54 protein-coding genes and 1 tRNA gene (2 of these 55 cut by a window edge) are annotated in these 57671 nt (G+C 64.1%); 46 read left to right on the top strand and 9 right to left on the bottom strand.

The window, feature by feature from the left end; all coding sequences use genetic code 11:
• From mltG to L2Y97_RS14470, 24 genes are all read left to right on the top strand, one after another.
• Nucleotides 1-875 carry the 3' portion of an endolytic transglycosylase MltG gene (gene mltG / locus L2Y97_RS14585; protein ID WP_247427891.1) on the top strand. The gene continues 154 nt to the left of window position 1, outside the view, so only the last 875 of its 1029 coding nucleotides appear in the window; its start codon lies beyond the left edge, outside the window; its stop codon occupies nt 873-875.
• Nucleotides 872-1516: a dTMP kinase gene (gene tmk / locus L2Y97_RS14580; RefSeq protein WP_425492766.1), complete on the top strand. Its 645-nt coding sequence runs from the start codon at nt 872-874 to the stop codon at nt 1514-1516. Before mltG ends, tmk begins: the two co-directional genes overlap by 4 nt.
• Nucleotides 1513-2448 carry a DNA polymerase III subunit delta' gene (gene holB, locus L2Y97_RS14575; RefSeq protein WP_247427888.1) on the top strand — a complete coding sequence of 312 codons (936 nt, stop codon included), beginning with the start codon at nt 1513-1515 and terminating at the stop codon, nt 2446-2448. The genes tmk and holB overlap by 4 nt, the downstream gene beginning before the upstream one ends.
• Nucleotides 2449-2460: 12 nt before the next feature.
• Complete coding sequence (locus L2Y97_RS14570; RefSeq protein WP_247427886.1) at nt 2461-3426, top strand: PIG-L deacetylase family protein; 966 nt, start codon at nt 2461-2463, stop codon at nt 3424-3426.
• A gap of 38 nt (nt 3427-3464) precedes the next feature.
• Nucleotides 3465-3824, top strand: coding sequence for a PilZ domain-containing protein (locus L2Y97_RS14565; protein ID WP_247427884.1), 360 nt, complete (start codon nt 3465-3467; stop codon nt 3822-3824).
• Between the two features lie 270 nt (nt 3825-4094).
• Nucleotides 4095-4451, top strand: a complete 357-nt coding sequence (locus L2Y97_RS14560; protein WP_247427883.1) for an NADH-quinone oxidoreductase subunit A — start codon at nt 4095-4097, stop codon at nt 4449-4451.
• On the top strand, nt 4442-4996 hold the full coding sequence (locus tag L2Y97_RS14555; RefSeq protein ID WP_139983592.1) for a NuoB/complex I 20 kDa subunit family protein: 555 nt from the start codon (nt 4442-4444) through the stop codon (nt 4994-4996). Before L2Y97_RS14560 ends, L2Y97_RS14555 begins: the two co-directional genes overlap by 10 nt.
• Before the next feature lie 14 nt (nt 4997-5010).
• A complete protein-coding gene (locus L2Y97_RS14550; RefSeq protein WP_247427881.1) occupies nt 5011-5739 on the top strand; it encodes an NADH-quinone oxidoreductase subunit C in 729 nt (242 codons plus the stop codon).
• A gap of 27 nt (nt 5740-5766) precedes the next feature.
• Nucleotides 5767-6996, top strand: coding sequence for an NADH-quinone oxidoreductase subunit D (locus L2Y97_RS14545; RefSeq protein WP_247436799.1), 1230 nt, complete (start codon nt 5767-5769; stop codon nt 6994-6996).
• Between the two features lie 21 nt (nt 6997-7017).
• Nucleotides 7018-7545 (top strand): NADH-quinone oxidoreductase subunit NuoE, encoded by a 528-nt coding sequence (gene nuoE / locus L2Y97_RS14540; RefSeq protein ID WP_247427879.1) that lies wholly within the window; start codon nt 7018-7020, stop codon nt 7543-7545.
• 10 nt (nt 7546-7555) lie between these two features.
• Entirely contained in the window at nt 7556-8899 is a 1344-nt protein-coding gene (gene nuoF, locus L2Y97_RS14535; protein WP_247427877.1) for an NADH-quinone oxidoreductase subunit NuoF, read from the top strand.
• Nucleotides 8896-11211: an NADH-quinone oxidoreductase subunit NuoG gene (gene nuoG, locus L2Y97_RS14530; protein WP_247427875.1), complete on the top strand. Its 2316-nt coding sequence runs from the start codon at nt 8896-8898 to the stop codon at nt 11209-11211. The genes nuoF and nuoG overlap by 4 nt, the downstream gene beginning before the upstream one ends.
• 3 nt (nt 11212-11214) lie before the next feature.
• Nucleotides 11215-12237: an NADH-quinone oxidoreductase subunit NuoH gene (nuoH, locus tag L2Y97_RS14525; RefSeq protein WP_247427872.1), complete on the top strand. Its 1023-nt coding sequence runs from the start codon at nt 11215-11217 to the stop codon at nt 12235-12237.
• Between the two features lie 6 nt (nt 12238-12243).
• Nucleotides 12244-12735 carry an NADH-quinone oxidoreductase subunit NuoI gene (gene nuoI, locus L2Y97_RS14520; protein WP_139983578.1) on the top strand — a complete coding sequence of 164 codons (492 nt, stop codon included), beginning with the start codon at nt 12244-12246 and terminating at the stop codon, nt 12733-12735.
• Between the two features lie 17 nt (nt 12736-12752).
• Nucleotides 12753-13415 (top strand): NADH-quinone oxidoreductase subunit J, encoded by a 663-nt coding sequence (locus tag L2Y97_RS14515; protein WP_247427869.1) that lies wholly within the window; start codon nt 12753-12755, stop codon nt 13413-13415.
• Entirely contained in the window at nt 13412-13717 is a 306-nt protein-coding gene (gene nuoK / locus L2Y97_RS14510) for an NADH-quinone oxidoreductase subunit NuoK (protein ID WP_247327437.1), read from the top strand. Before L2Y97_RS14515 ends, nuoK begins: the two co-directional genes overlap by 4 nt.
• A gap of 4 nt (nt 13718-13721) precedes the next feature.
• The gene (gene nuoL, locus L2Y97_RS14505) at nt 13722-15785 is read left to right on the top strand and encodes an NADH-quinone oxidoreductase subunit L (protein ID WP_247427866.1); all 2064 of its coding nucleotides are present in this window, start codon (nt 13722-13724) and stop codon (nt 15783-15785) included.
• A gap of 14 nt (nt 15786-15799) precedes the next feature.
• Nucleotides 15800-17311 (top strand): NADH-quinone oxidoreductase subunit M, encoded by a 1512-nt coding sequence (locus L2Y97_RS14500; protein WP_247427863.1) that lies wholly within the window; start codon nt 15800-15802, stop codon nt 17309-17311.
• A gap of 14 nt (nt 17312-17325) precedes the next feature.
• A complete protein-coding gene (nuoN, locus tag L2Y97_RS14495; protein WP_247427860.1) occupies nt 17326-18786 on the top strand; it encodes an NADH-quinone oxidoreductase subunit NuoN in 1461 nt (486 codons plus the stop codon).
• An 89-nt stretch (nt 18787-18875) separates the two neighbouring features.
• A tRNA-Met gene (locus L2Y97_RS14490) sits at nt 18876-18952 on the top strand.
• Nucleotides 18953-19084: 132 nt separating this feature from the next.
• Complete coding sequence (locus L2Y97_RS14485) at nt 19085-19489, top strand: hypothetical protein (protein ID WP_247427857.1); 405 nt, start codon at nt 19085-19087, stop codon at nt 19487-19489.
• A gap of 376 nt (nt 19490-19865) precedes the next feature.
• Nucleotides 19866-20276 (top strand): transglutaminase-like domain-containing protein, encoded by a 411-nt coding sequence (locus tag L2Y97_RS14480; protein ID WP_247427854.1) that lies wholly within the window; start codon nt 19866-19868, stop codon nt 20274-20276.
• 100 nt (nt 20277-20376) lie between these two features.
• Nucleotides 20377-21900, top strand: coding sequence for a transglutaminase-like domain-containing protein (locus L2Y97_RS14475; RefSeq protein ID WP_247427851.1), 1524 nt, complete (start codon nt 20377-20379; stop codon nt 21898-21900).
• Between the two features lie 190 nt (nt 21901-22090).
• Entirely contained in the window at nt 22091-23044 is a 954-nt protein-coding gene (locus tag L2Y97_RS14470) for an AraC family transcriptional regulator (protein WP_247427848.1), read from the top strand.
• Here L2Y97_RS14470 and L2Y97_RS14465 read toward each other — a convergent pair.
• On the bottom strand, nt 22966-23796 hold the full coding sequence (locus L2Y97_RS14465) for an AraC family transcriptional regulator (RefSeq protein ID WP_247427846.1): 831 nt from the start codon (nt 23794-23796) through the stop codon (nt 22966-22968). The two genes, L2Y97_RS14470 and L2Y97_RS14465, sit on opposite strands and share 79 nt — an antisense overlap.
• 398 nt (nt 23797-24194) lie before the next feature.
• Between L2Y97_RS14465 and L2Y97_RS14460 the strand changes: the two genes are divergently transcribed.
• From L2Y97_RS14460 to L2Y97_RS14425, 7 genes are all read left to right on the top strand, one after another.
• A complete protein-coding gene (locus L2Y97_RS14460; RefSeq protein ID WP_247427843.1) occupies nt 24195-26699 on the top strand; it encodes a protease pro-enzyme activation domain-containing protein in 2505 nt (834 codons plus the stop codon).
• A gap of 156 nt (nt 26700-26855) precedes the next feature.
• The gene (locus tag L2Y97_RS14455) at nt 26856-27416 is read left to right on the top strand and encodes an isochorismatase family protein (RefSeq protein ID WP_247427840.1); all 561 of its coding nucleotides are present in this window, start codon (nt 26856-26858) and stop codon (nt 27414-27416) included.
• Nucleotides 27416-28408 carry a GlxA family transcriptional regulator gene (locus tag L2Y97_RS14450; RefSeq protein ID WP_247427837.1) on the top strand — a complete coding sequence of 331 codons (993 nt, stop codon included), beginning with the start codon at nt 27416-27418 and terminating at the stop codon, nt 28406-28408. The genes L2Y97_RS14455 and L2Y97_RS14450 overlap by 1 nt, the downstream gene beginning before the upstream one ends.
• An 86-nt stretch (nt 28409-28494) precedes the next feature.
• Complete coding sequence (locus L2Y97_RS14445; protein ID WP_247427835.1) at nt 28495-29658, top strand: AAA family ATPase; 1164 nt, start codon at nt 28495-28497, stop codon at nt 29656-29658.
• A 52-nt stretch (nt 29659-29710) separates the two neighbouring features.
• Entirely contained in the window at nt 29711-30130 is a 420-nt protein-coding gene (locus L2Y97_RS14440; protein WP_247427834.1) for a GFA family protein, read from the top strand.
• A complete protein-coding gene (locus L2Y97_RS14435) occupies nt 30127-30648 on the top strand; it encodes a 2'-5' RNA ligase family protein (protein ID WP_247427832.1) in 522 nt (173 codons plus the stop codon). Before L2Y97_RS14440 ends, L2Y97_RS14435 begins: the two co-directional genes overlap by 4 nt.
• Before the next feature lie 356 nt (nt 30649-31004).
• Nucleotides 31005-31298, top strand: a complete 294-nt coding sequence (locus tag L2Y97_RS14425; protein WP_247427830.1) for a HigA family addiction module antitoxin — start codon at nt 31005-31007, stop codon at nt 31296-31298.
• A 3-nt stretch (nt 31299-31301) separates the two neighbouring features.
• Here the strand turns inward: L2Y97_RS14425 and L2Y97_RS14420 are convergent, their stop codons facing one another.
• Nucleotides 31302-32501: a GGDEF domain-containing protein gene (locus L2Y97_RS14420; protein WP_247427829.1), complete on the bottom strand. Its 1200-nt coding sequence runs from the start codon at nt 32499-32501 to the stop codon at nt 31302-31304.
• A gap of 391 nt (nt 32502-32892) precedes the next feature.
• On the opposite strand from L2Y97_RS14420, the gene L2Y97_RS14415 reads away from it, so the two are divergent.
• The 12 genes from L2Y97_RS14415 to gyrA all read left to right on the top strand — a co-directional run bounded on the left by L2Y97_RS14415 (nt 32893) and on the right by gyrA (nt 50692).
• Nucleotides 32893-33432 carry a ribosome maturation factor RimP gene (locus L2Y97_RS14415; protein ID WP_247427827.1) on the top strand — a complete coding sequence of 180 codons (540 nt, stop codon included), beginning with the start codon at nt 32893-32895 and terminating at the stop codon, nt 33430-33432.
• 43 nt (nt 33433-33475) lie between these two features.
• Nucleotides 33476-34984 (top strand): transcription termination factor NusA, encoded by a 1509-nt coding sequence (gene nusA / locus L2Y97_RS14410; protein WP_247427825.1) that lies wholly within the window; start codon nt 33476-33478, stop codon nt 34982-34984.
• Nucleotides 34985-35114: 130 nt separating this feature from the next.
• Nucleotides 35115-38024, top strand: coding sequence for a translation initiation factor IF-2 (gene infB, locus L2Y97_RS14405; protein ID WP_247427823.1), 2910 nt, complete (start codon nt 35115-35117; stop codon nt 38022-38024).
• Between the two features lie 60 nt (nt 38025-38084).
• Nucleotides 38085-38459 carry a 30S ribosome-binding factor RbfA gene (gene rbfA, locus L2Y97_RS14400; protein ID WP_247427822.1) on the top strand — a complete coding sequence of 125 codons (375 nt, stop codon included), beginning with the start codon at nt 38085-38087 and terminating at the stop codon, nt 38457-38459.
• 115 nt (nt 38460-38574) lie between these two features.
• Nucleotides 38575-39492 (top strand): tRNA pseudouridine(55) synthase TruB, encoded by a 918-nt coding sequence (truB, locus tag L2Y97_RS14395; protein WP_247427819.1) that lies wholly within the window; start codon nt 38575-38577, stop codon nt 39490-39492.
• A 143-nt stretch (nt 39493-39635) separates the two neighbouring features.
• A complete protein-coding gene (rpsO, locus tag L2Y97_RS14390; RefSeq protein WP_139983545.1) occupies nt 39636-39905 on the top strand; it encodes a 30S ribosomal protein S15 in 270 nt (89 codons plus the stop codon).
• 30 nt (nt 39906-39935) lie between these two features.
• Nucleotides 39936-42041, top strand: coding sequence for a polyribonucleotide nucleotidyltransferase (gene pnp, locus L2Y97_RS14385; protein WP_247427816.1), 2106 nt, complete (start codon nt 39936-39938; stop codon nt 42039-42041).
• 149 nt (nt 42042-42190) lie between these two features.
• Complete coding sequence (locus L2Y97_RS14380) at nt 42191-44560, top strand: glycoside hydrolase family 3 N-terminal domain-containing protein (RefSeq protein ID WP_247427813.1); 2370 nt, start codon at nt 42191-42193, stop codon at nt 44558-44560.
• 41 nt (nt 44561-44601) lie between these two features.
• Entirely contained in the window at nt 44602-45645 is a 1044-nt protein-coding gene (locus L2Y97_RS14375; protein WP_247427810.1) for a poly(R)-hydroxyalkanoic acid synthase subunit PhaE, read from the top strand.
• Nucleotides 45642-46709, top strand: coding sequence for a class III poly(R)-hydroxyalkanoic acid synthase subunit PhaC (locus L2Y97_RS14370; RefSeq protein WP_247427807.1), 1068 nt, complete (start codon nt 45642-45644; stop codon nt 46707-46709). The genes L2Y97_RS14375 and L2Y97_RS14370 overlap by 4 nt, the downstream gene beginning before the upstream one ends.
• A gap of 154 nt (nt 46710-46863) precedes the next feature.
• Complete coding sequence (gene mtnA / locus L2Y97_RS14365) at nt 46864-47877, top strand: S-methyl-5-thioribose-1-phosphate isomerase (RefSeq protein ID WP_247427805.1); 1014 nt, start codon at nt 46864-46866, stop codon at nt 47875-47877.
• A gap of 160 nt (nt 47878-48037) precedes the next feature.
• Nucleotides 48038-50692, top strand: a complete 2655-nt coding sequence (gene gyrA / locus L2Y97_RS14360; protein WP_247427803.1) for a DNA gyrase subunit A — start codon at nt 48038-48040, stop codon at nt 50690-50692.
• Nucleotides 50693-50843: 151 nt separating this feature from the next.
• Here the strand turns inward: gyrA and L2Y97_RS14355 are convergent, their stop codons facing one another.
• Both L2Y97_RS14355 and L2Y97_RS14350 read right to left on the bottom strand, forming a co-directional pair.
• The gene (locus L2Y97_RS14355) at nt 50844-51263 is read right to left on the bottom strand and encodes a Cif family virulence factor (protein WP_247427801.1); all 420 of its coding nucleotides are present in this window, start codon (nt 51261-51263) and stop codon (nt 50844-50846) included.
• Between the two features lie 17 nt (nt 51264-51280).
• Nucleotides 51281-51790 (bottom strand): DUF4865 family protein, encoded by a 510-nt coding sequence (locus L2Y97_RS14350; RefSeq protein WP_247427799.1) that lies wholly within the window; start codon nt 51788-51790, stop codon nt 51281-51283.
• A 99-nt stretch (nt 51791-51889) separates the two neighbouring features.
• On the opposite strand from L2Y97_RS14350, the gene L2Y97_RS14345 reads away from it, so the two are divergent.
• On the top strand, nt 51890-52762 hold the full coding sequence (locus L2Y97_RS14345; protein ID WP_247427798.1) for a LysR substrate-binding domain-containing protein: 873 nt from the start codon (nt 51890-51892) through the stop codon (nt 52760-52762).
• On the opposite strand, the gene L2Y97_RS14340 is transcribed toward L2Y97_RS14345, so the two are convergent.
• On the bottom strand, nt 52759-53238 hold the full coding sequence (locus L2Y97_RS14340; RefSeq protein ID WP_247427796.1) for a peroxiredoxin: 480 nt from the start codon (nt 53236-53238) through the stop codon (nt 52759-52761). The genes L2Y97_RS14345 and L2Y97_RS14340 overlap by 4 nt on opposite strands.
• A 201-nt stretch (nt 53239-53439) precedes the next feature.
• Between L2Y97_RS14340 and L2Y97_RS14335 the strand changes: the two genes are divergently transcribed.
• Nucleotides 53440-53892: an Hsp20/alpha crystallin family protein gene (locus tag L2Y97_RS14335; protein WP_247427794.1), complete on the top strand. Its 453-nt coding sequence runs from the start codon at nt 53440-53442 to the stop codon at nt 53890-53892.
• 93 nt (nt 53893-53985) lie between these two features.
• Complete coding sequence (locus L2Y97_RS14330) at nt 53986-54903, top strand: DnaJ C-terminal domain-containing protein (protein WP_247427792.1); 918 nt, start codon at nt 53986-53988, stop codon at nt 54901-54903.
• 116 nt (nt 54904-55019) lie between these two features.
• Here the strand turns inward: L2Y97_RS14330 and pilH are convergent, their stop codons facing one another.
• From pilH to lpdA, 4 genes are all read right to left on the bottom strand, one after another.
• Nucleotides 55020-55385 (bottom strand): twitching motility response regulator PilH, encoded by a 366-nt coding sequence (gene pilH / locus L2Y97_RS14325; protein WP_247427790.1) that lies wholly within the window; start codon nt 55383-55385, stop codon nt 55020-55022.
• 179 nt (nt 55386-55564) lie between these two features.
• On the bottom strand, nt 55565-56557 hold the full coding sequence (locus L2Y97_RS14320) for a YhdH/YhfP family quinone oxidoreductase (RefSeq protein WP_247427788.1): 993 nt from the start codon (nt 56555-56557) through the stop codon (nt 55565-55567).
• Between the two features lie 148 nt (nt 56558-56705).
• On the bottom strand, nt 56706-57296 hold the full coding sequence (locus L2Y97_RS14315; RefSeq protein WP_247427786.1) for an LOG family protein: 591 nt from the start codon (nt 57294-57296) through the stop codon (nt 56706-56708).
• A gap of 199 nt (nt 57297-57495) precedes the next feature.
• Nucleotides 57496-57671: the 3' portion of a dihydrolipoyl dehydrogenase gene (lpdA, locus tag L2Y97_RS14310; protein WP_247427783.1), read on the bottom strand. Its footprint extends 1252 nt past the window's final position; the window shows 176 of its 1428 coding nt (coding positions 1253-1428); its start codon lies off the right edge, out of view; it ends in the stop codon at nt 57496-57498.

Genomic DNA, 57671 nt, shown 5'->3' with positions numbered 1-57671 from the left:
GCGGGTCGTCGTTCAAGGATATCGTTCGTGACCTGCGCGATCGCGGCGTAACGAAAGCCTCGCCGCTTTACTGGCGCGTGCTCGCGATGGAAATGCATGCGTCGGGACGGCTGCACGCGGGTGAATTCGCGCTGCGCCCCGGCATGACCCCGCGGGACCTGATCGGCGACATGGCGGCCGGCAAGGTCATGCAACGCAATTTCACCATCGTGGATGGCTGGACCTTTGCCGACCTTCGCCGTGCGCTGGCGGCCGTGGATACGATCACCCATGACACCGCGGGCCTCGACGATGCGGCGATCATGAAGCAGGTCGGGGCCGAGGGCGATCAGCCCGAGGGCCGCTTCCTCCCCGAGACTTACGCCTACGTCAAAGGCGATACCGATAGCAGCATCTTCAAGCGCTCGTATGCGGCCATGGTGAAGACGCTGGATGCCGCGTGGCCCGCGCGGGCACCGGATTTGCCGTTGGCCAGCCCTTACGAGGCCCTGATCCTGGCATCCATCGTGGAAAAGGAAACCGGCAGGGCGGATGAGCGGCCGCGCATCGCCGGTGTGTTCGTGCGCCGGCTCGAGCAGCACGTCCTGCTGCAAACCGATCCCACGGTGATCTACGGCATGGGCGCGGCGTATACGGGCAACATCCACAAGAGCGACCTGACCACCGACACCCCCTACAATACGTACACGCGTGCCGGCCTTCCGCCCACGCCCATCGCCTTACCGGGGCGTGCGGCCATCCAGGCGGCATTGCATCCGGCCGATGGCAAGGAGCTGTACTTCGTCGCCCGCGGCGATGGCAGCCACGTTTTCTCGGCTACCCTTGAAGAACATAACAAGGCGGTCGCTTGCTACCAGTTGAAACGATGCCAGTGAACCACGGACAGCGCGGACGGCTTATTACCCTTGAGGGTGGTGAAGGCGCGGGCAAGAGCACGCTCCTGCGCGGGCTGGAGGCACACCTGCGCGCGCAGGATATCGACCTGGTCGTTACGCGCGAGCCTGGCGGTACCGCCGTCGGCGAGGCCGTGCGCGGCATGGTACTGGATGCCGCCAACAATGAGCTCTGTGCCGAGGCGGAGCTGCTGCTGATGTTTGCCTCACGCGCGCAGCTCGTACGGCAGGTGATCGAGCCTGCCCTTGCTGCGGGCCGCTGGGTACTCTGCGATCGCTTTACCGATGCCAGCTATGCCTACCAGGGCGGCGGCCGTGGCCAGCCTGTCGATCGTATCTCGGGGCTCGAGCAGTGGGCGGCTCTGGGCCTGCGGCCAGACATCACGTTGCTGCTGGATCTACCCGTGAGTGAGGGCAGGGCACGTGCCGCTGGGCGTGGCGAGGCCGACCGCATCGAGGTGGAGGGCGATGCGTTCTTCGAGCGCATCCGCCGGGCCTATCGTGAGCGGGCGGTCGGGGATCCGGGGCGCTTCCGCGTTCTGGATGCGAGCGCGACGCCCGATGCGGTGCTCGCCCAGGCCGTGGCCGGTGTCAGCGGCCTGGTCGCCGGGGTCTCGCCGTGACGACCTGGCCATGGCACGCGGATGCCTGGGCGCGCCTGCAGGCGCGGCGCGAGCGCGACGCGCTCCCACATGCGCTGTTGCTCGCCGGCCCGGCGGGCCTGGGTAAGCGCGAGTTCCTGGCGCGGTTCGTCAAAGGCCTGCTCTGCCAGCAATCCGTGGACGGCGTGCCCTGCGATACCTGCCGCAGTTGCCTGCTGGTTGCGGCCGGTACCCATCCTGATGTCATCGCGCTCGGGTTGGGCCTGCGCAAGGATGGCGCGACCCGCAGTGAGATCGTCGTGGACCAGGTTCGCGAGCTGTCCCAACGGCTGGCGATGTCCAGCCAGTTTGGTGGCTGGCAGGTCGCGACCATCGACCCAGCCGATGCGATGAACGCGGCAGCCGCTAATGCGCTGCTGAAGACGCTGGAAGAGCCGACCGGCTCAACCGTCCTTATCCTCGTGGCTGATGAGCCCGCCCGCTTGCCGGCCACCATACGTAGCCGATGCCAGCGCATCGATTTCCTGGTGCCGCCGCGTGACGTTGCGCTGGCATGGTTGCGCGGGCAGGGCGTGGCCGATGCCGCGCCTGCCCTCGAGGCGGCTGCGGGTAACCCGGGGCTTGCCCGTGCGTGGGCGGCCGACGGTGCGCTCAAGCAGCGTGGTGAGGTCCGCCACGATCTGAAGAGCCTCGCGGCTGGGCGTGGCGATCCGCTGGACGTCGTGAAGCGATGGCAGGCGGCGGATCCGGTGCGTTATGTGTGGTTTGCGGCCCAGGCGGCCACCGATGAATTGCGCGCACGCGCCGCTGGCACAAGCGCGCCGTTGGAGAGCCAGCTGGACGACGAATCGCTGGATGCCTGGTACGGCCGGGCCAACCGGGCGCGAGATGCCCTGCGCGGGCCGCTTCGTGCCGACCTGGTGCTGCTCGAGCTGATCGCCGCATGGCGTTGAGGCGGTAACGACGTGCCTCGTGCTCCTGCCATCGATGCGTCTACCCGGCTCCTGGTGGTCGCGCCCCACCCGGATGACGAATCGCTGGCCACCGGCATGCTGATCCAGCGCTGCCTGGCGGAGGGCGGTAGCGTGGATGTGGTGCTGCTCACCGATGGCGACGACAACCCGTGGCCCCAGCGCTGGCTGGAGAAGCGGATCATCGTTGGGGCGGCCGGGCGCAGGCGTTGGGGTGGGCGACGTCGTCGCGAAGTGGTGGCTGCCCTGGCCCGGCTTGGTGTGGGGCCTGCCCGGTTGCACGCCATGGGGTGGCACGACATGCAGGTGACGACGCAATTGCGGCGTCATTACGACTCGTCGATTGGCCAGTTGCGGGCCGTGCTGACGCAGGTGCGGCCGACCCTGGTGGTGATCCCCGACCTTGGCGACCGTCACCCCGACCACGGTGCAGCCCATGTGCTCACACGACTGGCGATGCTCGGAACCGGCATCCCGGCCGAGGTACTCACGTACATGGTGCACGGCACCGAGGCCAGCCCGCCCGAGGCGCTGATCGTTCCCGATGGGGATGCGGAGCGCCAGCGGGTCAAGACGGCCGCCGTCCTGGAGCACGCGACCCAGATGGTGCTCAGCCGCAAGCGCATGCTGGGCATCGCCTCGCGGCCTGAGCGCTTCGACCGGCCGCCCCCGCCGGTACCGGTAGGCGCTACCCTGCGCTTGCCCTGGCACCCCGGCCCCTGGGCGCGTGCCCGGCTGCGGGTCGTACTGGCTGACGGGCAGGGTGCCCGCCACTGGACGTGGCGAAAGGCGCCGCTCGTTCGCGACGGCGATGACTGGTTGTTGGCATTGCCGCCTGTCCCCGGGCCGGCGTTCGTCAAGCTCACCGCCGACCTCGCCACGCCGTGGATCTACGACCGCTACGGCTGGGTTTGCCGGGATCCGGACCCGATCGGGCTTGTGGCGCGGCCGCCGGGCTAGCTAGGATGGCGCGCATCCTAAGGGAATCCGGCACCTCCATGAACGCAACCAGCCCGTCGCCGCGCCAGGGCATCCTGTCGCTGAAAATCAAGGACGTGAATTCCCTGTACATCTCGTACATGCCGTTCCTGAAGACGGGCGGCCTGTTCGCCCCCACGGCCCAGCGTTACAACCTGGGGGATGAAGTGGCCCTGCTGGTCACCCTTATCGACGACAACGAGCGCCTTTCGGTGGCCGGGAAGGTCGTCTGGATCACTCCGGTGGGGGCCCAGGGCAACCGCACGGCGGGTGTCGGCATCCAGTTTAACGAGTCACCGGAGAGCGAAGCCGCCCGCCAGCGTATCGAGGCCCTGCTGGCCGGTACCCTCAATTCCGAGCGGCCCACCCAGACGATGTAACTGCCACGGCAGGGAAAATTGGGTTTTGCACCATCATGGACCTGTTTTTCCTTCATTAAGACTTGTCGGCATACCTGCACGCACTGGTACAATAGATCGGTTCCCCAACGTGAGATTGTGGATCTCCGGAGTCGTTGGCGCGCCTGGCGCGTCCGACCGGATCGGTCCGTTTGGATCGATTCGAAAAAAGCTTCGGCGCCCCTAGCCGGACCGCTCGTCCCCGTCGACGGTCACTGATGCGCCCAGTGAGGCGCGGAGGTACGCAGCATCGTGCTCGCCCAATATTGGCCCGTCCTGTTGTTTATAGCCGTGGCCGTCGGCCTTGGCGTCGTCCTGATGGTGCTCGGCATGCTCGCCGGCCCAAAGCGCCCCGATGCGGAAAAGCTCTCGCCTTATGAGTGCGGCTTCGAAGCCTTCGAAGATGCGCGCATGAAGTTCGACGTGCGCTATTACCTCATCGCGATCCTCTTCATTATTTTCGACCTCGAAATCGCCTTCCTTTTCCCCTGGGCCGTGGTGTTCGACAAGATCGGCATCGTCGCCCTGGTTGAAATGGCCCTGTTCCTGGCGCTGCTCGTGGTCGGTTTTGGTTATGTCTGGAAGAAGGGAGCGCTCGAATGGGAGTGATGACCACCATCGACCGGGTGATGCATAACCCGGAACCGCTCAACCTCGTCGACGACATCATCCGCCCGAACGGTGACGCGCCGCTGCCGCAGCGCGGCTTTGGCGTGACCAGCGTCGATGCACTGATGAACTGGGCGCGCACTGGCTCCATGTGGCCGATGACGTTCGGCCTGGCGTGCTGCGCGGTTGAAATGATGCATGCCGGCGCGGCCCGCCTCGATCTGGATCGCTTCGGCGTCGTGTTCCGCCCCAGCCCGCGCCAGTCCGACGTGATGATCGTGGCCGGTACCCTGGTCAACAAGATGGCCCCCGCGCTGCGCAAGGTCTACGACCAGATGCCGGAGCCGAAGTGGGTGATCTCCATGGGGTCGTGCGCCAATGGCGGCGGCTACTACCACTATTCGTATTCGGTCGTGCGTGGCTGCGATCGCATCGTGCCGGTCGATATCTACGTGCCGGGCTGCCCGCCGACGGCTGAAGCGCTGATCCACGGCATCCTGCAGCTGCAGAAAAAGATCCGTCGCACCCACACGATCGCGCGCTAATCAGGGCCTTGCACATGAGCGTTAATAACGAGACCTCGCTGGTCGAACGCCTCGCCGCGCGCTTCGGCGACATGCTGACGGTGAAGGTCGAACGCAACGAAGTGACCGCCGAGGTCGCCCCGCGCGACCTTATCGCCGTGGCTACCGCGCTGCGTGACGAGGCGGGCTTCCGCTTTACCGTCTTCATCGATATCTGCGGTGTGGATTACCTGAGCTACGGCAAGACCGAATGGGATACCGACACGGCGCAGGGCGAAAGCTTCTCCCGTGGCGTGGAAGGCCAGGCCGTCGGTCGCTTCACCTGGGCAGAGCGTCCGCGCCCGGCTGAACTGCCGCGCCGCTTCGCCTCCGTATACCAGCTGCTTTCGATCGAGCATAACCAGCGCATTCGCCTGCGCGTCTTCTGCGAAGACGACAACTTCCCGGTGGTGCCGTCCGTGACGGGCGTCTGGCCGGGCGCCGACTGGTTCGAGCGCGAGTCGTTCGATCTGTACGGCATCATCTACGACGGTCATCCCGACCTTCGCCGCATCCTTACCGACTACGGTTTCGTCGGCCATCCGTTCCGCAAGGATTTCCCGCTCATCGGTAACGTCGAGGTCCGCTACGACGCCGAACAGAAGCGTGTTGTCTACGAACCGGTTTCGATCGAGCCGCGCGTGCTGGTGCCGCGCACGATCCGCAACGATGCCGACCTCGATCAGGCCAGGGCGGAAGCCGCCGACCGCTGGCGGGAGAATTAAGCCGTGGAAGAAATCCGCAATTACACGATGAACTTCGGTCCGCAGCATCCCGCTGCGCACGGCGTGCTGCGCCTGGTGCTGGAAATGGACGGCGAAACCATCGTCCGTGCCGATCCGCACATCGGCCTGCTGCACCGTGGCACCGAAAAGCTCGCCGAATCCAAGCCGTTCAACCAGTCCATCGGTTACATGGACCGCCTGGATTACGTCTCGATGATGTGCAACGAGCACGCTTACGTGCGTGCCATCGAGAACCTGCTCGGCATCGAAGCCCCCAGCCGTGCGCAGTACATCCGCACGATGTTCGACGAGATCACCCGCATCCTGAACCACCTCATGTGGGTGGGTTCGAACGCGCTCGATCTGGGCGCCATGGCCGTGTTCCTCTACGCGTTCCGTGAGCGCGAAGAGCTCATGGACGTGTACGAGGCCGTGTCGGGCGCGCGCATGCATGCCACGTACTACCGCCCGGGTGGCGTGTACCGCGACCTGCCGGAGCAGATGCCGCAGTACCGCGAATCGCCCTGGCACAAGGGTGGTGACCTGAAGCGCCTGAACCAGTGGCGTGAAGGCTCGATGCTGGACTACCTCACGGAGTTCACCAACGATTTCCCGGCCCGCGTCGATGAATACGAACTGCTGCTGACCAACAACCGTATCTGGAAGCAGCGTACGGTCGGTATCGGCGTGGTCAACCCCGAGAAGGCCCAGGCCTGGGGCATGACCGGCGCCATGCTGCGCGGTTCCGGCATTGAATGGGACCTGCGCAAGAAGCAGCCGTACGCCGCCTACGACAAGATGGATTTCGATATCCCCGTCGGCGTCAATGGCGATTGCTACGACCGCTACCTGGTGCGCGTGGAAGAAATGCGCCAGTCGAACCGCATCATCCGCCAGTGCGTGGATTGGCTGAAGGCCAACCCGGGCCCGGTCATGGTGCAGAACTTCAAGGTCGCCCCGCCCAGCCGTGTCGAGATGAAGAACGACATGGAAGCGCTGATCCACCACTTCAAGCTCTTCACCGAGGGCTATGGCGTACCGGCCGGCGAGACCTACGCCGCCGTGGAAGCGCCGAAGGGTGAGTTTGGCTGCTACCTCATGTCCGATGGTGCGAACAAGCCGTTCCGCGTGCACCTGCGCGCGCCGGGCTTCGCCCACCTGTCTTCGATGGACGCGTTCGTGCGTGGCCACATGCTCGCCGACGTCGTCGCGATGATCGGCACCTACGATCTCGTCTTCGGCGAAGTCGACCGCTAAGTCGACGGAGTACACAGAATCATGAAAGCCACCGGTCATTTCGAGCAGGTGAAGGACGTCGATCCGATCGCCGTGCTCAACGATCACACCCGGCAGCACATCGACCACTGGGTCGGTAAGTTCCCGCCGGACCGCAAGCGCTCGGCGCTCATCCAGTCGCTGATGGCGGCCCAGGAGCAGAACCAGGGCTACCTCACCGATGAGCTGATCACGGCCGTCGCCAAGTACCTCGACCTTCCGCCGATCTGGGCCTACGAAGTCGCGAGCTTCTACTCGATGTTCGAGACCTCGCCCGTCGGCCGCAACAACGTCGCCATCTGCACCAACATTTCGTGCTGGTTGAACGGGGCCGAAGGCCTCGTGCGCCATTGCGAGAAGAAGCTGGGCATCAAGACCGGCGAGAGCACCGCCGACGGCCGCATCTACCTCAAGCAGGAAGAGGAATGCCTGGCTGCGTGTGCTGGCGCGCCGATGATGGTGGTCAACGGTCATTACCACGAGAAGCTGACGACCGAATCGGTCGACGCGATCCTCGACGGTCTTAAGTGAGGTAAGGGCAATGGCTAGCACCACTGGTCCGGTCGGACCCGCACCCAAGGAACACCAGGTCGTCTACACGACCCTGCATTTCGAAAAGCCGTGGTCCCTCGAAAGCTACGAGAAGGTCGATGGCTGGAAGGCGTGGCGCAAGATCCTGGCTGAAAAGCCGGATCCGGCTGCGCTTATCGAAGAGATCAAGAAAAGCTCGCTGCGCGGCCGCGGCGGCGCCGGCTTCCCCACCGGCCTGAAGTGGTCGTTCATGCCGCGCAATGCGCCGGGCCAGAAGTACATCCTGTGCAACTCGGATGAATCCGAGCCGGGCACCTGCAAGGATCGCGACATCCTGCGCTTCAACCCGCACTCGGTGCTGGAAGGCCTGGCGATCGCGTGCTATTGCACGGGTTCGACCGTGGCCTATAACTACCTGCGCGGCGAGTTCCACCACGAGCCGTTCGAGCACATCGAGGAAGCCCTGAAGGAAGCGTATGCCGCTGGCCTGCTGGGCAAGAACATCGATGGCTCCGGTATCGACGTGGATATCTACAACGCCCTCGGCGCTGGCGCGTACATCTGCGGCGAAGAAACCGCGCTGATGGAATCGCTGGAAGGCAAGAAGGGTCAGCCGCGCTTCAAGCCGCCGTTCCCGGCCGGCTTTGGCCTGTACGGTCGCCCGACCACGATCAACAACACCGAAACCTACGCGTCGGTGCCGGCCATCCTGCGCAACGGCGCGGAGTGGTTCCTCAATATCGGCAAGCCGAACAACGGCGGCCCGAAGATCTTCTCGGTCTCCGGCCACGTGAATAACCCGGGCAACTTCGAAATCAAGCTCGGCACGCCGTTCTCCGAACTGCTGGAGATGGCGGGCGGTGTCCGCAACGGCCACAAGCTGAAGGCGGTAATCCCGGGCGGCTCCTCGATGAAGGTGCTGCCGGCCGACAAGATGATGGAATGCACCATGGATTACGACTCGCTGCAGAAGGCGGGTTCGGGTCTGGGTTCGGGTGCCGTTATCGTGATGGACGAGAAGACCTGCATGGTCCGCGCGTGCCACCGCATCTCGCGCTTCTACAAGGCCGAATCGTGCGGCCAGTGCACCCCGTGCCGCGAAGGTACCGGCTGGATGTACCGCGTGCTGTCGCGCATCGTGGAAGGCAAGGGCACGCAGGATGACCTGCACCGCCTGAAGGCGGTCGCCGGCCAGATCGAAGGCCACACCATCTGCGCGTTCGGCGAAGCCGCCGCGTGGCCGGTGCAGGGCTTCCTGTACCACTTCTGGCACGAATTCGAATACTACGTGCAGCATGGCCATTCCATCGTGGATGGCCCCGCTGGCACGGCCACCACTGGAGTCGCTGCATGAGTGCGCAGCCCGTAGCCAATGCCGCGCCGGATCTCGTCAATATCGAGATCGATGGCGTACCGGTGCAGGTAGCCAAGGGGTCGATGATCATCCAGGCGGCGGATGCCGTCGGCATCGCCATTCCGCGCTTCTGCTACCACCGCAAGCTCCCGATCGCCGCCAACTGCCGTATGTGCCTGGTGGAGATCGAGAAGATGCCGAAGCCGGCACCGGCATGCGCCACGCCGGTAGGCGAGGGCATGAAAGTCTTCACGCGTTCGGACAAGGCGCTCAAGTCGCAGCGCAACGTGATGGAGTTCCTGCTGATCAACCATCCGCTCGATTGCCCGATTTGCGACCAGGGCGGCGAGTGCGAACTGCAGGACGTCTCGCTCGGCTACGGCCGTTCGGTATCCCGCTACGTGGAGCGCAAGCGCACGGTGGCCGATGAAAACCTCGGCCCCCTGATCGCCACCGAAATGACCCGCTGCATCCAGTGCACGCGCTGCGTCCGCTTCACCAGCGAGATCGCCGGCACGTACGAGCTGGGTGGCATGAGCCGCGGTGAAAACCTCGAGATCGGTACCTACATCGGCAAGACGATCGAGAGCGAACTCTCCGGCAACATTATCGATGTGTGCCCGGTGGGCGCGCTGACCAACAAGCCGTTCCAGTTCCAGGCCCGCGCCTGGGAGCTGGTCGCTCGTCCCTCGGTGGCTTACCACGATGCGCTCGGCTCCAACCTGTGGCTGCACACGCGCCGCGGCGAAGTGCTGCGCACGGTGCCGCGCGATAACGAATCGATCAACGAATGCTGGCTCTCCGATCGTGATCGCTACAGCCACCAGGGCCTGTACGCGGCGGATCGCGTCAAGGCGCCGATGGTCAAGCGCAACGGCCAGTGGTCGACCACGACGTGGGACGACGCACTGTCGGTGGCCCGCGAAGCGCTGAAGAGCGTTTCCGGTGCGGATCTCGGCATCCTGGTGAACCCGGCGACCACGAACGAGGAGGGCGAGTTGCTCGTCCGCCTGGCCCGTGGCCTGGGCAGCGCCCATGTCGATCACCGCCTGCGCCAGCTCGATTTCGCGGACAACGCGTTCGCCAAGCCGTTTGCCTCGGCCATCGCCTCGCTCGACAAGGTGAAGTCGGCGCTGCTGGTGGGTTCGGACCTGCGCTACGAAGTCCCGCTGCTCAACCACCGCATCCGCCAGGCCGCCAAGAAGGGCGCCAAGGTGTTTGCCGTGAACCCGGCGCATTTCAACTTCAACTTTGACCTGGCCGGTGAAGCCGTGGCGCCGCCGCATGAGCTCGTCGCCGAGCTGCTGCAGTTCGCCAAGGTCGCCGCCGAGTCCGGTGCCGCTGTGCCGGAGTCGATCGCCGCCGTGGTGAACGCCGCGACGACCACCGATGACCACCGCGCGGCGTACGCTGAGTTCGCCGTCGATGGCGCCGTCGTGATCTTCGGTCACGCCGCTGCCAACCATCCGGAGGCCTCGTGGCTGCGTGCCATCGCGCGCTTCATCGCGCAGGCCGCTGGCGCTGCCTACAACGAAATCCCGGCAGGCGCCAACGCCGTGGGCCTTTCCACCATCGGCGTCCTGCCGACGGCGGGTGGCCTCGATGCGCGCGCCATGCTGGCGCAGCCGCGCAAGGGTTACGTGCTCTACAACGTGGAGCCGCCGTACGACTTCGCCGACGGTGCACAGGCCCAGCAGGCCATGCACTCGGCGCAGACCGTGGTCGCTTTCGCCGCCTACGCCTCCGATGCCCTGAAGGACTCGGCCGACGTGATCCTCCCGATCGCGCTCACGCCGGAGCTGGAAGGCACGCTGGTGAACGCGGAGGGCACCGCCCAGGCCGTGCTCGCCGGTTCGAAGGCCCCGGGTGAAGCTCGCGAAGGCTGGAAGGTGCTGCGTGCGCTGGGCGGTTCGCTTGGCGTGGCCGGCTTCGAGTTCGACGATCTGGCCGGCCTGCGCGATGGCATGACCGAGCGCACCACGGACACCCGTGCGGTGCTTGGCCAGCGCGCGTCGGGCATCACGCTTTCGCGCGTTGCCACGGTGCCGGTGTACCGCGGCGATGCCGTGCTGCGCCGCGCCGGTGCGCTGAACTCGCACCCGCTGAATCGCGCTGCCGCCATCCGCGTCAGCGCGGAAGATGCCGGCAAGCTCGGCCTGGCCGATGGTGGCAACGGCCGCATCGGTGACAGCGTGCTTCCGGTGGTGGTCGATGCCGCGGTGCCTGCCGGCGCCGTGTGGATCGATGCCGCGCTTCCCGAAACCGCGATGCTGCCGCCGTACGGCGCCGCCATCACCCTGAGCAAGGCGTAAACCATGGCCGATCAACTCTTCGACCACCTCTTGCTGCCGGTGCTGTTCATCCTGGCGGTCGTGCTGCCGCTGGTTATCGGCGTCGCGCTTTACGTCTGGTGGGAGCGCAAGGTGCTGGGCTGGATGCACGTCCGCATGGGGCCCAACAAGGTCGGCCCCGCCGGCCTGCTGCAGGCCTTCGCCGACGTCGTCAAGCTGCTCCTGAAGGAAGTGGTGCTGCCGACCAACGCGAACAAGTTCCTGTACTACCTGGCGCCGATGCTGGCCCTGGTGCCCGCGCTGTGCGCGTGGGCGGTGGTGCCGTTCGCGCCGGGCGTGGTGCTCGCCAACGTCAACGCGGGCGTGCTCTACCTGCTGGCCATGACCTCGATGGGCGTGTACGGCATCATCCTCGCTGGTTGGGCCTCCAACTCGCGTTACGCGATGCTCGGTGCCATGCGCGCCGCGGCGCAGGTCATCTCCTACGAACTCGCGATGGGCATGTCCATCGTCTGCGTGCTGGTGCTGACCGGTAGCCTGAACCTCACGGCCATCGTCGATGCACAGGCCGGTGGCGCACTGAGCTGGTACTGGATCCCGCTGCTGCCGGTGTTCGTCATCTACTTCGTCTCGGGCGTGGCGGAAACCAACCGCGCACCGTTCGACGTGGCGGAAGGCGAATCGGAAATCGTTGCCGGCTTCCACGTGGAATACTCCGGCTCGCCGTTCGCACTGTTCTTCCTGGCCGAATACGCCAACATGATCCTGGTGAGCTTCCTCTCCTCGATCCTGTTCGTGGGCGGCTGGCTGTCGCCGTTCCCCGAATCGTGGGGCTTCATCGGCCACGCCAGTATCCTCTGGCTGTTCCTGAAGGTCTTCATCTTTGCCTTCCTGTTCCTGTGGTTTCGCGCCAGCTTCCCGCGCTACCGCTACGACCAGATCATGCGTCTCGGCTGGAAGGTCTTCATTCCCATCACCATCGTCTGGGTCCTCGTCGCCGGCTGCATGAAGTATTTCGGCTGGGTCCACATCGGCACGGGAGCCTAAAGCGCCATGTCTCGCGTAACCCACTATTTCAAGAGCCTCCTGCTGCTCGAGCTGTTCAAGGGCATGGGCCTGACCATGCGTTACATGTTCAGCCCGAAGTACACGATGCGTTATCCGTTCGAGCACATCCCCAAGTCGAACCGCTTCCGTGGCCTGCACGCCCTGCGCCGTTACGCCAACGGTGAAGAGCGCTGCATCGCCTGCAAGCTGTGCGAGGCGGTGTGCCCGGCGCTGGCGATCACTATCGACTCGGCCCCGCGCCCGGAAGATGGCCAGCGCCGTACCACGCGCTACGACATCGACCTGTTCAAGTGCATCTTCTGCGGCTTCTGCGAAGAGAGCTGCCCGGTCGATTCGATCGTCGAGACGCACGTGCACGAGTACCACATGGAACATCGCGGCGAGAACGTGGTGACCAAGGCCCAGCTGCTGGCCATTGGTGACCGCTTCGAGCAGGACATCGCTGCCGCCCGCGCCCAGGACGCGGCTTACCGCTAAGGGCCACGGAATCGACGATGAATACCGATCTGCTCCAACTCATCTGTTTCTACCTCTTCGGAGGCGTGGCTGTTCTCGCCGGCCTGATGGTCATCACCGTGCGTAACTCGGTGCATGCCGTCCTGTCGCTCGTGCTGACCTTCTTCAGCATGGCCTGCGTGTGGCTGCTCGCCGAAGCGGAGTTCCTCGCCATTGCGCTTGTCGTCGTTTACGTCGGCGCGGTGATGGTGCTGTTCCTGTTCGTGGTCATGATGCTCGACATCAAGCAGGAGGTCGTCCGCGAGGGCTTCATCCGCTACCTGCCGGTGGGCATCATCGTCGCCGTGGTCATGCTGGTCGAAATGCTGGCCATGATCGGCGTAAAAGCCATGCACGCCCATACGCTTGGCCCGAACCCGGCCGGTAACTCGAACGTCGCGTGGCTGGGCCAGGCCCTGTATACCGACTTCCTGCTGCCGTTCGAAATCGCCGCGCTGATCCTTACCGTGGGTGTCGTGGCCGCCGTGGCCCTGACCCTGCGCCAGCGCCTGGGCGTACGCCACCAGTCGGCTGCCCAGCAGGTGTCCGTGAAGGCCACCGAGCGCGTGCGCGTGGTGAAGATGGCCCCGAGCCAGGTGGCTTCGGTGGTACCGCCGCCGGCGCCTCCGGCTGCCGATCCGTCGCAGGAGAACGCCAAGTGATCACGCTTTCCCATTACATCGTGCTCGGCGCGATCCTGTTCTGCATCGCCGTCGCCGGCCTGTTCATCAACCGCAAGAACGTGATCGTGCTGCTCATGGCGATCGAGCTCATGCTCCTCGCGGTGAACACCAACTTCGTGGCCTTCTCGCGCTTCTTCGGCGACGTGCAGGGCCAGGTGTTCGTGTTCTTCATCCTCACCGTGGCCGCGGCGGAATCCGCCATCGGCCTGGCGATCCTGGTCCTGCTGTTCCGTAACCGCAGCACGATCAACGTCGCCGAAATCGACAGCATGAAGGGTTGATCCGATGAGTCTCTCGCTTTCAATCCTGCTAACGATCGCACTGGCGCCGCTGGTGGGTTCGATCCTGGCCGGCCTGTTCGGCAAGGTGATCGGCCGGGCAGGGGCGCACAGCGCCACGATCCTCGGTGTCGCCATCGCCTGCGGCCTGTCGTTCTACGTGCTCTACCAGCTGGTGTGGGGTGGCGCGGATAACTTCAACCAGGATGTCTACACCTGGTTCGAGATCGGCCGCTTCCACGCTTCCGTCGGTTTCATGGTCGATCGCCTCACCGCCATGATGATGGTGGTGGTTACCTTCGTGTCGCTGCTGGTGCATCTGTACACCATCGGCTACATGGCGGAAGACCCGGGCTACCAGCGCTTCTTCAGCTACATCTCGCTCTTTACCTTCTCGATGTTGATGCTCGTCATGAGCAACAACTTCATGCAGCTGTTCTTCGGCTGGGAAGCGGTGGGCCTGGTGTCGTACCTGCTGATCGGCTTCTGGTACAAGCGCCCGACGGCGATCTTCGCCAACCTCAAGGCGTTCCTGGTCAACCGTGTGGGTGACTTCGGCTTCCTGCTCGGTATCTCGGCCATCCTGTACTTCCTGGGTACGCTGGATTACCAGACCGCCTTCGATCACGCCCCCGAGCTGGTCGGCAAGACCCTGCAGATCACCCAGAACCATGCGTGGGATGCAGCCACCGTCATCGGCATCTTCCTGTTCATCGGCGCCATGGGTAAGTCCGCCCAGGTTCCGCTGCACGTGTGGCTGCCCGATTCGATGGAAGGCCCGACCCCCATCTCGGCGCTGATCCATGCGGCGACGATGGTGACCGCGGGCATCTTCATGGTCGCCCGCATGTCGCCGATCTTCGAGCTGTCGGAGACCGCGCTCTCGTTCATCCTGGTGATCGGTTCGACCACCGCGTTCTTCACCGGCCTCATCGGCATCGTGCAGAACGACATCAAGCGCGTCATCGCGTACTCCACGCTCTCGCAGCTGGGCTACATGACCGTCGCGCTGGGTGTCTCCGCTTACAGCGGCGCCGTGTTCCACCTGATGACCCACGCCTTCTTCAAGGCCCTGCTGTTCCTGGGTGCCGGTTCGGTCATCATGGGCATGCACCATGAGCAGGACATGCGCTACATGGGCGGCCTGCGCAAGTACATGCCGATCACCTGGATCACGATGTGGATCGGTTCGCTGGCCCTGGCCGGTACCCCGTTCTTCTCGGGCTTCTACTCCAAGGACGCCATCATCGAAGCCGTGGGTGAGTCGCACCGCTGGGGTGCCAGCTACGCGTACTTCTGCGTGCTCGGCGGCGTGTTCGTCACCTCGCTTTACAGCTTCCGTCTCCTGTACATGACTTTCCATGGCAAGGAGCGCTTCACGGTGGAGCACAAGGCGCACGGCCACCACGGCCATGATGCCCATGCCGATCACCATGACGACGCCCACCATGACGATGATCATGGCCACGGTACGCCGGGCGTGCTCGAGCATGCACCGCATGAGTCGCCGTGGGTCGTGACGGTGCCGCTGGTGCTGCTGTCGATCCCCTCTATCCTGGTGGGCCTGTTCACCGTTAAGCCGATGCTGTTCGACGGCTGGTTCGGCAAGGCGATCCAGGTGAAGGAAGAGAACAACGTCCTCGGCGAACTCGCGCACGAGTTCCACGGTGCGGTGGCCGCCGGCCTGCATGGCTTCATGCAGCCGCCGTTCTGGATCGCACTCGCTGGCTTCGTGGTCGCTACCTATGTGTACCTGTTCAACCCGTCCGTCGCCGACAAGGCGAAGAACGCGCTGAAGCCGGTGTACAACCTGCTCAACAATAAGTACTGGATCGACGAACTGTACTTCGCGGTGTTCGCGAAGGGCGGCGTGAAGCTGGGCGAAGGCCTGTCGAAGGTAGGCGATCAGGGCCTCATCGATGGCGCCATCGTCAACGGCTCGGCTGGCCTCGTGCAGCGCATCGCGGGTGGTGCACGCCGCCTGCAGTCCGGATTCCTCTTCCATTACGCGTTCGCCATGATCCTCGGCCTTATCCTGCTCCTGGGCGGGTACTGGCTGATCGGGCAATAAGGGAAACGAGCTCTATGTCGAATCACTTGCTCAGCCTGCTGATCTGGCTCCCGGTCGTCGGCGCCATCCCGGTGCTGCTGGCCGGCGCCGGTCGCCCAGGCCTCGCCCGCTGGATCTCGCTGCTGGTCGCGGTTGCCACCTTCGCCGCCAGCCTTGCCCTCCTGCCTGCTTATGATGCCGCTGCCGGCACCATGCAGCTCACCGAGTCCTTCAACTGGATCCCGTCGCTGGGTATCCACTACTCGCTGGCGGTCGACGGTATCTCCGTCGCCCTGATCATTCTCACGACCTTCGTCCAGATCCTCGTGATCGTGGGCGCGTGGGAAGTGATCCAGAACCGCCCGCACCAGTACATGGCCGCCATGCTCGTCCTCGAGGGCTGCATGATCGGTGTGTTCTGCGCGACGGATGCGTTGCTGTTCTACGTGTTCTTCGAAGCCATGCTGATCCCGATGTTCGTCATCATCGGTATCTGGGGTGGCCCGCGCCGTGTGTACGCTACGCTGAAGTTCTTCATCTACACGTTCTTCGGCTCGATCTTCATGCTGATCGGCCTGATTTACCTGTACCACAAGACCGGCGGCAGCTTTGCCATCGCCGACATGGCCAAGGTCCCGCTCACGCTCACCGAGCAGAGCTGGCTGTTCTTCGCCTTCCTGCTGGGCTTCGCCATCAAGGTCCCGATGGTGCCGGTGCACACCTGGCTGCCGGATGCCCACGTGGAAGCGCCTACCGGTGGTTCGGTGGTGCTGGCGGCGGTCATGCTGAAGATCGGTGGCTACGGTTTCCTGCGCTTCTCGCTGCCGATCGTGCCGGACGCTTCCGAGCACTACGCGTGGCTGATCATCGTGCTGTCGCTGATTGCGGTTTGCTACATCGGTTACGTGGCCCTCGTGCAGGGCGACATGAAGAAGCTGGTGGCGTACTCGTCCATCGCGCACATGGGTTTCGTGACCCTGGGTATCTTCATCGCCTTCATGCTGGTGCGTGAAGCCAACAACCCGGATGCTGCCCGCCTGGGCATGCAGGGTGCGATGGTGCAGATGATCTCGCACGGCTTCATTTCGGGCGCCATGTTCAGCTGCATCGGCGTGCTGTACGACCGCCTGCATTCGCGCCAGATCAAGGATTACGGCGGCGTCATCAACGTCATGCCGATCTTCGCGCCGTTCTACGTGCTGTTCGCCATGGCCAACAGCGGCCTGCCGGGCACCAGCGGTTTCGTCGGCGAATTCATGGTCATCCTGGCCTCGTTCAGCGCCAACCCGTGGATCGCGCTGTTCGCCGCCTTCACGCTGATCATCGGCGCGGCCTACACGCTGTGGATGGTGAAGCGCGTGCTGTGGGGTGACATCACCAACCCGCACGTGAAGGAACTGACCGACGTCAACGGCCGCGAGATCTTCATGCTCTCCGCGTTTGCCGCCGGCGTGCTGGTCTTCGGTATCTGGCCGGAGCCGCTGGTCCACCTCATGGATGCGTCGGTCGCTCGCCTGGTCGAGCAGCTGGCCATTACGAAAGTCTGAGCGGGAATTAGTCCATGCCTGGTATCAATGACATCCTTATCCTGCTCCCCGAGGCTTACCTCACGGTCGCGGCGTGCGTCCTGCTCATGCTGGATGCGTTCCTCAAGCCGGGCCAGAAGGGCGCCGTGCACTGGCTCTCGGTGCTGGTCCTGCTGGTCGGTGCCTACCTAGTCGTAAGCGGCCAGCCGGATGGCAGCGTCACCGCGTTCGGCGGCATGTTCGTCCGCGACGGCGTCTCGGAAGTGCTGAAGGTCTTCTCGCTGCTGATCACGGCAGTGATCTTCATCTACGCCAAGCCGTACCTGAAGGAGCGGGCCATCCCGTTCGGTGAGTTCTACACGCTCACCATCTTCGCGACGGTCGGCATCATGTTCCTCGTTGCCGCCGGCAGCCTGGTCACGGTGTACCTCGGTCTCGAACTGCTCACGCTGTCGTCGTACGCGCTGGTTGCCCTGAACCGCGACTCGCGCCTGTCGTCGGAAGCGGCCATCAAGTACTTCGTGCTGGGTGCGTTGGCCTCGGGCATGCTGCTGTACGGCATGTCCATGATCTACGGTGCGACGCACAGCCTGGATCTGCACGCTATCCACGCCGCCATCGTGGGTACGGAGTGGCACACGCTGCTGCTGTTCGGCCTGGTGTTCGTGATCGTCGGTATCGGCTTCAAGCTGGGTGCAGCCCCGTTCCACATGTGGATCCCGGACGTGTACCAGGGTTCGCCGACGGCGGTGACGATCTTCATCGGTTCCGCGCAGAAGCTGGCGGCGTTCGGCATGGCTTACCGCCTGCTGTCCACCGGTATGGGCGATATCGCGGGTGGCACGTCGGGCCTGGCCCCGCAGTGGCAGCTAATGATCGCGGTGCTTGCGGTGCTCTCGCTGGCGATCGGTAACCTCGTCGCCATCGTGCAGACCAACCTGAAGCGCCTGCTGGCTTATTCGACCATCTCGCACATGGGTTACCTGCTGGTCGGCCTGGTCAATGCCGGTCCGGAGGGCTACTCGGCCTCGATGTTCTATGCCGTCAGCTACGCGCTCACCAGCGCCGCCGCATTCGGCATGATCCTGGTGCTCTCGCGCGCCGGCTTCGAGTGCGAGGAAATCGATGATCTGAAGGGCCTGAACCAGCGTTCGCCCTGGTTCGCCTTCATGATGCTGCTGGTGATGTTCTCGCTGGCGGGCGTGCCGCCGCTGTTCGGCTTCTTCGGCAAGCTGCTTGTGCTGAAGGCCGCGATGGATGCAGGCTTCCTGTGGCTGGCGATTGCCGGTGCGGTGTTTGCGATCATCGGCCTGTACTACTACCTGCGCGTGGTCAAGGTCATGTACTTCGACCAGCCGAACGAAGGTACCGAGGTACGCGCGACGTCCGATGCGGCTTCGCGTTGGGTGCTGTCGATCAACGCGATCGCACTGCTGGTGCTTGGTTTCGCGTGGTCGCCGCTGTTTGCGTGGTGCCAGCGGGCCTTCGGCGTCTGATCGTGCGTTCGGGCAAGCTCTTTTTTTCACAAAGTTGAAAGAAAGGGCTTGCAAGAATCTAGCCACGTCGCTATACTTTTTTTCTCTGATGCGGGGTGGAGCAGTCTGGCAGCTCGTCGGGCTCATAACCCGAAGGTCGTAGGTTCGAATCCTACCCCCGCTACCAGTTTTACTAAAAGGCGCTGACTTTGGTCGGCGCCTTTTTTCTTGTTCGCCTACATGGATTGACGAGGCCGGCTGACATCGGGTCCCAAGCCGTTTGGTTACTGTAGCCCCCTACATCAAGGGAGCTATATTCGTGGTCGTCCGCACAAACGTTATGGCGCCGGGACATGTCAGCGTCGAGATGCTCCTCGGCATTAGCACTTCCCTGGCAACGCTCGATGCCAAGTTCGATGCCAGGTTCGACGCGGTCGAAGCGTCCATCGCCGAGCTCAAGTCCGCTGTCTCAGCGCTCAAAGCCGATGTCGGCGAGCTCAAGGTCGATGTAGCCGTGTTGAAAGTGGATGTCGGTGGGGTCAAGGCCGATGTCGCCGGCCTCACATCTGGCGCGAAATCCATGGAGGCCGATGTCAGGAAGCTCCTCGACTGGAAGCAGCGGCTTTGGGGCATGGTGTTGCTCATCAGCGTCGTCACCGCTGTCGCGCCGTCCATTTGGCGCGAGCTTGTGCAGCTCGTATCCGGCTCTGTCGGCATGGGGTAAAGCGCGGTGCGGCGCGTGGTCTTGACTCTCCGTCGCCGTGGCCGCCTTATAAGGTATCCCGACGACGGAAGGATTCCCGTGCGTATCCCGGTTGCAGTGGTGGTGGGTTGGTTCTTATTCGTGCCGCTCGGTGCGGCTGCTCAGGACACGTGGATGAGTGTTCTGGTCGATGGCCAGAAGGTTGGCCACATGCGCGTTACGCGCGATATTCACGACGGTCAGGTCCTTACGACGCAGTCGCTGGATTTTCGGCTCAACCGGCTGAAAACACCCATGATCATCCACACCCGTGTGAGCGCGGCTGAGTCTGCCACGGGGGTGCCTCAAGGCTTTTCATCCAGCGGCGGCCAGGGCGCCCGCACCGGCATTGGAGACGATGCGAAGCCGACGCGGCGACTGCACCGAACATGCCGTACTCCTCGCCGCATTGGCGCGTTCGCTTGGTATTCCCACTCGCGTCGTTACCGGCCTCGTCTACAACGACCGTTTCGGCGGGGTGGATCATGTATTCGTCCCGCACGCGTGGGTGCAGGCGTGGCTCGATGGGTACTGGGTTAGTTTTGACTCGGCGCAAGGCGTCTACGACACCACACATATCGCCCTTGCAGCGGGTGATGGCGACCCATGGCGATTCTTCGCCTCGACCGCAACACTGGGTGCTATCGCGATCCGGGCCGCCGAATCGCGCGCCGACGGTCAAGCAACTCCACTGCCATCCACCGTACGGCCCGACTACGTGCGTCGCGCGCTTACCGATCTGGTTCACTCGTCAAAGGCCGGAAGCTAGCAGGGGCCATGGTTAAATTCCTTGTCATGTACGCGCATTTGGCTTGACTCCGCAGCGCACCATGCGGTTTATGGAGTATTCCAACGCTGAAAGGATTCTCATGCGTCTAAGGCCGTTTCTCGCATTCGCCTCGCTCAGCCTCGTGTCGATCCCGGCTATGGCGAGCAGTACGTGGATGACCGTCATGCTCGACGGGCAAAAGGTGGGCAAGGTGCACATCCAGCGCGACGAGCAGGCGGGGCAGGTGGTGACGACACAATCGCTCGACCTGCGCATGGCGCGCTTCAAGACGCCACTTGTCACGCACAGCACCGCGCGCATTGTCGAAACAGCGGACGGCCTGCCCGTATCGTTTTCGACTGCATCGGGGCAGGGCGCCGATGTTGTACAGGTTGATGCAGAGTCGCATGGCCCGGGGGTGTTCCAGCTTTCCAGTGCGGTCGCCGGCCAGACCAAGGTCACGCTGATGCAATGGCCCGAGGGAGCGACACTGCCCGAGGGGCAGCGGCTCGCGATCGTAAGGCAAGGTTTCACGGCCGGCACCCACTACAGCCTTCGCACGTTCCAGCCTGAAAAGCAGCAGGTCGCGAACCTGGATGTTTCGGTGGTCGGCGACGAAATGGTTGACCTTCCTGGCGGCCAGGAGCGGTTGCATCACCTGCGTGAGGCCCTGGCAGGGTCGGGCGGGTCACAGTGGACCGAAATCTGGGTGAACGACCGCGGCGAGATCCGCCGATCGGTCGCACCCATGTTGGCGTACCGTATCGAGATGGCTGTATGCGACGAAGCGTGCGCCTCCGCACCCGACCAGGATGTCGATGTGCTGCGTAGCGCCATGTCACCTTCGCCACGCCTGCTTCCGGGCGCCATCCGGGTTGCGCCAATTCGCTATCGCATCTCCGTGCAAGGCAATCATCCGAACCCGTTCGTAGAGACTGACGAGCAGCGGGTGAGCGACATCAGTGCAGGCGTCTATCAGTTGGATGTCGGCAGGCCCATGCCACACGGCGACGAGCCGGGGCCGACGAAGGAGGACACCGAGGCCAACCCCTGGGTGCAATCCGACGCACCGGCCATACGCGATGCGGCCGAAGCCATCGTGGGCAGCGCGTCGTCTGATATGGCGCGCATGCGCCGGCTGCGTGCTTACCTTACCGATGCCATCGACACGAAGGGCATGGATATTGGCTATGCCTCGGCGCTGGACACGCTGCAGAGCAAGAAGGGCGACTGCACGGAGCACGCTGTATTGCTGACAGCGTTCGCACGTTCGCTGGGTATCCCGGCCCGTGTCGTGACGGGGCTCGTGTATGTTGATCGCTTCGCCGGAGCGAACCGTGTGTTCATTCCGCACGCGTGGACACAAGCATGGATCAACGGCCGCTGGGTGAGCTTCGATTCGGCGCAAGGGCGCTATGACGCCACGCACATTGCGCTGGGAGTGGGCGATGGCGCGCCCTGGCACTTCTTTGAAGCGATGGCCTCCCTGGGTTCGATCCATATCGAACGTGCCACACCCACGGCGCAGCTGATGGACATGCCGCCTGAGTCGGCACGACCGGGCAATTTCCAGCCGGAGCCGAGGATGCCGATATCCACGCCAACGGCGCCGGCCCGGCGGTAGCTCGTACACATCCTGTGAAACGGACATAGGATCGCCATGCTCCGTTTCACGACAGGCGTGGTCGTGTGTCAGGGGGAGATACGGATGTTCGGCTTGTTTCGGAAAGGCCCGCATTGATGCGGGCGGCTCGCAGACCATAGCCGGGTCCCCTCGCGAAAACGGTACGGACTAACGCGGCAAGATCCGTCAGGTGCTGTGGTCGAGCGTCCGGTACGCTTCATCCATGACTGAAAACCGTTTCCGCAGCGTGCTCGCCTACATCGATAGCCACCTCGACGGGGACCTGTCGCTGGACACATTGGCTGCACAAGCGGCCTATTCGCCGTATCACTTTCACCGCCGCTTCTCCGCGGTGACGGGGATGGAGGTGCACCGCTATGTGCAGCTATCGCGGTTCAAGCGGGCGGCATGGCAGGCGGCCTTCCGGCCCGATGTATCGATCATGGCCATGGCACTCGACGCGGGCTATGAAAGTCCTGAGGGCTTCTCGCGAGCCTTTCGCCAGCGCATTGGGCAATCGCCCTCGGCCTTCCGTGAACAACCCGACTGGGCGCGCTGGGCGCGCGCCTGGCAGGACCTGGATGAAGTGAGGAGGTTTCACATGCCCATGGCACACTCGCAGGCCGATGTTCGGATCGTGGACTTCCCTGAAACATCGGTGGCATGCCTTGCACATATTGGACCGCCGGAGCGGATCGGTGAAACCGTCCGTCGCTTTATCGCGTGGCGTCGTGCCCATGCGCTGCCGCCGGCGAAGGCGGCGACATGGAACCTCGTTTACCACGATCCTGATGAAACACCACCCGAAACGTACCGGATGGATATCTGCTGCAGTTGTGCCGATGTGGCGCCGAACGACGCCGGCGTGGCCGCCGCACGCATCGCCGGCGGCCGGTGCGCTGTGTTGCGCCACATAGGTTCCGATGCACAGCTGGCCGACAGCGTTCGTTTCCTTTACGGCGAGTGGTTAAGCAACACTGGCGAAACGCCGCGCGACGCGCCGTTGTTCTTCCAGCGCGTCGCGTTCTTTCCGGATGTGCCCGAACACGAAGCCATCACGGACATCTATTTGCCGCTGGCAAGCGGAAGCAACAGCTCGGTAAGCAGTTCGTCCACGGGTGTTTCGTCCGGATCGTTCAGATAGCGATGAAGCATGGGCGCATCGGCGAGTTGTGCGTCGAAATCGAGCAGCGCACTGGCCATGAGTCCCGCTTCGGCCAAAGGTATGCCCGCGTAGTCGCCACGGTAGGTGAACGCGAGGTAGGGGCCGCCAGGGAGCACGACCCGCGCAAACCCGGCGGCCGGGTCGACCGGCCCGAGGGCCACGCAGGCATCGAAGCGTGCATGGTCCACGCTCTCGACGTCATCGAGTGCTATGCCATAAATGCCTGCGAACTGTCCCATGAGATCGGCCGCACCAGCCCAGGTGAAAAGCCGCCCATACGCCTCGGCCACGGCGACGTAGTCGTTACCATTGCGTCGTAAGGCCACCACCTCCAGCGGCTCGCGTAGGACCACGCGCACCTCGGTATCAGGCAAAGGGCGGTTTTCGATGGCCGCGCCCGCGATAAAGGCACTGGGGCTTACCCCGGTTTGCCGGCGAAAGGCGCGGGCGAACGCCTGGGGCGTGGCGAAGCCCGTATCCATGGCAGCGGTGGTGACGCTCGCACCCGCGGCTCGGAGGTGGCCCTGCGAGGCTTCGATCCGCAGCCGGGCAATCGTTTCGCCGACGGTTTCGCCAGTGAGCGCACGCCAGGCCCGGTGGAAATGAAAGGACGAGATGCAGGCCGCTGCGGCGAGTTCATCGAGGCTGGGTGGTGAATCCAGCCGCGCGCCAAGCAGCGTGGCTGCGGCGGCCAGCCGTTCGTTCCAGCGGTCTTCCGGCGAGGCGTTCATGGCGAGCTCCAGGAATTAGGGTGCGGCAAGCATCCGTCGAAGCTGTCCCGCTTGCGGTCCCGAGTTTGCGCATTTCGCTCGCAACCTGGCCGCGTCGTCCAGTGCCTTGCCGCACAATCTTACGAAACCGTCAGCAAGGACGGATCTCGGCCGCCGCAAGAATGCTCCGGCCTTCACTTAACGTACACGCCGGACGTCACACCTCGGAGCGGATTGTAAACCGACCCGCATTACCGGAAAGGTTCGCGAAAGATCCGTAGCCGCCTGCTCGATCGACAGGGGGAAAGACGGCGCGACGGCCAGGGGTTCGCAATTTCCTGCGCCCAAGCGCCTGCAGTGACAACGCCGCCACGCAATGTGTGCGGCATTCCTACGGGCAAACGAAGGAACACAACGCAATGAAGATCGATGCTTTTCGCGTCACACGGAAGACGGCATTGACGGTCGCGATCACCCTCGCGATGACATCCCTGGGGAGCCACGCGGAGGATGCGTGGGTTACGACGAACACCAAGGCGGCCTTGCTGCCTGCCACGACATCACAGGTCTCCACGGCCAGCACGGCTGCGACTGCCGCGACGACCGCAGTATCGGCCGGTTACAAGCTCAATATGACCGGCCAGCCGGCCATCGAAGGGACGGCGGTAACGGCGCTCGCCGCCGATCACCCTCTGCACGTTGTCATCGGCATGAAGCTGCGCAACCCGAACCAGTTGCAGGCGTTCCTCCGCAACGTGACCACGCCGGGCAACGCAGCCTATGGAAAGTTCCTGTCGCCGGACCAGTTCAAGGCACAGTTTGGGCCGACCGAGGCGCAGGTACAGGCGGTGGTCGCGCACCTGCAGCAGTCCGGCTTCACCAACATCCAGGTGGCGCCGAACAACCTGCTCATCGAGGCCGACGGTAACGCAGGCGCGGCGACCACCGGCTTTCACACGTCGATCAAGCGCTTCGAATCCGGTGGTCGCGAGTTCTTTGCCAACGACGCCCCGGCCCTGGTTCCCGCGGCACTGGGCGAATCGGTCAACGCCGTGCTGGGCCTGCAGAACGTCAGCGTGAAGCACACGCTGCACCACGTTTATCACCCCGAGCGCGTGACTGTTCCGGGCCCCGCGTCGAGCACGCAGGCGGCTGCGGCCGTCGCGGCGCATCATCCGCAGGACTTCGCCGCGATTTACGGCGGCAGCGGTGTGCCGGCTGCGACGAATACGGCGGTAGGCATCATCACCTGGGGTTCGATCACGCAGACCGTGACCGACCTCAACAGCTTTACCGCCAGCGCCGGCCTTGCCACGGTCAACAGCACCATCACCAAGGTCGGTAGCGGCACCTTCGCGAATGATCCGGATTCCAACGGCGAGTGGTCGCTGGACAGCCAGGATATCGTCGGTATCGCCGGTGGTGTGAAGCAGCTGATTTTCTACACCTCGGCCAACGGTAACTCCAGCTCGTCGGGTATTACCGATGCAGGCATCACGGCCACGTACAACAAGGCCGTCACCGATAACATCGCCAAGCTGATCAACGTGTCGCTCGGTGAAGACGAAACGGCCGCGGAGGAGTCGGGTACGCAGGCGGCGGATGATGCGATCTTCCAGCAGGCGGTAGCCCAGGGACAGATCTTCTCCATCGCGTCGGGCGATGCGGGCGTTTACCAGTGGTCGACGGACCCGCTGTCGGGATCGCCGGGTTACGTGGCCAATTCCGCGGGCACGGTGAAGATCGACCTGACCCACTACTCGGTCAGCGAACCGGCCAGTTCGCCGTACGTTATCCAGGTCGGCGGCACCCAGCTTTCCACCAGTGGCACGACGTGGTCGGGCGAAACGGTGTGGAACGAGGGCCTTTCGGCCATCGCGCCCAGCCAGGGTGATAACAACCAGCGCTTGTGGGCTACGGGCGGTGGTACCAGCCTGTATGAAGCCGCGCCGTCGTGGCAGTCGTCGGTCTCCAGCAGCACCAAGCGCGTGGGCCCGGATCTGTCCTTCGATGCGGCGTCGTCGTCGGGCGCGCTGATCGTGGTCAACGGATCGACCGAACAGGTGGGCGGTACCTCGCTCGCGTCGCCACTGTTCGTGGGTGCGTTTGCCCGCATCGAGTCGGCGGCGAACAACGCCATCGGCTTCCCTGCGTCGAAGTTCTATGCCGCGTTCCCGACGCAGACCTCGTTGCTGCATGACGTTACGTCGGGCAATAACGGCTACCAGAGCCATGGCTACACGGCCGCTACCGGCTTCGACGAAGCCACTGGCTTCGGCAGCTTCGATATCGGCAAGCTCAACACCTACGCGCAGGCTAATTGGGTCAGTGGCGGTGGTGGCACTACCAACGTGCCGCCGGTGGCGAACTTCAGCTTTACCACCAGTGGCCTCACTGCCACGTTTACCGATAGCTCCACCGATAGCGACGGCAGCATCGCTTCGCATTCGTGGAACTTCGGTGATGGCGCCACGTCGACCGCTGCAAGCCCGAGCCATACGTACACCGCGGCGGGTACCTATAGCGTGAGCGAAACGGTGACCGATAACGCCGGCGCCACCAACACGAAGACCTCGTCGGTGACGGTGAGCTCGTCGGGCGGTGGCGGTGGAAACGTGCTACAGAACGGCGTGGCGGTGACCGGCCTGTCGGCGGCGAAGAATGCCAAGCTCAACTACACGGTTGCGATCCCCTCGGGTGCCAAGAACCTGAAGATCGCGATCTCGGGTGGTTCGGGCGATGCGGATCTGTACGTGAAGTTTGGCTCGGCGCCGACGACGTCGAGCTATGACTGCCGCCCCTATGTGACGGGTAACACCGAGACCTGCTCGGTGACCTCACCGCAGACGGGAACGTACTACGTGATGCTCAATGGGTACGCCGCCTTCTCGGGCGTTACCCTGAAGGCCACCTGGACCAACTAACCATCAGGTGACCCAGTGACGAACGCCCGCCCGGGCAACCGGGCGGGCGTTTTCGTGATGGCGTGAATGGTCCGGTACCCGTCCGGACGGGGGCTGTCCTGCCGCCGGCTGGCAGCGCAAACTGGCTTCCATCAAGGCCACCCCGGGAACGCCGTCATGCCCACCGATACCGCTCTTCTTGTCATCGATGCCCAGGAATCATTCCGCCAACGCCCCTATTTCCGTGAGGACGATGTCGCATCCTTCATGGAACGCCAGCAGGCGTTGATCGATGGCGCCCAGGCACGAGGCATTCCCGTGGTCCGGATCTTCCATGTGGAGGAGGAGGGGGTCTTCTCGGAGGCCTCGGGTTTTGTCAGGACCCTGGCGCCCCTGCGCATCGCTCCAGCAATCACCTTCCACAAGCGCCGGCATAGCGCGCTGGTGGGCTCCGGGCTGGACGTATGGCTTACCGAGCACGGTATCCGGCGCGTCATTGTCTCGGGCATTCGCACTGAACAGTGCTGCGAGACCACCACGCGCCACGCATCCGATCTCGGCTACCAGGTGGATTATGTAGGGGAAGCGACACTGACCTTCCCAATGATCGACGCCACCGGGCGCGAATGGAGCGCGGCAGAGATCCGCGCGCGTACCGAACTGGTGCTCGCCGATCGCTTCGCCCGCATCGCTACCGTGGAAGAGGCGCTGGGTGCCGGGCTGGACCGGGCCGCTTGATGCGCACCGTGTTGCCCGTATACGTCGTCGTGCCGCCCCGGGTCCTCCTGCTGGACCTGGCGGGTCCGGTGGAGGTGCTGCGCAAGGCTAATCTTCTGCAAGCGGACGTACGTTTCGAGGTGACCTTCGTCGGCCCTCGCCGCAAGGTGGGCAGCTCCATCGGTCTGGGTATCGATGGTATCGGGGTACTCCCGTCACGGGTGCCCGATGGCGCGATGGTGGTGGTCCCGGGGCATGCGGATGTTCCAATGGGTGAGCCCAGGGCAACGCCGGCCGAGGATGCCGCCGCGGAACAGGCCATCGTGGATTGGCTGGCGAAGGTTGTGCGGCCGGGTATTCGCGTGATGTCCATCTGTTCGGGCGCGATGTTGGTCGGACGCGCTGGCCTGCTCGATGGCTTCGAATGCACGACGCACCATGCCGACACCGAAAAACTCGCGCTTGCCGTACCCGGCGCAAAGGTTCGCGAGAACAGGCTTTATGTCGAGGATGGCGAGCGCTTGAGCAGCGCCGGCATCACATCGGGCATCGACCTGATGCTGCACGTGGTAAGTGAACGCGTCGGCCCGGCCATTGCCGTGGCGGTTGCACGTTACCTCGTGGTGTACCTGCGGCGAGCAGGTGGCGATCCGCAGCTATCCCCGTGGCTGGAGGGGCGCAACCACATGCACCCTGCTATCCATCGCGCGCAGGATGCGGTGGCCTCGGACCCTGCGCGGGCCTGGTCGGTAGAAGCGCTGGCGCACGTTGCCGCGGCCAGCCCCCGTCACCTTTCCCGCCTGTTCAACGAGCACGCTGGCATGAGCGTCAGTGAATACGTGAGCCGTATGCGCCTGGCGCTGGCACGCGAACTCCTGGCCGAATCCCGGCTCGATATGGAGGCGGTGGCCGAACGCTCGGGCTTCGGTTCGTCGCGGCAGTTGCGCCGGGCGTGGTCACGCAGTCATCCCCTGCCGCCCAGTCAGTTCCGGGGCGAAGCCGGGCAGCGCTAGGGGGCACCGGGTCCGTTGAGGTGGGCCGTCTCAAGCGAGGAGATTTTTCAGGGTTATGCTGGGGCCTCCCACGTTGAAGGATCAACATGCTCACCACGCTCGCCGTCGCCAATTACCGTTCGCTGCGTTCGCTTGTCATGCCCATGGGTTCGGTCAACCTGGTGACCGGTGCGAATGGCAGTGGCAAGTCCAGCCTGTATCGGGCGCTTAGGCTGTTGGCAGAGACCGCGCAGGGCGGGGTGGTCGGGGCGCTTTCGCGCGAAGGTGGCCTGGGGTCGACGCTGTGGGCTGGCCCAGAGAAATTCTCGAAGGGAATGCTCGCCGGTACCGAGCCCGTGCAGGGCACGGCGCGCGAAAATGCGATCGCGCTCAAGCTGGGTTTCGCGAGCGACGAGTTCGGATATGCCATTGACCTCGGTTACCCGGAACCCTCGATGTCGATGTTCGATTTCGATCCCGCGATCAAGTCGGAAGTCATCTTCGGCGGCCCCTTCCTGCGGGATGCCGGCAAGCTCGTCGTGCGCAAGGGACCCTCGGTACGTTCACGTGATGGGAAATCGTGGCGCGTCGTCGCCCAGCACCTGGCGCCTTTCGAGTCCATGTTCACCCAGATCGCCGATCCCGAACGCGCACCCGAAGTCCTCGCACTGCGCGAGACGATTCGTGCCTGGCGCTTCTACGATCATTTCCGCTCGGATGCCGACGCCCCGGCACGCACGCCGCAACTGGCCACGCGCACACCCGTGCTGAGTCACGATGGGCGCGATCTCGCCGCGGCATGGCAGACGATTCGGGAAATCGGCGATACGCGCGCGCTGGATGCGTCGGTTGACGATGCGTTCCCGGGTGCGCACGTGTCGGTGGTATCCGAAGGCGCACGGCTCAGCCTTCGCTTCCACCAGCCAGGGCTACTGCGCCCGCTTTCGTCGGCGGAACTTTCCGATGGCACGTTGCGCTACCTGCTGTGGATCGCGGCCCTGCATACCCCGAGGCCGCCACCGCTCATGGTGCTCAACGAGCCGGAGACGAGCCTGCACCCCGATCTGTTGCCCGCGCTGGGCCGCCTGATACTGAACGCGGCCACCCGCAGCCAGGTGTGGGTGGTATCGCACGCCTCGCGACTTATCGCGACCCTGGAAGGGTCGAGTGCCTGTCAGCCCGTTCATCTTGAGAAAACGTTGAGCCAGACGAAGATCGAGGGGCAGGGCATGCTGGATGAGCCACCGTGGCACTGGCTGGAAGAACGCTGAAGGCCGGCGCGCGGCGCGCTACCATGGCATGGATTCAGAGAAGGAGTGTTCGATGCGGATCCATGGTGCCTGCCACTGCGGCAACATCGCGTTTGACCTGGATTGGCCGGAGGGTATCCCTGTCGCACAGCGCGCTTGTGGTTGTACGTTCTGCCAGAAGCACGCCGCCACGTGGACCGCGAATCCGCAGGCGGCACTGCACGTCCACATCGTCGATGGTTCCCGCGTCTCCCGCCACCGTTTCGGTACGGAGACCGCCGATTTCCACGTGTGCGCCAGCTGCGGTGTGGTGCCGGTGTGCACGAGCGAGATCGACGGCCACCTCTACGCTGTGGTGAATACCCGTACATTCGAGAACCACGGTGCATTGACCGATCCGGTGTCCGTGGATTTCGATGGCGAAGCTGAGGTTGCACGGCTGGCGCGGCGAACAAGGAACTGGATCGCCAGCGTCGCGTTCGTCGGCACGTGAGCCGCACCCTGGTCGCGTTGCTGGTCCCCGATGCAGAGCCACTGGTCGGTGACCTGCGCGCACGGCTCGATCCCGCATCGAAACTTGGCCTCGGTGCGCATTTCACGTTGCTGTATCCCTTTCACGATACGGTCGAGATCACGCCGGCTCATCTGGCCAGTTTGCGCGAGGTGGGGCGTCGGCACGCCGCGCTCGCGTTTTCTCTGGAGCGCGTTGGCGCATTCCCTTCGACGGTGTGGCTCGCGCCCGACCCGGACGAGGCCATCATTCAACTGGCGAATGAGCTGGAGGCGACGTTTTCTGGGCGGCCGAAAGTGGGGCGCGAGTTCAACGCCTTCGTGCCGCATCTGTCGGTCGCGCGCAACCTGCGGCGGGCCGCCGATCGCGATGCCGTAGTCCGCACTCTGGAAGATCGACTCGCGGGTGGTGGCGTCCTATGCCGTTGCGGCGAATTGCACCTGATGGCGCGCCTCGAAACAGGCTGGCGATCCGTGGAGATGGTGTCGCTGGCCGGGTGATCACTGTTTGCGGTGAACAAGATGCGCCAAGCGTGGTCTTGTCTGTGGGGCGTGTTCTCGACCTGGCGGGGCACGCTGGGCAGTCGAAATAGCATGATCCGGTCCAGCGTGGGCCAGACCGCCACCTAACGTGTCGCCAGGACGGAAACGAACTCGGGAGGTTCCCTGATACCGCGGTCCGAACGCCGCCGGCATGATCGTTTATCGACAATCGATAAATGATATGCCATGATCGTCTCATTCGCGGACAGGGACACCGAAGCGCTATTTCGCGGGTATTGCGCGCGATCTGCTTTCGTTGGCGGGATGGCGATGTCCACGCCGTAGAGATCGTTGACTATCACTAGAGGTAAGCCATGAACGATCGCCTGCCGCCGGTGCATCCCGGTGAAGTCCTGCGTGAGGACTACATGCTTCCGATGGGGTTGTCGTCAAACGCCCTGGCACTCGCCATTGGCGTTACTGCGGCGCGCATCAATGAACTCGTGACGGGTAAGCGGGGCCTCACCGCTGATACGGCTTTGCGTCTGGCGCGGTACTTCGGTACCGATCCACGCAGCTGGATGAACCTGCAACTCAACTACGAACTGGAAATGGCCGAGCGCCGTATCGGCGATGCCCTGCAGCGGATCCACCCGCGGGCGGCCTGAAAGTCAGGTTAACGCGCTGGCGGCGGGAGCGGCCGCGCTGACCCTCTCGCCCACCGTCGGATCGGACACCATCGCCTCAACCCGGTCGCGGCCGGTGCGCTTGGCGTGGTAGAGCGCCGCGTCGGCCGTATCGATCAGGCGCTGGATATCGATGCCAGCGCCGGTCGCCACACCGACGCTGGTGGTGAACATGATCGGTTCGCCCGCGTAATGCGCCGGCGAGCGCTCCACCTGCGTCCGCAGCGACTCGGCCAGGGTCACGGCTACGTTCGCGCTGGTGCATGGGGCGAGCAGCAGGAACTCCTCGCCGCCGTAGCGCGAGAGCAGGGCGCGTGCGGGAATGCCGCCGTCACGGAGGGTGCGGGTGAAGTGCTGGAGCACGGCATCGCCACCGGCGTGCCCCCAGCGGTCGTTGATCGCCTTGAAGTGATCCAGGTCGAACAGCAGTACCGCGTGCGTATGCTCGCGGTTGGCCTGCAGCACGGGCGCGGCGGCCTTTAACAAGGCGGTGCGGTTGAGCAGGCCGGTAAGCCCATCCACGTTGGCGGCCACCCGCAGGTCGTGGACGAGCCGCTGCGAGAGCATCAGGGTGAAGCCCGTGCTGAGCAGGAAGGTGCATAGGATCCCGAACAGGTAATTCGAAGTCGTCAATAGCGAGGCCAGCTCCGGAGATTCAATCTCAGGATGAAGTGAGACAAGCCCGCGAGCGACGTAGAACAAGGCATCGATCACGAAAACCAGGGCGGTGAACAGGCTGCCGGCCCTGAGCTCACGGGGGGCCCGAAGGAGGTAAAGCACCATCCAGCCATCCCAGAAGATGCTCTTGAGCCCAAATACGGCGCTTTCCAGCGGTTGGCTGGGCGGCCACGCCATGAAACCCACCTGGATCAACAGGAACAGGGCGATGACCAAGGCTGGCCAGCGCCAGCGCAGCGGATGGCCAAGGTGCATGGCGATGCCGATCAGCATCGCCGCATTCGCCAGTGCAATCAGTACGCTACCGACGATAGCTGAAAGGAAACTTCCATTTTCGTCGTAGCCCTGGGCCAGCCCGGCGAACGTGAGCAGCCAAAAGGCGGCAGCCCAGACGTGCAGCGCCGCCATGCCCCGGAGCACCAGGCTCATCAGGGAGAAGCTCAGCGCGATAGCGATGCCCACGGCCAGGCCGATAATGCCCAGCGTGTGGATATCCAGTCCGGTCACCCCATCCATCCGTCCGAATTCCCCCGATCGGCCATGGCTCATTCTAGGGCTAATAACGCACGGGATGGCGTGGGGTTACGTTGCTTGAAGGGGGTGGGGCGAACTTGCGCGAAGCGGGGCATTTGCGCTAGAATTAGTGAATCTTAAGCGCCGTTAACCATCGATAGCACATCGCTGGTCGCCGTCGCTTCAGGACCTTTCTTTTTACAAGAAAGCCTCCTCGTGAGGCTTTTTTGTTGGGCGCAGGGAGCGCGTCCCGCGACACTCGCGAGTGCCTCCAGGGGTGTCTCGCAGGCGCTGTGGAGGGAAGTGTCGGGATACATCGGCGACGAAAGGAATGGGCCGTTCGGGGCCTTTTTTTGTTTCTGGCGACCAGAAAACCGTAGGTAACGTGGACACCAACGCACTAACACAACGCTTTTCGGAGATCGTTGCCGACCTCGGCCTCGAGGTCCTGGGCATCGAGTTTTCCCCTGCCGGTGGCGGGCAGAGCACCTTGCGCGTCTATCTGGATGTTCCGGAAGACCTGCGCGAGGGCCGCGAGTCGCCGGAGGTCACCGTGGACGATTGCGAGTCGGCCAGCCGCGAATTCTCGGCCTGGCTCGATGTTGAAGATCCGATCCCCGGCAACTATGTACTGGAGGTCTCCTCGCCCGGCATCGACCGGCCGATTTTCAGCGCCGCCCAGTTCGCGCGCCTGATCGGCCAGGAAGTGAAGGTGCTGCTGAAGGCCCCGATCGAGGGCCGCCGCCGGCTCAAGGGCAACGTCGTTGAAGTAAACGGCGAGCACATTGTCCTGGAAGGCGAGGCCGGTAAGTTCGAATTCGAGCACGCGGACGTCGAAAGCGCCCGCGTGGTGCCTGATTGGGTCGCACTCGGCTATGCACCACAGCCGAAACCGGCTCCGGGTGCAAAGAAGAAATCCAAATAACGACGACGGGATGCCGCGGGGCATCCTCATGGGAGTAGCGGCAATGAGCAAAGAACTTTTGCTGGTAGTCGACGCGGTCGCCAACGAGAAGGGCGTGCCGCGCGAAGTCATTTTTGAAGCCATGGAAGCGGCGCTCGCCTCGGCCGCCAAGAAGCGCTACCCCGAAGAGGACCCGGATATCCGCGTCGAGATCGACCGCAACTCCGGCGATTACGAAACGTTCCGTCGTTGGGAAATCATTGCTGACGATGGCGAGATGGAAGATCCGTCGTTCCAGATCCGCCTGATGGATGCCGAAGACGAAGCGGGAGAGGGCGAAGTGCCCGAAGTCGGCGGCTGGGTGGAGCACCAGATCGAGAACGCCGAGTTCGGCCGTATTGCCGCGCAGGCCGCCAAGCAGGTCATCGTGCAGCGCGTCCGCGAGGCCGAGCGCCAGCAGGTGGTCGATGCCTTCGTCGATCGCGTAGGCGAACTGGTTACCGGCATCGTCAAGCGCGTCGAGCGTGGCAATGTCTACCTCGACCTGGGCAGCAACGCCGAGGCGTTCATTCCGCGCGACAAGACGATTCCCCGCGAATCACACCGCGTGGGCGACCGCGTCCGTGGTTACCTGTACGAAGTGAAGTCGGAAATCCGTGGCCCGCAGCTGTTCGTTTCGCGTAGCGCGCCGGAATTCATGATGGAGCTGTTCAAGCTCGAAGTGCCGGAAGTCGGCCAGGGCCTGGTGGAAATCAAGGGTTGCGCCCGCGATCCGGGCGACCGCGCCAAGATCGCCGTGGTGGCCCACGATACCCGCACCGATCCCATCGGCGCGTGCATCGGTATGCGCGGTTCGCGTGTGCAGGCCGTGTCGAACGAGCTCAATGGCGAGCGCGTCGATATCATCCTGTGGCACGAAAACCAGGCCCAGTACGTCATCAACGCCATGGCGCCGGCTGAAGTCCAGTCGATCATCATGGATGAAGAAAAGCACTCCATGGATATCGCGGTTGCCGAGGACAAGCTGTCCCAGGCCATCGGCCGCGGTGGCCAGAACGTGCGCCTGGCCAGCAAGCTCACCGGCTGGCAGCTCAACGTGATGACCCAGGACCAGGTCACCGCCAAGAGCGAGGCCGAACAGGCCGCCGCCCTGGCGCTGTTCCAGGACAAGCTCGAAGTTGACGAAGAAATCGCCGGCATCCTGGTTTCGGAAGGCTTCTCCTCCATTGAGGAAATTGCCTACGTGCCCAGCGCCGAGCTGCTCGCCGTCGAAGGCTTTGACGAAGACATCGTTGAAGAGCTCCGCGCCCGCGCCCGCGATGCGCTGCTCACCGAAGCGCTGGCTGTCGAAGAAAACGTGGAAGGGCCGGACCAGGAGTTGCTTGACCTGGACGGCATGGATGAGGCCACCGCCTATGCGCTCGTCGAGCGCGGTGTGCGGACGCTGGATGACCTGGGTGACCTGGCCGTCGACGAGCTCATCGATATTGAAGGTATGACTGAGGAACGCGCCAAGCAGCTGATCATGGCTGCGCGCGCTCCGATGATCGCCCGACTGGAGAAGGGCGGCTAAGCGCGGTACCGGAAGCGCCCCGGAGGGGCGCCCCGAGGGAAGCCACGAGGCTTCCCGCCAGGGACGGAGGCAGCCTGAGATCGCATCAATGGCACGGGTAACGCGCGGGAACGGCGGAGAATAATGAACGATGTCGGACGTCACGATTAAACAACTCGCCCAGGTACTGGGTATGCCGGTCGACAGGCTGCTTGGGCAGCTTGGCGAGGCCGGAATGAATTTCTCCAATGCGGAGCAGGTCATCAGCAGCACTGAAAAGGTGAAGCTGCTCGGCTTCCTGCGCCGCACGCACGGCAAGAACGAACCCGCTCCCGAAGCGGACGACAGCTCGCCGCGTCAGATCACGCTCAAGCGCCGTACCGTCGGCGAGCTGAAGGTCAGTGGCGGCTCCGGCCGTGGCGCTGGCCCGGCCAAGACGGTGAACGTGGAAGTGCGCGCCAAGCGCACCTACGTAAAGCGCAGTGCCATCGCCGATGAGGCACCGGTGGACAACGAGCGTGACGAGGCCGCGCAAAAGCTGGCCGAGTCGCAGGCCCAGCGTGAGCACGAAGAAGCCCAGCGCCGCGAGGAGGCCGAGCTTCGCGCACAGGCCGAGGCCGAGCGTCGTGAGGCCGAAGCCGAAGCGCGTCGCCAGGAAGAGGCTGCTATCGAGGCGCGCCGCCAGGCAGAAGAAGCTGCCGCGGCTGAGCGTGCGCGTGCCGAAGAGGCTTCGCGTGCCGCCGCTGCATCGGCTGCTGAACAGCCTGCCGCCGCCGAGACGACCGCGACGGAAGCCGCGCCGGCTGCCGCGGGCGACGAGCCCGGCCATCAGACGGCCAAGCTGGACACGCGCTCGCTCGGCATGATCCTGCCGCGCATCCATGAGCCGCGTAAGCGCGAGCGCATTGTTTCCAAGCCAGCGCCGCCGCCGGCACCGGCCCCCGCGCCGGCACCGGCCGCTGCCCGTCCTGCCGCACCTGCTGCCCGTCCGGCGGCACCGGCCGGCGCGAGCGCGCGCCCGGCGCCCGGCGCCATCGCCGCGGCCAACGATACGCGTGGCAACGCTCGTCCGAAGCACGGTGGTGGTGCAGGTGCGGGCAACGGTCGTGGTGGCGATCGCGAAGCGGGCGGCAAGCGTTTTGCCGCTGGCGAGATGCACCTGTCCGATGCCGACCGCGCTCGCCGTTCCAGCGGCAAGGGTGGTCGTGGCAAGCCGGGTCGCGGCGGTCGTTCCGAGCCGCAGCGCGGCTCCGCAGCATCCAGCGGCCCGCACGGCTTTACCCGCCCGACGGCAGCCGTCGTGCGTGACGTGGTGATCGGCGATAACAACATCATCGCCGACCTCGCGCAGAAGATGGCCGTGAAGGGTGCCGAGGTCGTGAAGGCGCTGTTCAAGATGGGCGTCATGGCGACCATCAACCAGACCATCGATTTCGATACCGCCTCGCTCGTGGTCGAAGAGCTCGGCCACAACCCGGTCCGCATTACCGATAACGACGCCGAAGCGGCGCTTGCCTCGCACACCAGCGCGGCGGAGCTCGAAGGCGACAAGGTCACGCGTCCGCCGGTCGTCACCATCATGGGTCACGTCGATCACGGCAAGACCTCGCTGCTGGATTACATCCGCCGCACCAAGGTCGCGTCGGGCGAAGCCGGTGGCATCACGCAGCACATCGGTGCGTACCACGTCGAAACCAGCCGTGGTGTCATCACGTTCCTCGATACCCCGGGCCATGCGGCGTTTACCGCCATGCGTGCCCGCGGCGCGCAGTCCACGGATATCGTGGTGCTGGTCGTGGCCGGTGATGACGGCGTCATGCCGCAGACGGTGGAAGCCGTGAAGCATGCGCGTGCCGCCAAGGTGCCGCTCATCGTCGCGCTGACCAAGATGGACAAGTCCGACACCAACGTCGATCACGTCAAGCAGGGCCTCGGCAACCTTGAGGTCATTCCGGAAGAGTGGGGTGGCGATACGCCGTTCGTGCCGGTGTCCGCGAAGACGGGCATGGGTATCGACGATCTGCTCGATGCGATCTCGATCCAGGCCGAAGTCATGGAGCTCAAGGCCGTGGCCGATGGCCTCGCCTCGGGTGTCGTGATCGAATCCAGCCTTGACCGCGGTCGTGGCCCGGTGGCTACCGTGCTGGTCCAGCAGGGCACGCTGAAGAAGGGCGATTTCGTGGTTTGCGGCGTGGAATACGGCCGTATGCGCGCACTGATCGACGAAACCGGCAAGCAGGTCAACGAGGCGGGCCCGTCCATCCCCGTGCAGGTGCTGGGTCTTTCCGGCGTGCCGGAGTCGGGTGACGACTTCGTCTGCGTGGCCGATGAGCGCCTGGCTCGCCAGGTGGCTGCCGAGCGTCAGCAGAAGCGTCGCGAGACCCGCCTGGTGACCAAGTCGAACCGACTGGAAGACATCATGGCCCAGATGAGCCAGGGTGAAGGCCAGCAGACGCTGAACATCCTGGTGAAGGCCGATGTGCAGGGTTCGGTCGAGGCACTGCGCGATTCGCTGACCCAGATCGGCAACGATCGCGTCAAGGTGAACGTCATTGCGTCCGGCGTGGGCGGTATCACCGAGTCCGAAGCGCAGCTGGCCGCCGCCTCGAAGGCGCTGGTCATCGGCTTCAACGTCCGTGCCGATGCGTCGGCGCGCAAGGTGATCGATACGGCGGGCCTCGATGTCCGTTACTTCTCGATCATTTACGACGTGATCGACCAGGTGAAGCAGGCCGCCTCCGGTCTCCTCGGCATGGAAGTGCGCGAAGAGATCATCGGCGTCGCCCAGGTCCGCGATGTGTTCCGTTCGTCGAAGTTCGGCGCGGTGGCTGGTTGCATGGTCATCGAAGGTATCGTCAAGCGTTCCAAGCCGATCCGCGTTCTCCGCGACAACGTCGTGGTGTTCCAGGGCGAACTGGAATCGCTGCGCCGCTTCAAGGAGCTGGTGGACGAAGTCCGCAACGGCACCGAGTGCGGTATCGCGGTGAAGCAGTACAACGATGTGAAGGTTGGCGACCAGATCGAGTGCTTCGAGCGCATCGAAGTCGCCCGCACGCTGTAATGGAAAGACCCTGCCTCCCCGGTTCGCCGGGGAGGCTTTTCTCGTTTATAGGAGGCGGATATGCCGTCCCGTGATTTCAAGCGAACCGACCGCGTCTCCGCTGAGCTGCGCCGTGAAATCGGCCTGCTGGTGCATGCTGCCGTGCGCGAGCACGCGCTGCCCTCGGTCAGTGTTTCCGACGTGGAAACCACCAAGGACCTGGATGTAGCGACGGTGTGGGTCACCGCGCTGATGCCGGAAAAGTCCGCTGAGGCCGTCAAGGCCCTCAAGGAGCTGGCCAAGGAGTTCCGCCGCGAGCTCTCCAAGACCATGCGCCTGCGCCGCGTGCCCGAACTGCGCTTCAAGTACGACGAATCGGTCGACCGCGGCGAGCGGATCGAGACCCTGTTGCGCGAAAATCCGGTGCCGCCGGCGCCTTCGGGCGAAGACGAATAACCCGTAGGAGCCCACCCTGTGGGCGACATCTTTCGTCCTGAAACCAACAGGGCCTGTCGCTCCTCCGCGAACAGCATTGCGCACAGGGTGCGCTCCTGCATGTACCTGATTTCCCATGAACCGTCGCTCCTTCCGTGACATCCACGGCATCCTCCTGCTCGACAAGCCGCTGGGCCTGAGTTCCAACCAGGCGCTGCAGACGGCGCGTCGCCTCGTGGGTGCGGCCAAGGGTGGCCATACCGGCAGCCTCGATCCGCTCGCGACCGGCTTGTTGCCGGTGTGTTTTGGCGAGGCCACCAAGATCGCCGGCTGGCTGCTGGGCTCGCGCAAGGCCTACGAGGCCGAGGTGAAGCTCGGCGCCACCACGACCACGGCTGACCTTGAGGGCGAGATCGTGGACACCTGGCCGGTGCCGCCGCTCGATGATGCGCAGGTGGAAGCCGCGCTGGCGCCCTTGCGTGGTCGGATAACCCAGGTGCCACCGGCCTATTCGGCCATCAAGCAGGACGGCGTTCCTCTCTATGCGCGTGCCCGTCGCGGCGAGACCGTCGATGTGCCGTCCCGTGAGGTCGATGTCTACCGGCTCGATGTGATCGAGCGGGTAGGGGACACGGTCCGCCTGCATGTCGAGTGTGGCTCGGGTACCTACGTCCGTAGCCTGGCCGTGGACCTGGGTGCCAACCTCGGCTGTGGCGCCCATTTGACCGGCCTGCGTCGGCTCTGGGTCGAGCCGTTCATGGCGCCTGCCATGGTGACCCTCGACGAATTGCGGGAAGCGGCAGAGACCGGGCCGGATCAACTCGAGGCATGCCTGCTGCCCGTGGATACCGGGCTATCACATATTCCCCGGGTGGAACTCGATGCCGAGCAAACCCGGGTACTCGGCTTCGGTCAGCCAGTGCCCCTGGGCGCCACCACGGCACCCGGCCGTTGTGGCGTCTGGGGCGCCGACGGCCGGCTCATGGCCCTGGGAGACATCGGCGAAGACGGCATTCTGAGGGTTCTCAGGGGGTTCAACCTGCCGCCGCCCTGACCGGGCTTGTTGCCGCTACGCGCAGGACGTTACAATTACGTGCTCGTTTAATAGCTTTCATCAAAGCGAGGCTTGCGCAACTTCATCGGTGGCCGTTGAGGTTGCGCAAGTCTCGCATCCGCTTTTTTAAGGAATCGATACACATGTCGCTCACCGTCGAACAGACCAGCCAGATCATCAAGGACTACGGTCGCAAGGATAACGACACCGGCTCGACCGAAGTCCAGGTCGCGCTGCTGTCCGCGAACATCACCGCGCTGCAGGATCACTTCCAGGCGCACAAGCAGGACCACCACTCGCGTCGCGGTCTGCTGAAGATGGTCAACAAGCGCAAGACGCTGCTGGCCTATCTCAAGAAGAGCGACCTCGCTCGCTACCAGACCCTCATCGAACGCCTCGGCCTGCGCCGCTAAATCACCGGATCAGGACGAGGAGACAGCGAAGTGGCGAAAGTAACCAAGTCATTCCAGTACGGTAGTCACGAAGTCACGCTGGAGACGGGCGAAATCGCCCGCCAGGCGTCCGGTGCGGTCATGGTCAGCATGGGCGGCACCGTCGTCCTGGTGACCGTTGTCGCCGCTCCGAAGGCCCGCGAAGGCCAGGACTTCTTCCCGCTCACGGTCGACTACATGGAGAAGTTCTACTCCGCGGGTCGCATCCCGGGTGGCTTCTTCAAGCGCGAAGGCCGCCCGACCGAGAAGGAGACGCTGACCTCGCGTCTTATCGATCGTCCGCTTCGTCCGCTGTTCCCGGAAGAGTTCCGCAACGAGATCCAGGTCATTGCCCAGGTCGTCTCGCTGAACCCGGAAGTCGATGGTGACATCCCGGCCCTGATCGGTGCCTCGGCTGCCATGTCGCTCGCCGGCGTGCCCTTCAAGGGCCCGATCGGTGCGGCGCGCGTTGGCTACGCCAACGGCCAGTACATCCTCAACCCGACCGCTTCGCAGCTGAAGACCTCCGACCTCGACCTCGTCGTGGCCGGTACCTCCAGCGCCGTGATGATGGTCGAGTCGGAAGCCAAGCTGCTCAGCGAAGACGTCATGCTCGGTTCGGTCGTGTTCGGCCACCAGCAGATGCAGGTCGCTATCGACACGATCAACGCCTTTGTCGCCGAAGCCGGTGCCAAGTCGTTCAAGTGGGAAGCGCCGGCTGCCAAGACGGCCCTGTACGACGCGGTCAAGGCCGCTGTCGGCAACCGCTTCGCCGAAGCCTTCCAGATCCGCGACAAGCTGGCTCGTCGTGACGTCATCAGCGCGCTCAAGAGCGACGTGAAGACGGCCATCGCCGCCGATGCCGAAGCCAATGGCTGGACCGATGGCGACATCGGCGCCGCCTTCGGCGAAGTCGAGTACCGCACCCTGCGCGACGGCGTGCTCAGCACCAAGGTTCGCATCGACGGGCGCCAGCTCGACGACGTCCGCCCGATCACCGTCCGCGTCGGCGTCCTGCCGCGCACCCACGGTTCGGCGCTGTTCACCCGCGGTGAAACCCAGGCGCTGGTCGTTGCCACGCTCGGCACCACGCGTGACTCGCAGATCATCGATGCGCCGGAAGGCGAGTGGAAGGACACGTTCCTGTTCCACTACAACTTCCCTCCGTTCTCGGTGGGCGAAACCGGCCGCGTCGGCAGCCCGAAGCGTCGCGAAGTTGGCCACGGCCGCCTCGCCAAGCGCGGCGTGCAGGCTGTGAAGCCGACGATCGAAGAGTTCCCGTACGTCGTTCGCGTCGTCTCGGAAATCACCGAGTCGAACGGTTCTTCGTCCATGGCGTCGGTCTGCGGTTCCTCGCTGGCCATGATGGACGCTGGCGTGCCGCTTAAGGCGCCGGTGGCCGGTATCGCCATGGGCCTGGTGAAGGAAGGCAACGATTTCGTCGTGCTCTCCGACATCCTGGGTGACGAAGACCACCTCGGCGACATGGACTTCAAGGTGGCCGGTACCGCCGATGGCGTGTCCGCGCTGCAGATGGATATCAAGGTCGACGGCATCACCGAAGAGATCATGCGTACGGCGCTGGCCCAGGCCAAGCGTGGTCGCCTGCATATCCTCGGCGAGATGGCCAAGTGCATCACGGAAGCCCGCTCGGAAATGAGCGAGTTCGCCCCGCGCCTGCTCACGATCAAGATCCACCCGGACAAGATCCGCGAAGTCATCGGCAAGGGCGGCGCCACCATCCGCTCGATCACCGAAGAGACCGGCACCACCATCGACATCACGGACGACGGCAACGTCGTGATCGCCTCGGTCAACCGTGAAGCGGCTGAAGCTGCGCGCAAGCGCATCGAGCAGATCGTCTCCGACGTCGAGCCGGGCCGCATCTACGAAGGCAAGGTTGCGAAGCTGATGGATTTCGGCGCGTTCGTGACCATCATGCCGGGCAAGGATGGCCTCGTGCACGTCTCGCAGATTTCCAGCGAGCGCGTCGAGAAGGTTTCCGACAAGCTGAAGGAAGGCGACATCGTCAAGGTGAAGGTCCTGGAAGTCGACAAGCAGGGCCGTATCCGCCTTTCGATGAAGGCCGTGACCGAAGAAGAAAACGCCGCGGGCTGATCGATCGCACGCAGTGACTAAGAAACCGGCTCCGAAAGGAGCCGGTTTTTTTATGGCCGGATAGGCCGTCCGTCACCTAGCGATGTAAACGTTTCGCTGGCAGTCTCGGAACTGATGCCCGTCCCCACGGGCGCGTTTTCGGAGATCTCATGAACGTTCCCCTTCGCCTGCGCCCGCTGGTGCTCGCCGCTTCCGTTGCCCTCACGTTTGCTGGCGCCGCTTGTGCCTCCGACACCGCGCCCACCGCACCGGCCGTCCAGCCGTCGAATCCGCAACTCGCATCCCCGGCGATCGAGAAGCGCGTCAACGATCTGCTTGCGCGCATGACCCTCGAGGAGAAGATTGGCCAGCTCGTGCAATACGGCGCCAGTGGCGGCGCGGACACGAAGGCCGGCGAAACCGCCATTGCGCTGAATCCGGAGACGCAGGCGCACGTCGATGCGCTCGCGCTGGCCCGCAAGGGCGAGCTTGGCTCCATGCTCAATGTGACCGGTGCGGCGCGAACGAAAGCATTCCAGGAAGCCGCCCTCAAGAGCCGCCTGCGCATCCCGCTTCTGTTCGGCGCAGACATCATTCACGGCTATCGCACCATTTACCCCGTGCCGCTGGGTTTGTCCGCCACTTGGGATCCGCAACTCGTACAGGATCTGTCGCACATGTCGGCGCAGGAAGCGACGACCGCGGGCGTGAAGTGGTTCTACTCGCCCATGGTCGACATCTCGCGAGATGCGCGATGGGGGCGTTCGACCGAGGGCGCGGGCGAAGATCCGTACCTTGGGGCAGCCATCGCGCGCGCCTACATCCGCGGCTACCAGGGCAAGGATCTCGCGGCGGCGGATAGCGTGGCCGCTTCCGTGAAGCATTTCGCTGCCTACGGCGCGGCTGAGGCCGGGCGCGAATACAACACCACCGATATGTCCGATGTGCGCCTGCGCCAGGTGTACCTGCCGCCGTACAAGGCGGCCGTGGAGGAGGGTGCCGCGACCATGATGAGTTCGTTCAACGCGCTCAATGGCGTGCCAGCCACGGCCAACACGTATCTCATGACCGACATCCTGCGGGAGGAATGGGGCTTCGATGGCTTCGTGGTGAGCGACTTCACGGCGGTCATGGAGCTGACCCACCATGGCATCGCACTGGATGCCGCCACGGCGACGCAGAAAGCACTGCAGGCTGGCGTGGAGGTGGACATGATGAGCCATTACTACGACACCCAGATCCCGGCGTTGCTCAAGGAAGGCAAGCTTTCGATGGCAACCGTGGATGAGGCCGTGCGCCGTGTCCTCCGGGTGAAGTTCGCGCTCGGGCTGTTCGAACACCCGTACTCCACGAGCCCTGAAGTGACGGCAGCCGTCGATGAGCACCGGCCGCTTGTGCGCCGCGCTGCGGAAGAATCGTTTGTCCTTCTGAAGAATGGCGGCCAGGCCACGCAGGCTGTGTTGCCGCTCGCGCCAGGGTTGAAGAAACTGGCATTGATCGGCCCGCTTGCTGACGACGCCAGCGAAATGCAGGGTGCATGGGGTGGTGCGCAACATGTACCGGATGTGGTGACATTGCGTCGTGGCCTTGCCGCGCGGATGAAGGCGCAGGGCGGCGAGCTGCTTTTCGCGCACGGCACCGATGTGGAAAGCGATTCGGAGTCCGGCTTTGACGAGGCACTGAAGGTCGCAACCCAGGCCGATGTCGTGGTGATGGCACTCGGCGAATCGTCACGCATGAGTGGTGAGGCAGGGTCGCGTGCCCACCTCAACCTCCCGGGTAACCAGCAGGCCTTGCTTGAACGCGTGGTCGCGACCGGCAAGCCAGTCGTCCTGCTCGTGTTCTCCGGGCGTCCACTCGTCCTCGATTGGGCCGACAAACACGTGCCTGCGATCATGGCCGTGTGGTTCCCGGGCACCGAGGCGGGCAATGCCGTCGCCAACGTGCTTTTCGGCGATGTGGCGCCCAGCGGCAAGCTGACCATGAGTTTTCCTCGCGCCGTGGGCCAGGAGCCGCTGTATTACAACCAGTTCCCGACAGGCCGGCCCCCGGGTGATGCGGACCTGACCAGGCCCCCGGGTCGCGATACGGCGTTCATCTCGCGCTACATCGATGTGGCCAACGACGCGCTGTATCCCTTTGGCCATGGCCTGTCTTACACATCCTTCGGCTACACCGACGTACAGGTGTCGCGTGCGAAGGTGCCTGTGGCGGAGGCGAACCGTGCAGATGCCACGAACGTGGTTTCCGTTACCGCGACGGTAACGAACACGGGCTCGCGGGCGGCCACGGAAGTGGCACAGCTGTACGTGCGCAATCTCGGCGCCAGCGTCGAGCAGCCGGTGCGCAGCCTGCAGGGGTTCCAGCGCGTCGCGCTCAAGCCGGGCGAATCAAAACGCGTCACGTTCCAACTGGGCTTCGCCGAGCTCTCGTTCTGGAATGCCCGTAGCCAGCAGGTGGTCGAGCCCACGCAATACACGGTGTGGGTGGGTGGCAGTTCCACGGCGAACCAGCAGGCATCGTTCATCATCACGCCCTGAGGGTGGGCGCGGCTGGTTGCCGGGTGCCGTACCATAGGCACATGGCAGATAAACCGACAGACTTCATCGACCAGTACCAGGCCTTCGTCCGCCAGGGCGTCGAGGCCTGGGCCAGGCAATTCGACCCGAAGGCCGAGCACGCCGAGGCACCTTCGGCCGACATCGTGGGCCGGCTATTCGCGGGCCTTGGCGGCTTTGGTGACTGGATGCGCGCGTTTACCGCCGGCGAGCCGCCGGCATCGCCGTTCGCGCATGGTGCGCCCCCGTTTGGCCAGCCGGGACCCGGTGCTGGCATGCCACCTTATGGGCCGCCGGGTGGCGGTGTGCCGCCATACGGTTTTGCCGGGGTTCCTGGCGGTATGCCGCCATTCGGCTACGGGCCGCCGCCGGGTGCGCAGCCGGGCACCGATGGCTTTGATGAATGGGCCCGAGTGGCGCGCGAGGCGCTGTCGATGCCCGGCCTTGGCCTCAATCGCGAGCAGCAGGAAGAACAGCAGGCCCTGCTGCGTGCATGGATCGATTACGCGCAGCAATTCGCTCGCTACCAGTCGCTGCTGCAGGGCGTGCAGGATCGCGCCGGTGAAACGCTGCGCGCGCAGGGCATGCCCTCCGACGCTGATAGCCTGCGCGCCGTCTACGACCGCTGGGTCAATTTCTCCGAAGAGAGCTATGCCGAAGCGGCCATGTCGGACGAGTTCCGCGAAGTGTACGCCGCCCTGGTCAACGCGCAGATGCAACTCAAGGTGCTCCAGCAGCGCCAGGTCGAGCGCATCGCCGTACAGGCCGGCCTGCCCACCCGCCGCGAGGTCGATAGCCTCGGCGAGCGCCTGCAGGCGGTGCGCCGCGAGCTGCGCCACATGCAAGGCCTGAAGGCAGAAGTTGAAGCGCTGCGCGCCGAAATCACTGCCTTGCGCATGAAGGCGAAACCCGTGACCCGTTCCGCGCCAGGAGCGCAGCGAAGCGCCCCTGTAGGAGCGCGTCTTGCGCGCGATCCGGCGAAGCCGGCCCGACCGCCTGAACCGGCGAAAGCCGCCGCCAAAAAAGCCGCGGCCAAAAAAGCCAAGCCCAAGGCTCGCTCCCGATGAGCACCAACCCCTTCCACATCGACCCCGAGCGCGCCCGTGAGGAAGTCGAAGCGTTCCGCCGCAAGGTGGAAGCAGGCATGGAAACGCTGAAAAACGTGGGCCCCATCGAGCTGGGCACCACGCCGCGCGAAGCCGTCTACACCGAAGACAAGCTCACCCTGTGGCACTTCAAGGGCACGAAGAAACCGACAGCGAAAGTCCCTCTGCTGATCTGCTATGCGCTGGTGAATACGCCGTGGATGGTCGACCTGCAGGACGACCGCTCCATGGTGCGCAACCTGCTTGAGCAGGGCGAGGATTTGTACCTTATCGACTGGGGTTACCCCGATGGTGCCGATCGCTGGCTCACCCTCGAGGATTACATCGACGGGTACCTCGATCGCTGCGTCGATGTGATCCGCCAGCGCCATGAGCTCGAAGCGATCAACCTGCTGGGCATCTGCCAGGGCGGCGTGTTCTCGCTGTGCTACGCCGCGCTGCATGGCGACAAGGTCAAGAACCTCGTCACCATGGTCACGCCGGTGGATTTCCACACGCCCGATAACATGCTCTCGCATTGGGCGCGCAACGTGGATATCGACCTCTTCGTCGATACGATCGGCAATATCCCGGCTGACCTGATGAACTTCGCCTACCTCACGCTGAAGCCGCTCCGGCTCAACCAGCAGAAGTACGTGGCGATGGTCGATATCCTCGATAACCCGAAGGAAGTGGAAAACTTCCTGCGCATGGAAAAGTGGATCTTTGATTCACCCGACCAGGCCGGCGAAACCTTCCGCCAGTTTGCCCGCGATTTCTTCCAGAAGAACCTGCTGATCAAGGGCCAGGCCACGATCGGTGACCGGACCATCGACCTGGGCACGATCACCCAGCCCGTGCTGAATATCTACGCCGAGCAGGATCACCTCGTGCCACCCGCGGCCTCCATTCCGTTGAAGGATGCCGTGGGCAGCAAGGACTACACGGCGCTGCCGTTCCCGGGTGGCCACATCGGCATCTACGTCTCCGGCCGGGCCCAGAAACTCGTGCCCCCGGCGATCCACGACTGGCTGTCAAAGCGCTGATTCCCCGTAGGAGCCCACCCTGTGGGCGACGCCGTTCGCCGGACGCCGCAGGCCCTGCGGCCTCGTTGCGAAAGATGTCGCCCACAGGGTGGGCTCCTACGGCCGTTCATGGTTTTCGACAGCGCTTTACACGCAGGAATGCGATAATCCGGCGATGAACACGCATAACTCCCACGACACCATTCGCGCCGTCCAGTGGCTCGGCGATCGCCTTCACCTGCTCGACCAGCGCCGCCTGCCGGCGGAGGAAATCTGGTTCGATTGCGTGAACTCGGAGGATGTCACGCGGGCCATTCGTGACCTGGCCGTGCGCGGTGCGCCGGCCATTGGTATCGCGGCGGCCTGGGGCGTCGTGCTGGCGGCGCAGAAGGGTGAAAACCTGGCTACTGCCATGGCCACGTTGCGTGCGGCACGGCCCACCGCGGTGAACCTGATGTGGGCGCTGGACCGCATGAGGGTGCGGGTTGACGCGGGCGCCGATGCTGCCACGCTTGAAGCCGAAGCACAGGCTATCCAGGATGAAGATCTCGCCGCCAACCGCCACATGGGCGAGTTGGGCGCCGCGCTGATCGAGCCGGGCTCGCAGGTCATGACCCATTGCAACACGGGCTCGCTCGCGACCGCAGGCTATGGCACCGCGCTGGGCGTGATCCGTGCGGGCGTCGAAGCGGGCCGCATCGAGCAGGTGTTCGCGGGAGAGACCCGCCCCTGGCAGCAGGGCGCGCGCCTCACCATGTGGGAACTCGTGCGTGATGGCATCCCGGCCAGGCTCATCGCCGATTCCGCTGCCTCGCATCTCATGAAGGACGGCAAGGTGAAGTGGGTCATCGTTGGTGCTGACCGCATCGCGGCCAATGGCGACACCGCCAACAAGATCGGTACCTACCAGCTCGCCATTGCCGCGCGCCACCACGGCGTGAAGTTCATGGTCGTCGCGCCGTCCACCACCGTCGATATGGCCACGGCCAGCGGCGACGATATCGAGATCGAATTGCGTGATGCCACCGAGCTGCTTTCGGTCGGCGGTAACCGTACCGTCATCGAGGGCGCCGAGGCCTGGAACCCCGTTTTCGACGTGACCCCGGCGGAGCTGATCGACGCGATCGTGACCGAGCGCGGCATCATCCTGAAGCCCGACGAAGAGCAGATGCGGATCATGTTTCCGTGACCGCCAAAACACCCCTCTAACCCATTGAATTTACAGCTTTTTTAGCTGTCATTTCGACACCCGTTGTGTTATCATCGACGGGTTGAGCCGACTGTGGTGCCCCGAGGGCAGACAACACGGTCGGCGGGGGCACTCATACGGACACCCAGGAAGCCGATTGATGGCAGAACTCGCCAAAGAAGTCATCCGCGTCAACATCGAAGACGAGATGCGCCAAAGCTATCTCGACTACGCGATGAGCGTTATCGTCGGGCGTGCACTGCCCGATGTGCGCGACGGCCTCAAGCCGGTTCATCGACGCGTGCTGTTCGCCATGAACGAGCTCGGCAACTCGTGGAACAAGGCCTACAAGAAGTCCGCTCGCGTCGTCGGTGACGTGATCGGTAAGTACCATCCGCACGGTGATGCCTCGGTTTACGATGCCATCGTCCGCCTGGCGCAGCCGTTCTCGCTGCGCTACATGCTGGTCGATGGCCAGGGTAACTTCGGTTCGGTCGATGGCGATAACGCCGCGGCCATGCGATACACCGAAGTGCGCATGGCCAAGCTCACCCATGAGCTGCTCGCCGATATCGACAAGGAAACCGTCGATTTCGGGCCGAACTACGACGAAAGCGAAAGCGAGCCGCTGGTCCTGCCGACCCGCGTGCCGAACCTTCTCGTCAATGGTTCTGCGGGTATCGCGGTGGGCATGGCCACCAATATCCCGCCGCACAACATGACCGAGGTCATTAACGCCACGCTGGCGCTCATTGAAGAGCCGTCGCTGGGCGTCGATGACCTGATGACCCACATTCCGGGTCCGGATTTCCCGACCGCGGGCATCATCAACGGCTCATCGGGTATCGTCGAGGCGTACCGTACCGGTCGTGGCCGTATCCTGGTGCGTGCGCGTACCGAGATCGAAACCGAGTCCAACGGCCGCGAGACCATCCTGGTCCACGAGCTGCCGTACCAGGTGAACAAGGCTCGCCTGATCGAAAAGATCGCCGAGCTGGTGAAGGAAAAGAAGCTCGAAGGCATCAGCGAACTGCGCGACGAGTCCGATAAGGACGGTATGCGCGTGGTCATCGAGATCCGCCGCGATGCCATGGCCGATGTGGTGCTGAACAACCTGTTCCAGCAGACCCAGCTGCAGGTCACCTTCGGCATCAATATGGTGGCCCTGCTCGATGGCCAGCCGAAGCTGCTGAACCTCAAGGAGATCCTTGAGGCGTTCATCCGCCATCGCCGCGAAGTCGTCACCCGCCGCACCATTTTCGAACTGCGCAAGGCACGCTCCCGCGCCCATATCCTCGAAGGCCTGACGGTCGCGCTCGCCAACATCGATGAGATGATCGAGCTGATCCGTACCTCGTCGTCGTCGGCCGAAGCGCGCGAGCGCATGGTCGCCCGTCGCTGGGAGCCGGGCCTGGTCAAGGCGTTGCTTTCGGCATCGGGTGCCGAAGCCTCGCGTCCGGAAGACATGGATCCGCGTGATGGCCTGCGTGATGACGGCTACCAGCTGTCCGAAGCCCAGGCCACCGAAATCCTGCAGATGCGCCTGCACCGCCTCACCGGCCTGGAGCAGGAAAAGCTCAGCGACGAATACCGCGAAATCCTCGAGACCATCCGTGGCCTCATCGAGATCCTGGAAAACCCGACGCGCCTGCTCGAAGTCATCCGTGGCGAACTCGAACAGATCCGTGCGGATTATGGCGATGACCGTCGTACCGAGATCCAGCATTCGCAGGAAGACCTCAACGTCCTCGACCTGATCGCGCCGGAAGACGTGGTCGTCACGCTGTCGCACACCGGCTACATCAAGCGCCAGGCCGCCAGCCTGTACCGCGCGCAGAAGCGTGGCGGCAAGGGCCGTTCCGCCTCCGCATTGAAGGACGAAGATGTGGTGCAGCAGCTGTGGGTGGTGAACACCCACGATACGCTGCTTACGTTCACCAGCACCGGCCGTGTGTACTGGCTGAAGGTGTACCAGATGCCGGAAGCGGGTCCGGGCGCCCGCGGCAAGCCCATCGTGAACCTCTTGCCGCTGGGTGAGGGCGAGAAGGTGCAGGCGGTGCTGCCGATCCGCGACTACGACCCGAACTGCTTTGTGTTCTTCGCCACCCGCAAGGGCACGGTCAAGAAGACGCCGCTGACCGAGTTCGCGTTCCAGCTACAGAAGGGCAAGGCTGCCATTAACCTCGACGAGGGCGATGCCCTGGTCGACGTGGCGATGACCAACGGCGAAAGCGATGTGCTGCTCTTTGCATCGAACGGCAAGGTCGTGCGCTTCGACGAGAACAAGGTCCGCTCCATGGGCCGTACTGCCACCGGCGTGCGCGGCATGTTGCTCGCCGACGATGCGACGGTCGTGTCGCTGATCGTGGCGCATGGCGATGGTGACATCCTCACGGCGACGGCGCGTGGCTTCGGCAAGCGCACCGTGCTCGAGGATTTCCCGAAAAAGGGTCGCGGTACGCAGGGCGTCATCGGTATCCAGTGCTCCGAGCGTAACGGCAACCTGGTTGCCGCCACGCAGGTCACCGAGGCCCAGCAGCTCATGCTGATCTCCGACCAGGGCACGCTCGTGCGCACCCGCGTATCGGAAGTCGCCCAGGTCGGCCGTAACACCCAGGGTGTGACGCTGATCAAGCTGCCGAAGGACGAGACCCTCATCGGTGTCGTCCGCCTTGAGGCCGAGGAAGAGACCGAGGTGGAAGGCGAGGGTGACATCCCGAATGGTGAGGCGCTCAACGGCGATTCACCGGCCTGCGAAGCCGCCGCCGACCTCCCGCCGGTTGAATCTGGCCCGGTGGATGGCGAAAGCGAATAAAGAAAAGAACCCGCCGAACGGCGGGTTTTTTTTGCGTGCGTTCAGCGGCGGCGTGTGGGGTGGGGCACGCTGGATGACGCGATCCAAAGCTGTTGTAGGAACGCGCTTGCGCGCGATAGCCAATGAAACGCAGAAGCAGGTAGTTCCCGATTCATCGAGCGGCCCCCCAAAGCTCGCTGGCAATCCGCCATCCCCCCTCACCGCGTACGAACTGCAGGATCTTCCATCCCCTGGTGGGTTCCGAGGGGTGCGCTAAGTCGATCGTTTCGAAATCCAGCGATGCCTGCGCAATGGCGCCGTGCATTTCGACAACTACGTGGGAGAACGTTTGTCGGTACCGATGGCCGCTATCAAACACCGCTTCGCGGAAATGCGTGTAATCGCGTAATTGCTGGCTCGATGTAGCCCGATTGTCGTAAACGCCCCGAAATGGAATGTCCTTGTCGAGTAGCAATCCTTCGAACCCCTGTCGGTTTCCCTCCGACACAAAGCGCGGATAGGCGGCCAATAGGGCGCGGAGCTCTTTGGTGTCGTTCGCCTGTACGGATAGGGGCGCACCAAGAGCCAGCATGCAAAGTAGAGCACTCCTCATGGCAATCCCCCGATCAGATAGGGAACATCGAACACGACCTGGCCTTCGCGCGCAGGCGGCGCATCGTGCCAGAACACCGTGCGCACCGATTCCCAGCGAGTGAGGTCTGCGCCGGTAAGGACGTTCGCATCACTGCGTACGTCGCCCCCACTTCCGTCGAAAACGGGAGGAAGCGGTAATGCAGTGCGCTCCTGCGTCGCGAACCGAATGGGCCTCGACTTCGCTGAATGCGCCACGCGGATGGATGGCATCACGTAGAACGCGGGCTTGCCGTACTTAGCGACGACGCGTTCAAATGCCGGTGACTCAAGGAACGCGCGCATCGACGCATCGTCGTCCCATACATAGATGGGTGCGTAAATGGCGGGGTCGGATGCAACGAGAAATGCCTTCATCCTTAGGCCAGGCAGCCCCTCGAACGACGGCCCGATATCCCGGGCCCGTGCGCGCACCGAATCCGGGTCGACCGAAGGCGCGAGATCGAAGCTGTATTGCATTGCGAGCATGAGCGTAGGCCTGCGTGAACGGGATGCACTCATGGTCGGGCCGCGCGGGGTGCTATAAAAGCGATGGTTTCCAAACCCACGCGTGAGCCGCGCTTAAGCATGATCCTCGACCTCGCCACGCTGCGTACCCTTGTGACAGCCGTCGACCTCGGTGGCTTCGGGCGCGCCGCCGAAAAGCTGCATCTCTCGCCGTCGGCGGTGAGCCTACAGTTGCGGGCGCTTGAGGACCGGCTGGGCACGGCCATCTTCCAGCGCGTGGGCCGCAAGCAGGAACTGACGCAAGCGGGCGAACGGCTTCTGGGCTATGCCCGCCATATGCTTGAACTGAATGCCGATGCCGTAGGCGCTGTCCGCGGCGAGCATCTGGAAGGGCGCGTGCATCTGGGCGTACCGCACGATTTCGCCGAGGCCTGGCTGCCATCGACCCTGGCGGCCTTCGCTTCCGCGCACCCGGGCACCAGCCTTGAACTGAGCGTCGATCAGAGCGGACCCCTGGTGGAAGGCGTACGTGAGGGCGCGATCGACCTTGCGCTCGCGTTCGAGAGCGATGGCGGGCTGGGTGGAAGCTTGCTCGGGGCGTTTCCCGTGTATTGGTTCGCAGCGGAGGGTGTCGCCGGACCGGGGCAGGGCCCATTACCCTTGCTCACGCTGGAAGCCCCCTGCGTGTTTCGCCGGCGCATGATCGCTGCGCTGGATGCCGCACACATCCCGTGGCGCGTCGTGGTGACGGCGCGGAGTGTCTCTGCGCTCTGGGCCGCCGCGCGTGCAGGCCTTGGTTGGGTGGCCCGGCCCGCGATCCATGTGCCTGCGGCGCTACGCCGTATCGCCGTTGGCGAAGGTCTGCCGGAACTGGGCGAGGCCTCCCTTTTCATGGTGCGTGCGGATCGCGCAAACCCCGCCGCGGATGCGCTGGCGGGGCTGCTGAGGAACGGCGTCGTGCCGCCCGGCGACGACGCTGAAAACGGCGTTTAGCGGATCGCTTCGAGCATGGCTTCCGCCGAGGACACGCGGAATTCGCCCGGCGCTTCGATGTTGAGCACCTTCACCACGCCATCTTCCAGGTACATGGCGAAGCGCTTGGCGCGAATGCCCATGCCGTTCTTGGTGCCGTCCAGCTCCAGGCCGAGCGCCTTGGTGAACGCGGCATTGCCATCGGCCAGCAGGTGCAGATCCTTCGGGATGCCGCGCTCCTTGCCCCAGGCATCCATGACGAACGCGTCGTTCACGGAATAGCAGGACACCTTCACGCCGCGCTCGTTGAAATCCTCGATGTGCTGGATATAGCCCGGCAGATGCTTGTTGGAACAGGTGGGCGTAAATGCACCCGGTACCGCGAACAGCACCACCTTGCCGGTGCCCATCAGGTCCAGGGTGGAGGCGGTCTGGATGCCGTCCTGGAAGTAGGTGACGGTGGATTCAGGAATGCGGTCGCCGACGGCGATAGTCATGGGGCCTGCCTCGTTGGGGGATTTCCCAAGTGTAAATGTAGGAGCGCGCTTGCGCGCGATGGGGTGTGTTGCAAGCACGGATCGCGCGCGAGCGCGCTCCTACACAAACCGGCTCGATAGGCCCCTTGAATCGTGGCGGGGCGCTCATATCTTTGATCCCAGACGGCCACGGGGCCGAAAAACATCATTGGAGTCAAACAGATGAACCAGCTTCGTCATGTTGCGTTTCGCCGTGCGCCGGTGTTTGGAAATGAACTGCGCCATGTGTTCGGTCAGTTCCTTGCAGGCGACATCGCCGCGCCGGTGGCGGGTGCCGTGCAGGATTGGGCGCCGTGCGTCGACATTCGTGAGGAAGCCAATCGCTTCCTGATCCTGGCCGATATCCCGGGCGTGGCCCTGGACAGTATCGAGATCCAGATGGACAAGAACGTCCTGTCGATCAAGGGCGAGCGGAAGGCCTACAGCAGCGAGACCGAAGGCAAGTACGCGCGGGTCGAGCGCGTGGCCGGCGCCTTCAAGCGCAGCTTTACGCTTCCGGAAAGCGCCGATGCCGAGGGAATTACGGCTTCGGGCGCGAATGGCGTGCTCGAAATCGCCATTCCGAAGAAGGCTGAAAGCGCGCCGCGCCGCATCACGATCAACGCCGCGGGCTAATTCGGTCTAAGCTTGGCGTATGGTCTGCGGTGGGGTGGCCCACCGCAGGCCTTTTCCATTTCACATTTCGACACAAGCCCGGCGGGAGAGCCTGTGGAGTTCAAGGATTATTACGAGATTCTTGGGGTAAAACCCGAAGCGACCGACGCCGAGATCAAGGCGGCGTATCGCAAGCTGGCGCGTAAATACCACCCGGACAAGAACAAGGAAGCGGGTGCGGAAGAGAAGTTCAAGGCCGTTAATGAGGCCAATGAGGCCCTGAAGGACCCCGAGAAGCGCCGCCAGTACGATCAGTTCCGCGCTGGCGGCTACCGCCAGGGCGAGCAGTTCCGGCCGCCGCCGGGCTGGGGCCAGGGCGGTGGTGGCGGGTTCGATTTCGGCGACATGGGCGGTGGCGCCGGTCGTGGCGACTTCAGCGACTTCTTCGAGAGCCTGTTCGGGGGTGGCGGTGGCCGCCGTTCGCAGCAGACCCAGGCCCGTCGTGGCCGCGATATCAATGCCAGGATCGATACCGACCTGCAGACCGCCTATAACGGCGGCAAGACCCGCGTTGTGCTGAATGATCAGTCGGGCGGCGAGCGCGTACTCGAGGTGAAGATCCCGGCCGGCATATCCAGCGGCCAGACCATTCGCCTGGGTGGCCAGGGCCATCCCGGCAGTGGCGGTGGGCCCTCGGGCGACCTGCTGCTTGAGATCAATATCCGCGACGATGCGCGCTTCCGGCTCGAAGGCCGTACCGTGACGCATACGCTGGCGATCTCGCCGTGGGAAGCGGCGCTGGGCGCCACGGTGGCCGTGCCAACCCTGGGTGGGGCGGTGGATCTGCGGATCCCCGCAGGCAGCCAATCAGGCCGCAAACTGCGCCTGAAGGGGCGCGGCCTGCCGGGCAGTGAGCCAGGCGACCAGATCGTGGTGCTGGAAATTCGCGTGCCCGTGCCGGAGACGCACGAAGAACAGGCCGCCTATGCGGAGTTCAAGGATGCGTTCAAGGGTTTTGATCCGCGGCGCTAAGGCCACAGCCATTCGTAGGAGCCCACCCTGTGGGCGACATCTTTCGCGTCAACACGCAAGCCATGTGAGCCGCTCGCGAAACGCGTCGCCCACAGGGTGGGCTCCTACGGAGCAGATCAGGCCGGCAGGTGCGTCTTCAGCGCCTTGACCAGTTCTTCTTCCTTGATCGGCTTCACGACGTAATCCTTCGCGCCCTGGCGCAGGCCCCACACCTTGTCGGTGTCCTGGTCCTTCGTGGTGACCAGGATGATGGGGATGTGCTTGGTGGTCTCTTCCTTGCTGATCGTGCGGGTGGCCTGGAACCCGTTGAGGTTCGGCATGACCACGTCCATCAGGATGAGGTCCGGCAGCTCACGCTTGGCTGCCTCGACGCCTGCGGCGCCGTCTTCGGCAGTCAGTGCCTCATGGCCCAGCTTTTCGACAATGCGCTTGATGCCCAGGAGCTGCGACGGCGAATCGTCGACGATCAGGATACGAGCCATTAACTTTCCCCCGGGCTATGCCCGATTGTTTTCCTTTGTAGCGGCCACCGTCCAGTGGGCCGCCGCGATACTTCGGCGACGATAAACCGTCGCGTGTTGCGCCTTTGGCGAGGGCCCATTCTACTGGCCTAACGGCCTGTATCAATGGTGAAACGTACTTAACCTGCCTCGGCAGGCACTTATCCGGCGATCCGGACGAGCGTCCGGCCGAACGAGCCGCCCGAAAGCATGGTTTCGAAGACGCTTGCCACGTCCTCCAGTGCCACTTCCTTCGTGCAGATCGTGTCCAGGTGGCGTGGTTTCCATTCACCGGCCAGGCGCTTCCAAACCTCGTCACGGATATCGCGGGCGGTACCGGCCGAGGCCACGCCCAGCACGCTTACGCCGCGGATGATGAAGGGCATGACCGTGGTCGGCAGTTCCGGGCTGCCTGCGAGGCCGCAGATGGCTGCGTTGCCGTAGGGTGCGATCAGGGGCAGGAAGCCAGCCAGCATGGCGCCACCCACGTTATCGAGCATGCCGCCGTACCTCGCCGAATCCATGGGCTTGCCGCTGAAGGCGAGCTGGTGGCGATCGATGCATTCGGCGGCGCCGATCGTTCTCAGAAAATCGAAGTGATCCGGCTTGCCGCTTACCGCATGCACCTGGAAACCGGCGCGCGTGAAAATATCGACGCCCAGCATGCCGACACCACCCGTGGCGCCCGTGATGGCGATCGGGCCCATGTCCGGGCGTTGGCGGTTATCGAGCATGCGCAGCAGGGCCAGGGCGGCGGTGAAGCCGGCCGTGCCCAGGATCATGGCCTCGCGGGTGCTAAGCGTGGCGGGCAGGGGGATCGTCAGTGCGGCGGGTAGTTTGACGTACTCCCCGTAGCCGCCATCACGCGTTTCCGAAAGGCCGCTGCCGGTGGCCAGGACCTTGTCGCCCTCGCGGAAGGCCGGGTCGGTCGAGGCCACGACGGTGCCGGCGACATCGATACCGCCGTTGAGTGGGTACTGGCGGAGGATCTTGCCCTTGCCGGTCCCGGCGAGAGCGTCCTTGTAGTTCACCGAGGAGTAGTCGGCCTTGACCAGCACCTCGCCGGGCGAGAGCGCGTCCGTGTCCATGGTGTCGATGGCGCCGCGGTAGCCAGCGTCGTCGTTGTGGATTCGGAAAGCCTTCATGGACGGCATCGTCTGCTTCTCCTGCCAGTTACTGAGTTGTAGGAGCCCACCCTGTGGGCGACATTTTTCGCCACACCGCATCAGACCCCGTGGCGCTGCTATGGCGCTGCCGCGAACGTCGTCGCCCACAGGGTGGGCGCCTGCGGTGGGGCGCGTCTTATACGGACTCTTTGGTGATCCACTTGGGGATGTAGGTGGATTCGTAGATTTTCATCCAGTCGAATACGGCATCGATGCTGTCGCCGAACCACACCTGGTCGCGCTGCACCTGCTTGACGAAGCCCTCGGCCACCATGTGGTCCATGCTCGCCGACAGGCCCTTATAGAAGCCGAGCACGTCGAGGAAGGCGCATGGGTAGGTGTGCAGGCCGAGCTGCGCCCAGGTGAGCATTTCGAACATTTCATCCATGGTGCCAAAGCCGCCGGGCAGGGCGACAAAGGCATCGGAGAGTTCGTACATGCGCGTCTTGCGCTCGTGCATGGTCTCAACGACGTGCAGCTCGGAGAGGCCGGTATGGGCCACTTCCTTCTCGACGAGCTGGCGCGGAATCACGCCGATGACGCGGCCACCGGCGGCGATGACGGCATCGGCCACCGTGCCCATGAGGCCGACCTTGCCGCCGCCATAGACGAGGGCGATGTTTTCCTTCGCCATGCGGGTGCCGAAGGCCCAGGCCGCTTCGGTGTATTCGGGCCGTGTGCCGCTACTGGAACCGCAGTAAACGCAAAGGGCTTTGATATCGCGCATGTTGAAATCTCCGATGTGTTTGTAGGAGCTCACCCTGTGAGCGACGCCGTTCGCGGAATCGCTGCAGGGCCAGCCGCGTCGTCGCGAAAGATGTCGCTCACAGGGTGAGCTCCTACAAAAACACCGCGCCGTTCCGTGGTTCTGGAAACGAAAAAGCCCGCCCATGCTACTCGCATGGGCGGGCTTTGTTCACTCAGGCTTAGTTGCCCTTGTGGATGGCGCGCTTGTCGACCGAGAGGGCCGCTTCGTGCACCACTTCCGACAGCGCCGGGTGGGCGTGGACGATGCGGGCCAGGTCTTCCGACGAGCCCTTGAACTCCATCGCCACGACGCACTCGTGAATCAGCTCGGAGACGACCGGGCCGACCATGTGCA

Origin of the sequence: Luteibacter aegosomatissinici (genome assembly GCF_023078495.1) — a bacterium.
Classification (GTDB): domain Bacteria; phylum Pseudomonadota; class Gammaproteobacteria; order Xanthomonadales; family Rhodanobacteraceae; genus Luteibacter; species Luteibacter aegosomatissinici.
Note: the sequence above shows the minus strand (reverse complement) of the source record. Positions and strands in the feature narration are given on the sequence as shown.

Excerpts from the sequence above, each read along its gene's own strand:
- L2Y97_RS14565 (WP_247427884.1), top strand. The coding sequence starts at position 3,465 with ATGAACGCAACCAGCCCGTCGCCGCGCCAGGGCATCCTGTCGCTGAAA.
- L2Y97_RS14555 (WP_139983592.1), top strand. The coding sequence starts at position 4,442 with ATGGGAGTGATGACCACCATCGACCGGGTGATGCATAACCCGGAACCG.
- L2Y97_RS14550 (WP_247427881.1), top strand. The coding sequence starts at position 5,011 with ATGAGCGTTAATAACGAGACCTCGCTGGTCGAACGCCTCGCCGCGCGC.
- L2Y97_RS14545 (WP_247436799.1), top strand. The coding sequence starts at position 5,767 with ATGAACTTCGGTCCGCAGCATCCCGCTGCGCACGGCGTGCTGCGCCTG.
- nuoE (WP_247427879.1), top strand. The coding sequence starts at position 7,018 with ATGAAAGCCACCGGTCATTTCGAGCAGGTGAAGGACGTCGATCCGATC.
- nuoF (WP_247427877.1), top strand. The coding sequence starts at position 7,556 with ATGGCTAGCACCACTGGTCCGGTCGGACCCGCACCCAAGGAACACCAG.
- nuoG (WP_247427875.1), top strand. The coding sequence starts at position 8,896 with ATGAGTGCGCAGCCCGTAGCCAATGCCGCGCCGGATCTCGTCAATATC.
- nuoH (WP_247427872.1), top strand. The coding sequence starts at position 11,215 with ATGGCCGATCAACTCTTCGACCACCTCTTGCTGCCGGTGCTGTTCATC.
- nuoI (WP_139983578.1), top strand. The coding sequence starts at position 12,244 with ATGTCTCGCGTAACCCACTATTTCAAGAGCCTCCTGCTGCTCGAGCTG.
- L2Y97_RS14515 (WP_247427869.1), top strand. The coding sequence starts at position 12,753 with ATGAATACCGATCTGCTCCAACTCATCTGTTTCTACCTCTTCGGAGGC.
- nuoL (WP_247427866.1), top strand. The coding sequence starts at position 13,722 with ATGAGTCTCTCGCTTTCAATCCTGCTAACGATCGCACTGGCGCCGCTG.
- L2Y97_RS14500 (WP_247427863.1), top strand. The coding sequence starts at position 15,800 with ATGTCGAATCACTTGCTCAGCCTGCTGATCTGGCTCCCGGTCGTCGGC.
- nuoN (WP_247427860.1), top strand. The coding sequence starts at position 17,326 with ATGCCTGGTATCAATGACATCCTTATCCTGCTCCCCGAGGCTTACCTC.
- L2Y97_RS14480 (WP_247427854.1), top strand. The coding sequence starts at position 19,866 with ATGCGAAGCCGACGCGGCGACTGCACCGAACATGCCGTACTCCTCGCC.
- L2Y97_RS14475 (WP_247427851.1), top strand. The coding sequence starts at position 20,377 with ATGCGTCTAAGGCCGTTTCTCGCATTCGCCTCGCTCAGCCTCGTGTCG.
- L2Y97_RS14465 (WP_247427846.1), bottom strand. The coding sequence starts at position 23,796 with ATGAACGCCTCGCCGGAAGACCGCTGGAACGAACGGCTGGCCGCCGCA.
- L2Y97_RS14460 (WP_247427843.1), top strand. The coding sequence starts at position 24,195 with ATGAAGATCGATGCTTTTCGCGTCACACGGAAGACGGCATTGACGGTC.
- L2Y97_RS14455 (WP_247427840.1), top strand. The coding sequence starts at position 26,856 with ATGCCCACCGATACCGCTCTTCTTGTCATCGATGCCCAGGAATCATTC.
- L2Y97_RS14450 (WP_247427837.1), top strand. The coding sequence starts at position 27,416 with ATGCGCACCGTGTTGCCCGTATACGTCGTCGTGCCGCCCCGGGTCCTC.
- L2Y97_RS14445 (WP_247427835.1), top strand. The coding sequence starts at position 28,495 with ATGCTCACCACGCTCGCCGTCGCCAATTACCGTTCGCTGCGTTCGCTT.
- L2Y97_RS14440 (WP_247427834.1), top strand. The coding sequence starts at position 29,711 with ATGCGGATCCATGGTGCCTGCCACTGCGGCAACATCGCGTTTGACCTG.
- L2Y97_RS14425 (WP_247427830.1), top strand. The coding sequence starts at position 31,005 with ATGAACGATCGCCTGCCGCCGGTGCATCCCGGTGAAGTCCTGCGTGAG.
- nusA (WP_247427825.1), top strand. The coding sequence starts at position 33,476 with ATGAGCAAAGAACTTTTGCTGGTAGTCGACGCGGTCGCCAACGAGAAG.
- infB (WP_247427823.1), top strand. The coding sequence starts at position 35,115 with ATGTCGGACGTCACGATTAAACAACTCGCCCAGGTACTGGGTATGCCG.
- rbfA (WP_247427822.1), top strand. The coding sequence starts at position 38,085 with ATGCCGTCCCGTGATTTCAAGCGAACCGACCGCGTCTCCGCTGAGCTG.
- truB (WP_247427819.1), top strand. The coding sequence starts at position 38,575 with ATGAACCGTCGCTCCTTCCGTGACATCCACGGCATCCTCCTGCTCGAC.
- rpsO (WP_139983545.1), top strand. The coding sequence starts at position 39,636 with ATGTCGCTCACCGTCGAACAGACCAGCCAGATCATCAAGGACTACGGT.
- L2Y97_RS14380 (WP_247427813.1), top strand. The coding sequence starts at position 42,191 with ATGAACGTTCCCCTTCGCCTGCGCCCGCTGGTGCTCGCCGCTTCCGTT.
- L2Y97_RS14375 (WP_247427810.1), top strand. The coding sequence starts at position 44,602 with ATGGCAGATAAACCGACAGACTTCATCGACCAGTACCAGGCCTTCGTC.
- L2Y97_RS14370 (WP_247427807.1), top strand. The coding sequence starts at position 45,642 with ATGAGCACCAACCCCTTCCACATCGACCCCGAGCGCGCCCGTGAGGAA.
- mtnA (WP_247427805.1), top strand. The coding sequence starts at position 46,864 with ATGAACACGCATAACTCCCACGACACCATTCGCGCCGTCCAGTGGCTC.
- gyrA (WP_247427803.1), top strand. The coding sequence starts at position 48,038 with ATGGCAGAACTCGCCAAAGAAGTCATCCGCGTCAACATCGAAGACGAG.
- L2Y97_RS14355 (WP_247427801.1), bottom strand. The coding sequence starts at position 51,263 with ATGCTGGCTCTTGGTGCGCCCCTATCCGTACAGGCGAACGACACCAAA.
- L2Y97_RS14350 (WP_247427799.1), bottom strand. The coding sequence starts at position 51,790 with ATGCTCGCAATGCAATACAGCTTCGATCTCGCGCCTTCGGTCGACCCG.
- L2Y97_RS14345 (WP_247427798.1), top strand. The coding sequence starts at position 51,890 with ATGATCCTCGACCTCGCCACGCTGCGTACCCTTGTGACAGCCGTCGAC.
- L2Y97_RS14340 (WP_247427796.1), bottom strand. The coding sequence starts at position 53,238 with ATGACTATCGCCGTCGGCGACCGCATTCCTGAATCCACCGTCACCTAC.
- L2Y97_RS14335 (WP_247427794.1), top strand. The coding sequence starts at position 53,440 with ATGAACCAGCTTCGTCATGTTGCGTTTCGCCGTGCGCCGGTGTTTGGA.
- pilH (WP_247427790.1), bottom strand. The coding sequence starts at position 55,385 with ATGGCTCGTATCCTGATCGTCGACGATTCGCCGTCGCAGCTCCTGGGC.
- L2Y97_RS14320 (WP_247427788.1), bottom strand. The coding sequence starts at position 56,557 with ATGCCGTCCATGAAGGCTTTCCGAATCCACAACGACGACGCTGGCTAC.
- L2Y97_RS14315 (WP_247427786.1), bottom strand. The coding sequence starts at position 57,296 with ATGCGCGATATCAAAGCCCTTTGCGTTTACTGCGGTTCCAGTAGCGGC.